Raw genomic sequence first — 57,671 nt, 5'->3', positions numbered from 1 at the left:
GGCAGAGGACACCCCGCTCGATCTCTACAGTCCCTATGGATGTTCGAAGGGCGTTGCGGATCAATATGTCCGGGATTACTCGCGCGTCTTCGCCTTGCGCTCGGTCGTGCTGCGGATGAGTTGCGTGTACGGTCCGCGCCAGTTTGGAAACGAAGACCAGGGCTGGATCGCACACTTCCTGCTCGAGGCCATTCGGCGCCGGCCGATCACGATATACGGGGATGGATACCAGGTTCGGGATGCGCTGTTTGTCGATGACGCGGTCAATGCCTGGATCGCAGCGCTCGACAACATCAACAGCATTTCCGGCCGGATCTTCAATCTGGGCGGCGGTCCTTCCAACGCGATCAGCCTGCGCGACTTGCTCCAACTCATTAGCGAATTACGCGGCGATCAGCCGGATGTCCGCTACGCTGCCTGGCGTCCCGGTGACCAACCCTGGTACGTCTCAGACATTCGCGCGGTGTCGCAGGCGGTCGAGTGGGAGCCACGAGTTTCGGTGCGGCAGGGTCTGCGGCTCATCGAGCGCTGGCTGGACAACCATGTGAGCGCCGGCGGCGCCTTGGCCTCTGAACTGCTGGAGGCCCGGGTATGACGGCCGCAGTTTTCCGCATGCCGCACGGGACTTTCGCTGAGTTGAGGCCATGAATCCACCGTGTCGAAGGCTGCGCATCCTGATGACGACCGACGCCGTCGGCGGCGTTTGGGTCTATGCCTCGACGCTTGCGCGCGCGCTCTGTCAAATGGGAATGGAAGTCTCGCTTGTGACGCTGGGCCCCGCGCCACGCGGCGATCAACTCCAGTCCATCGCCGGCACTCCTGGCCTAACCGTTGAAATCACCGATCTCTCGCTCGAATGGCTTGATCCCGAGGGTCGGGATTTCCATCGCGCCGCCGACCGGCTGGCCGCGATCGAAAATCGCGTGAAGCCGGACATCGTGCATCTCAACAGCTATCGCGAGGCGATCAGCACCTGGCGTGCCCCTGTCCTCGTTGTCGCCCATTCCTGTGTACGCTCCTGGTGGCTTGCCTGTCGCGGCGAGGAGCCGACCGAGTCGCGCTGGCTCGCCTACATGGCGAACGTTCATGCCGGACTGTCCGCCGCAGATCGGTGGATTGCACCGACACATAGCTTTCTCGACAAGATAACCGAACTCTACCAGCCGGAAAGCGCCGGCCTCGTCATCCATAACGGAGTGGAGGAGCCCGCTTCCCGCACAAGCAAGCAGCCATTCATCCTCGCTGCCGGCCGACAATGGGACGAGGCCAAGAACCTGTCGATACTGGCCGATATCTCGCCGTGCCTGGCCTGGCCGGTTCGGACCAATGGACCTCTGGGCATTGGCCGCGACGATCGGCATGCGGAACGCTCACCCGAGTTGTCGCATGCCGCGTTGCTCGGAACAATGCGATGCGCCTCGGTGCTGGCCTCGCCTGCCGTGTACGAGCCATTCGGGCTTACCGTGCTCGAGGCAGCGACGGCGGGTTGCGCACTCGTCCTGTCGGACATTCCGACATTTCGCGAGCTTTGGGATGGAGCGGCGCTGTTTGTGGAGCCACGCGACAGGGACGAGTGGCAGGCGGTGCTCGCCTGCCTGACGCACAACGACGCCTTGCGACATGACCTGCAGAAACGCGCAGCGCTGAAGGCGCGCCGTTACCGGCTGAAGGCCACGGCCGCTGCGTACGCCGGCCTATATCGCGAGCTCGCAGGCAGCGCCCGCGCTGCGGTGCCGAGGCCTCACCAAGTGCCGGCCGAGGTGCAACCATGAAATTCGTGATGTTCTATCATTCGTTCGTGTCGTGCTGGAATCACGGCAATGCGCATTTCCTGCGCGGCGTCGCACGCGAGCTTCTCCGACTCGGACACCGGGTCACGATCTACGAGCCGCGCGACGGCTGGAGCCGGCTGAACGCGCTACGCGACGGCGGTGAAGAGTATTTGCGGGAATCGGCACGACTTGTGCCAGGTGTAGACCTCCGGACGTATGATCTAGCGACATTGCAACTTGATCAGGCGCTCGACCAGGCCGATGTCGTTGTCGTGCACGAATGGAATGATCCCTCTCTGATCGAGAGGCTCGGTACCAGACGCCGCAACGGCGATCGTTTTCTTCTGCTGTTCCATGACACGCATCACCGGGCGGTGACGGCAGCAAGCCAGATCGGCAATTTTCAGCTTGGCGACTACGATGCAATTCTCGCCTTCGGCGAGGTACTGCAGCAGCTTTACCAGCGTCTAGGTTGGGGCCGCAGGGCTTTCACCTGGCATGAGGCCGCGGACGTCGCGCTGTTTCGCCCGCAACCGCACGCGGCAAAGGATATCGATCTGATATGGATCGGCAACTGGGGCGACGATGAGCGCGATCGGGAATTGCAGGAGTTCCTCGTCCAGCCGGCCATGGAAACCGGACTTAGAACGCAAGTGTTTGGCGTGCGCTATCCCGACGAGGTGCGTGAACAGTTGCGGACCGCGGGCATCGAATTCCGCGGCTGGCTTTGCAACCATCGCGCACCGGACGCATTTGCCCGCGCGCGCGTGACCATTCATGTGCCCCGCCGCCCCTACGTCGAGACGCTGCCCGGCATTCCCACCATACGGGTATTTGAGGCTCTCGCCTGTGGGATTCCGCTGGTCAGCGCGCCATGGAATGACTCGGAGGGGCTATTTCCTCCAGAAAGCTTCGTCACGGTGAACAACGGTAAAGCGGCGAGTGCAGCCCTCCGGGCGCTGGTGCAGGACGAAGATTTTGCCGCCGAGACGGCAAGTAGGGCCCTGGCGGCGATCCACGCGCGCCACACATGCGCTCATCGTGCGCAGGAACTGCTTCGCATCGTCAGAAGCCTAGGCGGCAAACGCGATCCGGCGCGTGCCGACAGCGGCCGCGTAACTGAACAAATGGCCTCATCATGAAGATCGCTTTTTTCGGATCGAGTCTGGTGTCGTCGTACTGGAACGGTGCTGCGACCTACTATCGGGGCCTGCTCAAGGCGCTCGCCACGCTTGGCCAGGAGATCACTTTCTATGAACCCGATGCGTTCGAGCGCCAACAGCATCGCGACATTTCAGATCCGGATTGGGCGCGCGTGGTGGTCTATCCAGCGACCGAGGACGGTTGGCGCCGCGCGCTGCAGGAAGCAGCGCATCAAGCCGATTTGATTGCCAAGGCGAGTGGGGTCGGCGTTTTCGACGAGGAGCTTGATTTGGCGGTAGCCGAACTCGCTCGCACCGGATTGATGACCGTCTACTGGGATGTCGACGCTCCGGCGACGCTGGAGAGCATGAGTACTGATCCCTTCCATCATCTGCACCGGACGATTCCGCGATATGACCTGGTCCTCACCTATGGTGGAGGCGACCAGGTGGTTGAGCGCTACCGCCGCTTCGACGCGCGCCAATGCGTCCCCATCTACAATGCGGCGGATCCCCAGACCCATCATCCCGCTCCGCGCCGGAACGACTACGCATGCGACCTCAGCTTCCTCGGCAACCGGCTTCCGGACCGTGAGGCCAGAGTCGACGAATTCTTGCTTGCTCCCGCGCAAATGCTTCCCGGCCGCAAATTCCTGCTTGGCGGCGCCGGCTGGGACGATAAACCCGTGCCGGCAAACGTCACCATCGCAGGCCACGTCGGCAGTGGCGATCACAACGCCTTCTTCTGCTCAGGCTTGGCCACGCTCAACATCAACCGCGACAGCATGGCGAAGATCGGATTTTCCCCACCGACGCGCATCTTTGAAGCGGCAGCCGCCGGCGCATGCATCATCACCGATGCCTGGGATGGCATCGACGATTTCCTCGAACCCGGAACGGAGATTCTCGTCGCCGGCAACAGCAGGGATGTCGTCGAACTCCTCGAAGGTTTGCGGCCTGAACAGGCGAAACGCATCGGTGAGGCCGCACGCCGGCGCATCCTTGATCAGCATACTTACACCCGGCGGGCCCAGCAGGTGATGAAAGTCTTGAACCGCGCAATCAGCAGCAGAGAGGCAGCGGAATGAACCTCGATATCGTGATGTTCGGACTTTCCATTACTTCCTCCTGGGGTAATGGTCATGCCACGACCTATCGCGCACTGATCAAGGCACTCGCCGCACGAGGCCACCGCATCACCTTCCTCGAGCGTGATGTGCCATGGTATCGCGACCACCGGGATCTGACGAGCTCGCCGCATTGCAAGATCAGGCTCTACGACTCGTTGGGCGAGGTATCGCGACAGTACAGCTCGATAGTGGCCACCGCTGACGTCGTCGTGCTTGGCTCATTCGTTCCCGACGGCGCCGTTCTGGGTGACTGGATCACCAGCATCGCTCGTGGCGTCACCGCCTTCTACGATATCGATACTCCCGTGACGCTGAGCCAACTGGCGACCAATGGCTCGGAATATATCAGCCCCTCGCTCATTCCCCGTTTCGACCTTTACCTCTCGTTCACCGGTGGCCCGATCCTGCAACTGATAAAGGGAATGTACGGCAGTCCGCGAGCGCGCGCGCTCTATTGCGCCGTAGACGTAGACGTTCACAAGCGACTCAGAGCCCCGACGCAGTGGACGCTGGGTTACATCGGCACCTACAGCGAGGACCGGCAGCCGCTGCTCGAGGAACTTCTCCTGGAACCCGCCCGGCGACTGCCAAAGCACGACTTCGTCGTGGTGGGAGCGCAATATCCCAGCAGACTGACCTGGCCGGAAAACGTCCAACACATCGAGCATCTACCGCCGGGTTCCCACTCGAAATTCTACTGCAGTCTCCGCTACACATTGAATTTGACGCGGCGTCACATGGCGGCGGCTGGATATTCGCCGAGCGTTCGGCTGTTCGAAGCAGCAGCATGCGGCGTTCCGGTCATCAGCGATTGCTGGTCCGGCATTGAAGAATTCTTTGTCCCTGAAAAGGAGATCCTTCTCGCCAGTTGCGCCGGCGATGTCGTGAGTATCCTTTCCGGAACCGGCGAACTGCAGCACCGCAAGCTTGCGGCCGCGGCGCGCGAGCGGGTGCTCAAGAACCACACGGCTGAAATTCGCGCAGCCGAATTTGAAGGATATCTCAAGGAGGTGATCAGCCAGCCTGCAAACGCACCGTCCGTCGAAGCGGTATAGACGGCCGATTCCGGCAAGTTCCAGCACGGCTGAAATTATCGGATATCAGCACTTTGACCTATTCGGGGGAAGTCACGCTGGATCAGGAACAGTCGAGCGCAATAATTGTTTGTACCTTGTAGCCATAACGGTAAGCTGAGCGATTTCGCGAAATTGGTTTGCCGCGTGCATGGCCTCGCGTTGCAAACAAGTGAAAGGACGCACAATGGGCTTCGCCTCGAAGCTGAACACGCTGGTGACAGGCGGCGCCGGCTTCATCGGCTCGCACCTGTGCGACCGGCTCATTCAGCAAGGTCACCGCGTATACTGCGTCGACAACTTCCTGACCGGAACGTTATCGAACATTCGGCCGCTGCTCAACCATCCAAATTTCGAGTTCATCGAGCACGACGTTCGCGATCCCCTCGAGATCGCCGGACGAATCGATCGCATCTATAATCTGGCGTGCCCTGCCTCCCCACGTCACTATCAGCGCGATCCGCTCGGGACACTACACACGTGCGTCCTTGGCGCAGGCCATGTGATCGAATTTGCCAAGGAAAAGCGCGCGCGAGCACTCCAGGCATCGACTAGCGAGGTATATGGTGACCCGGATGTTCATCCGCAGCCCGAGACTTATCTGGGCAACGTCAACCCGGTCGGTCCGCGCGCCTGCTACGATGAAGGCAAGCGCGCTGCGGAAACCATCTTTTTCGATTGCCATCGCATTCATCGCATACCGATCAAGATCGCACGCATCTTCAATACCTACGGTCCTCGCATGTTGGAGAACGACGGCCGCATCATTTCGAATTTCATTGTTCAAGCGCTCAAGGGCACCCCCATCACAATCTATGGCGACGGCTCCCAGACTCGTTCGTTCTGCTACATTGACGATCTATTGACCGGTCTGCAGCTTCTAATGGAAAGCCCGCCCGAGATCACCGGCCCATTCAATCTCGGCAATCCTGAGGAGCAGACGGTCAGGCGAATTGCCGATCTCATCGTCGAGCAAACGGGATCAAAGTCCACAGTCGAGTACCATCCGCTGCCTCAGGACGATCCCAAGCGTCGTCGCCCCGTCATTTCGCGCGCGCACGATGTGCTGGGCTGGAGTCCCAGAGTCCCCCTCGACGAGGGCCTGCGTGCAACCATCAACTATTTCTCGCTGAGACTCTTCACCGATGAACGGCAGCGACGGCGGCCCGGCAGCGGCGCGCTTGCCGCAGCCAAATCCGGACCACGGACAAGCCCGGCATCGCGGGCTGGCCTCGTGCGGTGACGACACATAGCCTAAGTGCAGGAAATCAACCGCATCAACTGCACTGCAGGAATTATTCTGCTTACATAAGGCCAACGCAATGCGCGCAGGCTCTTGGCTGGCGATCCTGCTCATCGCAGGCACGATCGGCGCGATAGCCGCCGTCTCGATTCTCACTGAGCCACGCCCCGCATTTTCGGCCAGTTCGGATGCGACATTGAACGAAAGTGGTGATGCCGCCAGGGGGCGACTGATCTTTGCAGCCGGCGACTGCGCCTCCTGCCATGCATCGCCAGGACAATCGGATCGGCTTCGTCTGGGCGGTGGTTTGGCGCTGGCGTCGGCTTATGGCGTATTTCGCGTACCGAACATATCAATGGATCCTGTCGATGGGATCGGCGCCTGGCGGACGGTCGATCTCGCCAATGCCCTGCTGAGCGGCGTCTCTCCGGACGGATATCACTACTACCCGGCGTTCCCCTATGCGAGTTATGCAAAGATGCGGATCAGCGATATCCGCGATCTGATGGCTTATCTGCGGACGCTTCCCGCCGTTTCAGGCAAGCCACCTCCCCACGTTCTTGCTGTGCCGTTTCGTATTCGGCGGCTGCTCGGCCTCTGGAAACTACTGTTCTTCGACCGAACGCCGATCGTGCATGATCCTGAGCGAAGTGCCGCATGGAATCGCGGCCGATATCTCGTCGAAGCCTTGGCGCATTGCGCCGAATGTCATTCGTCCCGAAATGCATTCGGCGCTATCAAGCCTGAGACCCGCTTCGCGGGTGGCCCGGATCCGGAAGGTGTCGGCTATATCCCCAACATAACGCAGGGACGGATCGGTGACTGGACCGCAGCCGATATCGCGGAAGTGCTCAAATCCGGTAGCACACCGAATTTCGGCCGAATAGGATCTTCCATGACGGGTGTTGTGACCAATACCGCGATGCTGCCTCACGGCGACCTGGAAGCTATTGCGACCTATATCAAGTCGCTGCCTTCGCGCCCAACGCCAAGACCATAGGGTCCTCATCGCGAGTACAGATACGCCACGACGTCACGGGCTTCGGCGTCCGAAATTCCGGTCGCAGGCATCGCCGATCGTGGCGACAGTGCTTGCGGCGCGACAATCCATCGCACCAGGTTATCCGGGGAATTAAGTGCGACGCCGCCGACATAGACGCGGTGCTTGATGCCGGACAGCGCCCCGCCAACTTGGCCGTCGGCGCCGGGGATGCCCGGAATGGTGTGGCAGCCTGCGCAACCGTAACGCCTGAGGATGGGCGGCGCCCGCGCGGGATCGCCACCGACCAACGCGCGGGCAAGCACCTCAGATTGCTGCTGCCGATTCCAGATCGCTCCAGCTACCGTGGCGGAAGCAACCAGGAGCCCAGCAGCTCCGCAGGCTTTCCATCGATGGCTAGATGGCGCGAACGGCATCGCCACGTCTTCCTGTCTCGCTTGAGCGCCTGATCCAGAGGGCGATCAGAACAAGCGCGGCAGCGGCATAGATTGTCGCCGCTGGTACCCACATGATGAGGCCGGCAAGTTGTTGGTCCTCCAGCGGAGTAAGATCCCAGGCCGCGGCCATCGCGGGCTGAGGCTGATAAAGCACCCTGGGCGCAAGTACCATCAGCGCGCCCAGGATGGTCGTATGGAGCATAGTGACGAATAGATGCCAGGCCGCCAAGCCGGCGTTACTTCGCCAAAGGACTGACCACCAGAACAAGACGGCGGTCAGCAGAAAGCTCAGATGCTGTAGGCGATGGATCGGCGTGCTGGTGACCGCGGCATCGAACAGGATCGGAGCATGCCAAGCCCATATCGCGATGCCATGGACCAGCGTCGCATTGCGGCCGGTAGTCAACCATGCCCATGTGAGACTTAACCCAGGTCTCTTCAGGAGGCGGCCAGCCGCCGCCCGAAGATCGCGCGGCAGCGACCACAAGAGTGTTCCGATTGGCCGCGCCATCACCAGCAGCGGTGCAGAAACGGCCATAAGAATCTCGTGCTCGATCATGTGAAAGCAAAGGAGGCGCTCGCCGAGCCAATGCAACGGCGATACCAGCGCGGCGGCGACCGTAAGCCAGCCTCCCAGGAAACTCAGTGACCGCCATTCTCGAAGGCCCCGGCCAATCGTGGCGCGCCGCCACACGACCGCGCTCCCAACTGCGTATGACACGCCGAGAACCAACAAAGGGATGATAATCCAGGGATCGAACGTCCAACTTGGGTCATTGCTATGCGTCTCCGCACCATGCGCCAACAGGCGGTCTGTCGACAAAGCTAGCATCAACATGGCGAGGACTATCGTTGGCATCCGCTGAGCACCAGTGAAGCTGCACCCTGCATCAAGAGAGCAAAGGCAAAGAGCAACGCCGATAGCGCGCTCAATGATCCGACGAAACTCAGCTCCGTCGGCGGCGGTTCTGAAAGGAACACGCGCTGCGCCGCGCGCCACGATACTGCCGCCACCACGCAATTGGCGACCGCGCCCGCAAATGACGCGATTGCAGAATATGCGGTACGATGTTGGCAATCGAGATAAACCAGGATTCGCCCGAGTTGGGTATTGATGATCCAAATCGCCGGCGCAACTGAAAGACCCGCGCAAACCTCGAGAGCAAGACGATTTCTGTTGGAGATCATAGGCGCGGAATCCAATAGATGCAGCCATAAATCGGAAGCCAGGTGACGACGACAAAGTTCCAATACATCGCGTTGTCTTGCACATCGCCAAAGCGGCGCGAATTGTCTCCCTTTCTTGTGAACATGAGCGCTGTCAATACAAGCGTGTCGACCAGGTCGGTTATGAGGTGAGCCGTATGCAGGCCTAGCAGCGCCCATAGGATTGAGCCGTACGCGTTGCTGTCCCAGTTGACGTTAAGCGCTGGAAATTCGAAAGCCCGCACGCCAAGCGGCACTGTTCCAAGAACGGACATCAGAACCATGCCGATTCTTACCTTTCGCAACTCTTCTCGCTCAGCCCATCGCGAGATCAAATAGTTGGGTACGACGCTGAAGAGGAGGATCAGCGTCACCAACGTTCCAGGCAGCAGGTTGGGCTTTGCCGCATTGATCGGCCAAACCGCGGCGAGATTCATCAAATAGAGATACACGGCAATCACCAGCGCAAAGCCGGTCGCCTCGATCAACATGAATGCCAGGGTCCCCCACCAGGTTACACTGGCGCTACCAAAGCCATGGATGGGTAGTCCGGAAAAATCGGCGACAACGCGCGTCTTCATCACTCATCCTCGAGCGTTGCCTTGGGCCAAAACCAGCCGATCAATGCGACTGCAACTGGAACGGATCCCCAGACGACCGCCCACGGCGTGAAGATCGACCCGATCAGCATCACGGTGGTCGCGACTGCAGCCCAGAATGGCCAGATCGAATTTCCCGGTGAGGCCTCCCGGCACCTGGGGGTTTGCTGCTGCCACCGTGCTGACGATCAACTCGCGTCGGTCCGTGCGCAGCCCGCTTGCGACCATAAGGCAGGCCGGTTGATCCCAAAGCGGATTTAATCCATTGACGACCGGAATTTGCGCAAAGTTGTAACTTGGCGGCGGTGATGCTGTCGCCCATTCCAGCGTGGGTGCGTCCCACGGATTTTCGGCTGCTGATACTCCGGCGCGCACCGAACGGATCGCATCAACGAAGAACACGAAAAATCCCGCAACAAGAACGAGTGAGCTGATGCTCACAAACATGTTGAGTCCATACCAGGGCATATCGGGCTGGTATGTGTAGATCCGACGCGGCATACCGGCGAGTCCCAAGATGTGCATCGGAAAGAACGTCAGGTTGAATCCAACAAAAATCAGCCAGAACGCCCACTTGCCCAAGGTTTCGCTCATCATGCGACCGGTGATCTTCGGAAACCAGTAGTAGATGCCGCCTAGCAGCGGGAATACCGCACCACCAATCAGCACGTAATGGAAATGAGCGACGACGAAGTAGGTGTCGTGCACCTGGGTATCAAAAGGCACGGAGGCTGCCATGACGCCGGTTAGTCCGCCGATCACAAATGTCACAATAAATCCGATCACGAACAGCAACGGCGTCCTGAACAGGGGTGCGCCATCCCAAAGCGTCGCCAGCCAGCAGAAGACCTGGATTCCGGCAGGAATCGCGATGGCCATGCTGGACGCCGTGAAGAAGCTTTCGCTGAGCCTCGGCAATCCCGTCGCGAACATGTGGTGAACCCACAAGCCGAAGGCCAGCATGCCCGTCGCGATCAGCGCCATCACCATGGCCAGATAACCGAACACTGGACGGCGCGCGAAGGTCTCGACGATGGACGAGACCATTCCGACGGCAGGAAGAAAGATGATGTAGACCTCGGGATGGCCGAAAAACCAAAACAGATGCTGCCAGAGCAGCACATCGCCGCCCTCCGCCGGATTGAAGAAATGAGTGCCCACCAATCGATCCAGGATCAGGCTCGTGCTTAAAAAAACAATCGCTGGCATGGCCATGATGACAACAAATGAGGTCACGAGCATCGACCACACGAACAGCGGAATGCGGTCGAGCGACATGCCGGGCGCACGCTGCTTGAGCACGGTGACCACAATCTCTACTGCCACCGCCAGCGCCGCGATCTCGGTAAACGTGATCATTTGCGCCCAAATGTCGGCGCGTTTTCCGGCGCCGTATTGCGGACCGGATAGCGGCACATAGGCGAACCAGCCGACGTCAGGCGCCATGTCGAGCGCGAATGCGATCCAAAGCAGCGCTCCACCGGCCAGAAAGATCCAGTACGAAAAGGCATTCAGTCGCGGAAACGCAATGTTGCGCGTCCCCACCATCAGCGGAACCAGATATACGCCCATGGCTTCCATCACAGGCACGGCGAACAGAAACATCATGTTCGCGCCATGCATCGTGAAGATCTGGTTGTAACGATCCGGGCTCAGCACTCTCGCTTCCGGCTGCGCCAGTTGCAGGCGCATGAGAAGAGCGAGCACGCCGCCGAGCGCAAGAAAAACAAATGATGTAATGATGTAACGGCGAGCGATGATTTTGTGGTCGACGGTTGTCAGAAACCCCATAGACCAACCGGCGTTCTCCACGTTTCTGCCAGCACCGCCGTTAGAGCTGGTACTGCCAGCTCGCTGTCGCCAGTGTCCGGCTTCACCTCGCTCATTTGAGGCTCGCCAAGTAAGCCGACACGGACCGGAGTTCATCCGCGCTCAGCGGTACCATCGGCATGTTGTTCCCGGGCTTGAGCGTCTGCGGATCGGCGATCCACGCCGCAAGTGAGCCGCGCGTCGTTTCAAGAAGGCCGGCGGCAATGTACTTCCGCCCGCCGACATGCGTGAGGTCGGGGCCGGTCGTGCCGGTTGCCGATGTGCCGCGGATCGCATGGCAAGCGGCGCAAGGCCGCGACAGAAACACCTGCTGGCCGGCGATAACATCGGCATCGGAAGGATCCGTCGCACTCTGCTGCTGCGAATTCACCCAGCGTTCAAAGGCAGCCGGCTCTTCGGCGATCACAAGGAACGCCATGTGCGCGTGCTGCAAACCGCAGAATTCGGCGCATTGTCCACGATACACACCTGGGCGCTCGGCCCGGATCGTGAGTGTGTTTGGCCGACCGGGGATCAAATCCTGCTTGCCTGCAAGGTTGGGTACCCAAAAAGAGTGAATGACGTCAGCGCCTTCAAGCTGAAGCCGCACGTTCTGCCCGACGGGAATGTGAATTTCGTTCGCTGTCTGAAGACGCCGCTCCGGCGGGCTAAGATACTCTACGCTCCACCACCATTGCTGGCCTCGCACCTTGATCGTGAGATCATCATGGCTTGCAAGGCTCAGTGCCCGAGTCGTGAAGAAGCTGGCCGTCGTGAATACGGTGACGATGACGACGGTGACAGCTGTCGCCGCTATGACGGCCCTCGTCATTCGGCGCTCGGTTTGGGGATCGAGATCGGCAGGTCGGCCGCGCTCTTCGCGCCCCCGCCATAACGCACGGATCAGCACGGCCATCACCATTGCCCATACTACTGAGCAAACGGCAACGAACAGAAAGATCAATTGCTTGATGCTGATTGCCGCGGCGCCTTGAACATCGATCGCGGATTGCCATCCCGTGCATCCGGCAAGCATCAGGACCGCTGTCAGCGCCAGCACCCCGTCCAGCTCCCCTCCTCACGGCCTCGGCCCCTGATCCGAATGAAGCGGTCGAGGTCCCTCATCGAACAGCAGAGCGGCCGGGCCGCGGTTTTCGGCAGGCCGGACGTGCTTGTCGTCGTTGCGGCCGGGCGCGGCTGTCTTTACCGAATATGCGCCGATGGTCTGCACGTAACCTGCAAGCTGCCAGATTTGCTCGGTCGTCATCTTGTCCCGGAATGCGGGCATGCCATGCGGACGGCCATCACGGATGGACGCGACGATCGACACGATCTCCGGTCCATAATTCCACCAGCCGTCGAGAAAGGCGGGCCCTGCTCCGCCCTGCCCATCGGCGTGACACGCTTTGCAGCCAAACCAGGAATACAACCGCTTGCCTTGACTGAGGTTATAGGCATTCGTCTCGTAGGGCCGACCGAGCGCAAAGAATACTTCCGGCGGCGCGCCGCTGATCCCGTTCGGCATCAGCGCGATCTCGTCGAGCGCCGCTGCAACCGGCGGATCAAGCCGGAGTTGCCGCTCTTCTCTTTGACATCCGGCCATGGCGACTGCGATGCAAAGAGACACCTGTAGTATCCGCATATGCCCAATCATTGACGCGGGAAGACGTGACTCGGACAAGATTGGGATGGCAAATAGGTTCCAATGCGCGCATCGCCGCCTTACCCCGATGGACGCCACCTCCCCCTACAAGGCACAGGGCAGATCAAGTCGATTTCTGGAACGATCGTGATGGCGCTTAGAACCGATCAATCGGAATCGCGCCATGAATCAATGTCTTGCGCATGACGGGCAGGTCGCTCCGGTTTCCTACCAGCTTACGACCAGTCCTGCGCTCGCAGCAAAGATTGCAGCCACGGTCACCCAACTTACGACGTTTAGCCAGAATGAGTTTACCTTGTCTCCCATGATCCGGCGGTTATTCGTCATCAGGACGATGAGCAGCAGAAGCGGAGGGGTGGAGAAGCCCTGAACGATGCCGGAATACACCAGCGCCCACATCGGATTGATGCCCAATCCGTTGAGCAGGACGGCGAGTGCCGCGGGCGCGGTTACAGGCTGAAGACACGAGCTGGGCCCGCGATTGCAGCCAACGCTTGCGCTTGGTGACGGGAGCTGGTCTGCCAGCGGGGAGCTTACATCCGCGGTTGTTTTCGAGGCTGCTTCTTAACTGCGGAGCCCGTTGTCCCACCTTTCATGCCGCCACTCGGGTTCTGCTGCGTCGTCGGTAGGCCCGCCGCCACCTCCTCCGTTGCCCGCTCCACCAGCACCACCGCTTCCGGCTGCACCGCCCGCAGACTAAGTCTTCCCCGATGATAGGCTCCTAAGTGATCTCGCGGACAACGTCCGAGACTACCGTCAACGCGATTCTGCCGCTCGCCGGCGTACCGCGGGCCAGAGACTCGGCAAGATGCGCAACCTGCTTCAATGTCGCTTTTGGCGGCATCGGTGGCTCGTGCGGATCAACTATGGCTTCCACCAATACCGGGCCGCGCGTGTTCATCGCCTGACGCAGCACTGCCCCGCAGCGGGTCGGATCGTCAACACTGAGACCGGTCAGGCCGAACCCGCGCGCTACCGCGGCAAAATCGATTGGCTGCAGGTCGCAAACGTATTCAGGGTTGCCCAGGAACACCATCTGCTCCCATTTGATCTGCCCCAATGAATTGTTCTTGATGACCACGATCTTGATATCCAAGCCGTACTTCACGCACGTGGCGAGTTCACCCATCAGCATGGTGAGGCCGCCATCGCCCACGAAGGCCACCACCTGCCTGCCGGGATGGGCCACTGCAGCGGCAATGGCGTAGGGCAAGCCGCAAGCCATGGTCGCCAGGTTGCCGGAACATGAGAACATCATGTTGCCGCGCATCACCAAATGCCGGGCGATCCAGGTGGTGATGGTTCCTGAGTCCGTTGCGACGATCGCATCATCGGCAATTAGCTTGTTGAGCTCGTGCGCAACCACCTCGGGCTTCATCGGCTTGTCACTGCGGGTGCCCCTTTCGATCATCAAGTCATTCCACTCCTTCATCCCTGCCTGGGTTTGCTCCAGGAACGAGCGGTCGTCGCGGTAATCAAGCCGCCGAAGAAGCGCCTGGAGCGCCTTCGCGGTATCGCCGACTAATCCGGCCTCGACGGGATAGCGCAAACCGATCCGCTTGGGATCGACATCGATTTGCACCGCCCGGGCCTGTCCCGGCTTTGGGTAGAACTCGATGTAGGGGAAGCTGCTTCCCGCGATCAAAAGCGTATCGCAATTCTCAAGCGCCTCCTGTGCGGGCTTCGTACCAAGAAGGCCAATGCCCCCTGCGGAATACGGACTGTCGTCAGGGATGGCGCCCTTGCCCAGCAGCGGTTTGACGACCGGCGCCGCGAGGCGCTCCGCCACCGCGAGGACTTCATTGCGCGCATCGAGCGCGCCGCGACCCGCAAGAATTGCGGTCTTCTTTCCGGCATTGAGGATCGCTGAGGCCCTGGCGAGTTGGTCGTCGCTCGCGACCTGTGCGGAGCGAGCCATCAGTTCCGAAACGTGATTAGGCACGTTGCGCTCGGATCTCTTACCGGCGCTCGCAGGCTGCGATTGGATATCGACGGGCACGGTGACGTGCGACACGCCGTGATAGGCCAGAGCCGTGCGACAGGCCAGTTCCATCACATTCTGAACGTGATGGGGCCCCATCACACGGGAATTGTAGACACAAACGTCCATGAAGAGCTTGTCGAGTTCCACATCCTGCTGCGTGAATGTGTGCAGCAGGTCGTGAAACTGCAGGCCGGTGATGGCGAGCACGGGCTGACCATCGAGCTTGGCGTCGTAGAGACCATTGAGGAGATGAATGCCGCCCGGGCCCGAGGTTGCAAGGCATACGCCAAGCCGGCCGGTCCACTTCGCATAAGCGCAAGCATTGAAAGCTGCGGCTTCTTCGTGACGTACCTGGATGAATTTGATCCGATCCTGACGAGTGCGCAATGCCTCGATAATGCCATTGATGCCGTCGCCGGGAATGCCGAAGACAGTATCAACACCCCAGTCGAGCAACGTCTCGACCAGAACATCTGATGCAGTTGGAGATGCCATCGGATTCGTCCGATACTGTGGTTGAGTTATCGCCCGATCGAAGAACACGCTGCGTCACCGCCGGTTCCTATTCGAATGGCGAACAGCTCGATGGAGTGATGATGAGGATGTCGGTTTTGCCGAATGCATCGAGTGCCTGGGCGACACAGGCCGGTGTGGCGACGTTCCGGTCGCTTGGGGCCAACGGACCTACGAATCCGGCAAATACGGCACGACACGCAAATTGCGGAACCGGACAGCAGAGCCTTCGTGATGATTTTGCAAACCGATGTACCCGCAAGGCTGGCGCGACGCGTGTTCAAGTCGGGAGACTTCTTCGCCGTTCAACCTGACGGAGATGGTCGGTCCCCTTACGGAGATCTCAAACTCATTCCATTGACCGGCTGGTAGCGACGCCCTCCGCACGGCAGGTGCCAATTGATAGATTGCTCCTGTCACATGCAGCGCGCTGCCGGTGACATTGGTTACCGGATCAAGTCCCCGGTCGTCGATCTGGATTTCGTATCCGCGTTCGATTGCCGGCTGGGGACTGTCGGTAAGCGGTGGCGCGCGGACGAAGACTCCGGAATTGTCCTCGGCGCGAGTGATCCGCCATTCGACCAGCAGCAAGAAATCTTGGAAGGTTCGGTCGGCATACCAGAAGAGGCCTGGCCCGCCATAGCTCTCAATAGTGCCTTCCGAGCACAGGCGAAACCCGCCGGGACCCGCCATGCGCCAAGGGGTCAAATCCAACAACAAATGCAGCGCGCCGGTCACCTCAGGTGTGTCCCTCCCCGGTCACCATACGAACCGTTCGCGCACAATCCCACGATCGTGCCCGACGGCGCGAGCAATGTCGCACGCCTTGTGGCACACTCAGCGTTCCTTTCGGCCCCGCTGCGGGTCCTTGCCCGCAGCCTGTCTGCCGCCCTGAACGTTTGCGGAACGTGTGGTGCGACGACCGCCGCGATTCCCCCCGTGCGTGCCGAGTGAACTCTTCTTCTTCGCAAGCGAAGTCTTGCTCTTGCCCATGGCCTCTCCTTCTCCAGTACAGCGCCAACCGATCGATTTAGTTCCAAGGCGTTCCCAAGGCGGCCACTCAAAAAGTGCACCGCAGCAGTTTCGCCCAGAAACAACCTCGCCAAAGCGCGACGAACGTGATCGAACTCAAACGAAGCCGCAGCAAGATCAACGAACTTTATCGATGTCCCGTCGCTCATAACCGTCTGGTTGCAGGTTCGAGTTCTGCCGGGCTCACCAGCCAAATCAGTGGTTTACCGAGTCTGGTTCGTGATCGCCGGACCAGAAACGTCCCACATTCTGGCATCGACGTGCTGCCATCTCTTGCTTCTGCGTAATAACCACGCGCTCCACTGCGTAGTAATCTGGCAGGCGCCCCCGACGCCCGCGCGGCGGCGCGCCAACTGGCCGATAGGCAGAGCAACTATTCAATTCATTGGAGCCTGCGCCTATGCCCAAAAATCCCTTCACCGATGTCTGGCAGTTCCTGACCGCGACCACCGGCGACTATCTTCAACTCGGAAACTGGCGCTTTCTGATCCTGGCGCTGTTCTGGGCGCTGCTGCTCGTCGGCATTGCAGTGGCCTTCCAGAATTGGCGGGAGGATTCGGCGCAACGTAGCGGGCGACATCTTGGAATCTGGCTGGTCCGGGTCCTGATCGGCTGCATGTGGTTCGAAGGCATGTTGTGGAAGCTGCCGCTCCCCGTGTCCGGCGGCCTGCAATACTGGACCGAACAGGAAACCACCCGCGCAGCGTTCGAGTTTCACGGCACCTTCGTGAAGGATATCGTGTTGCCCAACATGAATTTCTTTGGACCAATTGTTTTTCTTGCCGAACTCGTGTTTGCCGCGTCGATGATCCTCGGGCTTGCGGTAAGGTTCGTAGGCGTGCTGGCCATCGCCTATACGTTGCAACTCTGGCTCGGCATCTATCGGCCAGGCGATCCGGCCGAGTGGCCGTGGTCGTACATGTTCCTGGCCATGCTGATGTTCCTGTTTGTGCTGGAGGGTGCCGGCCGCAGCCTCGGCTTTGATGCCTGGCTGCGCCGCAAAGTGCCCGCCGTGCGCGACGGGAAGGGACTTGTTGGCTGGTTCTTCAAGATCGCCGGCTAGTCGTTATCGCTTTGCGTGGGAGACGAACAGATGATGGCACTGGCCCGCGCGGTGATGCTTCTCGTGAGCATGGGCGTAAGCTGCGGACACGCCGCTGACATCCGCTATCTGGCTCCGCCAGGAGTTCCTGCAAAGGAGTTTCCTTCGCCTCAGCGCGCAGTTGCGCAAATCGTCAGCCCAAGCCGTTCCTCAGAGGAGCACCGCGATTCACTGAATGAGGCCGGTGAGATCGCCCGCCTTCTTGAACTAAAGCCAGGCATGACAGTCGGCGACATTGGTGCTGGCGCCGGCTACCATACGGTCCGTCTCTCTCGTCTCGTCGGTCCTACCGGCTCGGTCATCGCCCAGGACGTCACGCGAAGTTACCTCACCGCGCTCGCCAGGCGAACGCAACGCCTTAAGCTGACAAATGTCAGATTCGCGCTGGGCAAACCGCACGACCCGCGCCTTCCCGCTGCCTCGCTCGACGCTGCCATCCTCGTGCACATGTATCACGAAATAGCCCAGCCCTATGCCTTCCTCTACAATCTAGCGCCCGCCCTGAAGCCGGGCGCGCGGGTCGGAATTGTCGACCTCGAGCGTCCGGCGTCGGAGCATGGCACACCAATCGAACTGTTGCGTTGCGAACTGAGCGCCGTTGGCTATCGCGAGATCGCCACTCATCAGCTCGCAGGCGATGGCGGATACCTGGCGGTGTTTTCGCCTCCGGAGCCAGGGAATCGAAAAGCACCCCGGGACATCGTTGCTTGTCGGGGTACCGGCATTCGCTGAACTAGCCACGCCTCTACCCGACCCTCTGGTGTCGCAGCTCAAGCGCGAGGCGGACAAATGTCGTCGAAATCGACCAAGCTGCCTTGATGCCGGCGGTGAGATTGCCGGAAACCTTCGAGACCCCACCGATCCGGCGCCGCTGCCCGACGGCGATCTCCAGCGCCGGCAAGCGGGCGGCCGCGACCCGCATCAGCATTTCCAGGTTCCAGCCATATGTCTCCTCTTTCATGCCGAGACGTCCGAGCTCATCGCGCCGGATGGCGCGAAACGGCGACAGGTCGGTGAAGCCTACGCCATAAACGAGGCGCAGGAGCAGCCTGCCGACATGAGCCGCGAGGAGCTGCTGCGGCGACAGGCTGCCGGATTCGCGTGAACCACGAACGCGCGAGCCGAGAACGAAGCTGGCCTGCCCAGCGACGATCGGTGCGACAAGATCAGAGATGCGCTCTGCAGGATCACTGCCGTCGCCGTCGAGAAAGACCAGAATGTCGGCATCATCGCGCGCAGCGGCGATGCCGGTCTGGATGGCGCGACCGTAGCCATGCCGCGGCTCGACGATCACGCGAGCTCCCGCGGCCCGTGCCCGCTCGGCCGTCCGGTCCCGCGAGCCGCCGTCGATAACGACGACTTCGCTCACGTTCTGTGCGAGCACTGCAGCCACGACCTGGCCGATCGCCGTTTCCTCGTCGAGGCATGGAATGATCGCCGAAACCACCGGCGGTTGGCGCAACACGGGCCGCTTCCCGCCGATCTCGTGGTCCACCTCGTTCATAGGCTCCAGCGCAGGCCGCAATTGGCGCAGCACTTGGGCGGGTTGTGCGATAGCAGCGCCGCACGAAACTCCCGATACGCGGGCCCGTTCCAGATATCGTGTAAGGACTGCTGCCCTGCATGGCCAAGCGTGTAGTTGTCGTAGCCATGTTGCGAGAATGGCGCGATGCAGCATGGCAAGGCGCGGCCATTGGCCGTGAAATACATCAACGACCACGGCCGCCGGCAGAGCGACCACGGCGAACCGTCACCACTGCCCTTTAGGCTTAGTCCAGGCTCGGTTGCCGCGCCCGACGCGCTGAAGGTCACGCCGAGGGAACGGGCCAGGTCCTCGGCCTCTTTCAAATAGGTTGCTTCTTCCTGCGTCAGGCGCTCGAACAGGGCCTGATCCGGCTGCGCCATGCCGATGGCGGATTCCGTGAAGAATACGAGCCGCTGCAGGTAAACCTCTTTGACACCGATCTCGGCTGCTACTTTCACAAATGCCGGGAGTTGCTCGACTGTCTCCTTCAGGCCGGTGAGCCAAACGGAAACCTGCGGCCTTGCGTGCCCCTCCCGCTCCTGCAGCTCGCGAAATGCACGAACGTTGCTGACGATCCGACCGAAATAGTCCCTGCCACGAATCGCCTTGAAGCTCTCGCGGTTTGACGCGTCGAGCGATACACGCAGTTCATCAAGTGCGGCGTCGATCAGCGCATGGCCGTTGCGCTCACTGAGGACTGTTCCATTGGTGTTGAACAAGACGTAAACGCCGCGCTCTTTCAGATATCTGACCATTCGCGGCAGGTTCGGGACCAGCATCGGCTCGCCGACGCCGTGCAGGACCGCGCGCGCCAGCTCGGGAAGCTGGTCGACAATTGACGTGAACAGATCCCAGCTCATGTCTGCCGGCGGCTCGAGCTCCTCGTAAGTGCGAGGACAGGTGGTGCACAGCAGATTGCAGCGGTTGGTCACTTCCAGATAAGCGCAGACCGGCGGTCGCTGGGCGATCTCGGTGCGCTCGCCCGTAACAGACTCGTGATAGCGGCGCGGATCGAACGGCGCGCGAGTGCCCTGCGCTTGGCCGGAAAGGCTCATTGCGATGGCCCCGTATCTGCAATTCGCTGCATGCGGGTCCTCCAGGCCGTAAAGGCGCAAGCTAGCAAAAGACCGCCGAACAGAAGCGATTTGCTCACAATTCTCGGAATGTAGAAATCCCAATCGAGCTGTTCGGAAAGCAACAGCGCTCCGATCGAGACGGCCCAGGTAGGCGCGGATCCACACAGGGCGACAAACGGCGTTATAACTAGAAAATACCAGGGATAGTTAGGCGACAACAACAGGAGCGCGAGAAGTAACAGCATGTTGATGTCGGCAAGACGGGATGCGATGCTGTGATGCGCGCTGCGGGCCACGGATATCCCCGTGAAGCAAAGGACCAGCGCGGCGAGTGCGACGTAGGCGACGACGTCACCTTCATGATAGCCAAACACCAGGCGCCAAAGTGACAACAGCCAGAGATCGTTGCCGCCACTGATCCCCTCTTCTGTCAGATAGCCTTTGGTCAGGAATCCGAGTACTCCCGAGCCGACCGACAGATAGGGAAGATAGCAAAGCGCGACAGTGGCGATCACGACGAGCGGCATCTTGACGTCCCAGGGGCGCCAGATCGCGGCCAGCACCGGCGCCGCGTACGGCTTGACCAGCACTGAAAGAGTGATCACCACGGCACCGCGGAGAGCACGGCCGGTCAGGGCAAGCCACAGACCCAGCAGCATCAGCGCAACCATCAGCGCGTCTACATGGCCGTTGTTGGCAATCTCCCACACCGGCAGCGGATGCCAGAGATAGGCAACTACGCGCGTCACCGGGCGGTCCATACGCCGCAGCAGGACGACGATCAGTATGACTGTGACGGACTCGCACGCCAGCAGCGCGAGGCGCATCGTCGTCACGCTTTCGCCGATCCGCGTGACAATCAGGAAGAAGAATTGCGCCACGGGAGGATAGATGGTTACGGCCGTATCAGCCCGGTTGATGTGAGGAAAAACCATCCTGTCGCGCAGAAACGCCAGCGACTCATCCGCTGGCATGAAGCGATAAGGATTGATGCCGGCGGCCTGAACCTTGCCATCCCAGACGTAGCGATAGACGTCACTGGACAGAAGTGGGTCGAATAACAGCACATAGGCTCGCAGTAGGATCCCAAGTCCAACGATAAGCCATAGTGCGCGAGCAGTTGGCGAACGCTCCGCCAGACTTGTCGCTACGATCGTCAGCAGGCCTGCAAGAATGCTCAGAGCAATGAAGGCATTGTCACCGGCAGTCTCGAAGGCATAAGGAGTCACCAGGGTGAGGCCGCTCAAGGCAACACCGACGCCGGCCAACAGGCGAAGCGGAGATGTCTTGTGGTCGGAACGCACCAGTCGACCGAATTGACCGGCGATCGCTCCTGGCATGGGCTTCATTGGCTTACCTGCGGCGCGTGCTTCAAAAAGGCCCGGCTCGCCGGGGCAAATCCGCCGCCGCGAAAACGGATCGAACGCCCGGCCAGCTCGTCCTGCAGCCAACGCAAGGTTTCAATATCGTCGACATCGTACCATTCCGGCAGCAGCGTCGTGGCAAGCCCGATTTCGGCAGCGCGCTCGCGTGTACTGCGAGCTACCGTTTCTGTGCCCCACGCGATCTGCGTAAACAGATGCTTGTGCGGATGCTTTAAGCCGATGAGGTAGTAGCCACCGTCGCTTGCCGGCCCGAGCACCATCCGGTCTCCGGGCTCGCGGATGGCCTCGATAGCCTGTACCACCAAATGGATTGGCAGCGTGGGGCTATCGCCATTGACAAGCAGGACACAGTCATGTCCGGCATCGAGGAGAGCGCGTGTCGCGCCAAGCAGCACGTGTCCTAGGTCATCGCCGGCCTGTAGTAGCAGTCCGAACTCTGCCGGAAGCAGTTGCCGCATGACGCCTTCGGTGCCGGCTGGCGCGTAGACGCCGTAGCCGCGCCTGCCGAGTGCCTCAGGGACCGCCTCGATGGCCGCGGCAACGTCGCGCAGAAAGCAGGCGGACAGCTCTGATGCTGCAACTTCGCCAATCGCGGTCGCAAGCCGTGTCTTTGAACGGCCGGGCTGCGGCGCCTTGCATATGATGCCGATCGCTGCGACGCTCACGGCAGCCGACATCGCCGGCGATCGGCGGCCGCCATCATTGATCGCCATCACCAGACAACCTCGTCACGCCGATGCCGGTCACGGTACCGCTCTCCCTGACAGCGGGCAAGCGCCCCGAAGGCTGCACCGAGCCACAAAAGAATTCTTCAAGTGCTGTAACAAGTCGGCTTTGAAGAACGTAATTACCACGGCCCCTGCCCGCTGTTGGCATGGCAAGGGCTTGCCATGCCCGAAACTGGTCGTGTTGATCCGATCGTGGAGGTCGCGTAGCATCGATCGGAAGCGGAAGGCGGGTTCGATATTTTCGAACTTGGACGGCAGCACCTAGGTGTCGAGGGTCGTCATGAATCACGAGACCGCAATTTCCAATGCCAAAGAGATCGCCGATCGCATTCTGGCTCCGACGGCCAGACAAAATGACAAGGAAGCGCGATTTTCGTCCGAGGCAATCGCGGCGCTAGGTTCGGCCGGATTGTTAGGGATCATGCTGCCCACCGAGGTGAGCGGCTCGGCCCTGGGACCGCGGACATTCGCTGCCGTCGTCGCGACGCTCGCAGAAGCGGATGCATCCGTCGCGATGGTCTACTTGATGCACATCAGCGCCACAGCGACGATTGCAGCAGCCCGACCGGGTGCAACGGTCGCGCAGACGCTAAAGGACATTTCGGCCGGAAAACACCTGACCACCCTGGCATTCAGCGAAGCCGGATCGCGGAGTCACTTCTGGGCACCGGTCTCGCGAGCGAAGCGAAACGCCGTCAACGTGCACCTCACGGCCAAGAAATCATGGGTGACAAGCGCCGGTCACGCACAAAGCTATGTCGTCTCGGCGCTCGCCCCTGAAGGTCAGAGCCCGACAGACTCAACCCTTTATCTTGTCGCGAATGGCACGCCTGGATTGTCGGTCGCCGGCCCATGGGATGGTCTTGGACTGCGCGCGAACGCTTCCGCGCCGATGATCCTTGAGGACTGCGAGGTCGCACCTGGTCTGCAACTGACGGACGACGGCGCCGGGTTCAAGGCGATGCTGGAGACCGTGCTTCCGCTATTCAACCTCGGAACATCGGCGGTGGCACTTGGTCTTTGCCGGGCTGCGGTGTCTGGGACCGCAGCGCACCTCAATAGCGCTCGCTTCGAACATTTAGGCCAGACCCTCGGCGAGAGCCTGCCAACGCTTCGCGCACAGCTTGCGACGATGCAGATCGATACCGATGGGCTTGCCGCACGCGTCGACGACCTCGTCGATCATCTTGAGCGCCCCCGAGATACCACCATGCTGCGCGTGCTCGAGAGCAAGGCGGCGGCGGGGGATATTGCTATCGGCGTTACCTCGGCGGCGATGCGGGCGTGCGGAGGCGCTGCGTTTTCCAAGCATCTGGCCATCGAACGATTGTTCCGCGATGCCCATGCAGGCGCTGTCATGGCGCCGACGGGTGACGTGCTGCGCGAGTTCATCGGGAAAGCCGTCTTGGGAATACCGCTGTTCTGAGCGCGACAGCGCTGCGCCGCTTGGCAGCGCCTGGATCGCGATGGATCGCATTTCAATGTGGGCCTGAGAAGCGGGTGCAATCATGAGCCAGACGATCTGGGTAGGTGCCGTTGCATATGATCCGAAGGTGGTCGGCATATGGGAGGGCATGCGGCGCTATTTCCATGAAGAAGCGCATCTACCCGTCGAGGTCGTGCTGTTTCAGAGCTACGAGGCGCAGGTCGCCGGCCTCCTGGCCTCGCCCGGTGAGCGGCTGCCGCACATCGACATCGGATGGAATACGAATCTGGCCTATGTCCAGGCCGATGCCTGGAGTGATCACCGGTGCCGACCTGTCGCGATGCGCGATACGGATGTGGGCTGGACGAGCAAGATTGTCGCGGTCACCGGTGGGTCCATCGCTAACGTTGCGGATCTCAAGGGCCGCACCCTGGCTCTCGGCAGCCGCGACAGCGGTCATGCGGCAATCCTTCCGGTTTACTTTCTGCAGCGCGAGGGATTGTTTGAGGGGAAGGACTACCGAACGGTGCGATTCAACAGCGACGTTGGCAAGCACGGCGATACCGGCGCCAGCGAGGTCGATGTCGTTCGCGCGGTGCTTGACGGCCGCGCCGATGCCGGCGCCATTGGCAGCCCGTTCTGGAATACAGTGCGTACCGAGCGCTTGGTGCCGGAGGGTGCGTTAACCGAAATCTGGACATCGCAGCCCTTCAATCACTGCATGTTCACGGCGCGATCGGATCTCGATGCCTCGTTGGCGCAGCAGTTTGCCAAAGCACTATTCCAAATGAGCATCGACAACCCGGCGCACCGTCCTGTGCTCGAGGCGGAAGGGTTGCGTCAATGGATAGCCCCGCAACTTGATTCGTATGCGGATTTGCGGGAAGCATCGACGCAGCAGGGTTTTTTGACACGGCCTTAAGCGCAGTTGAAAATCCTGGCCAATCGACGCTGATGCTCAGATTCGCGATCGAAGGCGCGGCGCACAGCGGCGAAGGATTCGGCGAGCGGAAAGATTTCGCGGCTAACCAGCAGGTCGTTATCCTCGGCTCCGACCGGATGCCAAAACACGCCCTCCGCGGTAATCGTGACCTCAGGAATCAGGTCGGCTCTTGCCAAAGCGACACCCTGCGTGGCGGAGCCTCGCAGGGCAATTCGCCTGATCACCCGGTTCTCTTCGCTGATGTCATGAGTGTCAAGGAAGCGCCGAAACTCCTCGGCCTCTGCATCGGTTGATACTGTCGCCGCCAATCGCACGCGGAATCCCTCGGCACGAGCCCGCTCGACGCCCTTCCAGGCGCGTGCCCATGTTCCCTTTCCACGATGGCTGTCATGGAGCTCCGGCGTGGGGCTGTCGAGGCTAATCTGCAACGTTACACGCTCGCGCGGCAGCGAGCGCAGCGTTGCGAGCCTTGCTCCGCCAAAAAGCATGCCGTTGGTGAGGACCGTGGTCGGCACCGCCGCGGCACACGCGGCAATGATCGCGCCAATATCAGGCAGCATGAATGGCTCGCCGCCGGTGACAAAGACCTCGCTCACGCCGAGCTCCGCGGCTTCGATCGCGATCCGTCGTACCCGCTCGATACCAAGAGCCCGCCGCGGTGCTTTGGGTGACGAGCGTACGCAGCAATAGTCGCAGCTGAGATTGCAGTCGAAGTTGGTGTAAAGCCACAAGCGAGAGCCTACAGGTCGATCTTCTCCGACGTCCGCAGGAGCCTCACCGTATCGCAGTACCCAACGGGTGCGCCCCTCTTCGACTGCTGCGTCAACCAAACTGTTGCGGGTGAAGCGACACCATGCCTCGAGTTCCGGGCCGACTCTCGGATCGCCGCTGATCACGGCTACCAGGTCGCCCTTACGGCTGCGGCGCAGCGCAGCGATCAAATCCGGCAGCAGGCCTGAGGCGAATGTCTTGGTGCCGGCGTCGAGTTCAAGGTTGGCATTGGTCCTCATGCGTAGATCCTCGGCACCAGTTTCGCACCAGAAACAATCTCGTAAGAACGCAACGAACACGGCCAATTTCCAACGAAAAACAAGGAAAATCAACGATCGCTTTGTTTGGCCTCGCCGCTCATAACGGTCTGCAGGTTCATGTCCTGCCGGCTCACCAGCCTGTTCGCATCGAGCAGATAGCTCCTTCGTAACTCTGAAGACAAGCTCTATCTGGCGCAGTCGTCCGGAGGTGTTTTCCCGGCAAAACGATCGGTCAGCCAGTTCACCGCCGCCATCGTGCTCGCTTGCGCGGCGCGTGCGTGGCCGATACCGGACAGCATGACCATCCTGACCTTGCTGCCAGCCTTGCACAGCCTATCCATGTAGTCTTGGGTAACCGCAGGCCGGATGATCTGGTCATTGGTCCCCTGCGCCAGAAAAATGGGGATCTCCGGGGGGAGCACGCCGGTGCTGTTCTGTTCGAGAAGCGAGCTCCAAGGCTCGGTCTTGGTCGGATCTGGCACCGTCAGGAAATATTGCTCGAGCGGCCTGCCTGTTCTCTGCCTGACGATCAGATCGAAAGGCCCTTCGATGCATTCTTGCGCCAGTTTGTCGATCGCGGGCATGGCGCGCGCATCGACCAGCTTGTCGATGGCGGCTCCGTAAACCCGGTGCCACGACCATAACGTCATCGCCGTGATGTTCTTGCCGCCGATCGTGTTGATATCGTCGCTTATCAGCGTCGCGAGTTCCGTTGCCGGCGCCGCCGCTGCGACGCCGAGAAGCCTCAGCTCAGGGGCGTAGGCGTTTGCCATCATTCCAGCGAAGAGCGCGGCCTGCCCGCCTTGCGAATGCCCCCACACCGTGAAGTCCTTGCCCTCGCCTGCGCCGGGAAGGGAACGTGCCGCGCGCACGATATCGATCACGGCACGACCTTCGCTCTCGCCCACCAGATAAGGATGCGGGCCCGGCGCGCCGAGGCCCGGATAGTCGGTCGCCGCCACGACGAAGCCACGGGCGATCATCGAGCGAAGGCCCTGGATCTGCTGAAACAGGAAAATGGCGAGCGACGGCGCGCAGCGCGGGACGATGCCCGATGTAGGATGTGCCCAGGCAACGATCGGACGACCGCCGGGCGGGGGCGCGCCTTTTGGGACAATGACGACGCCAGATACGAAGATGGGCCGGCCGTTCAGCCCCGTCGACCGATAAAGCACACGATAGGCGGAGGCGCCGAGCGGAGCGCCGTCCATCGGCTCCTGCCGCACCAGCGTTCCCGGGGCTCCTGCGAGCAATGATTCCGGCGCCTTATAAAAGTCCGTCTGGGCCGACGCTATTCCCGCCAAGACAATGAGAACCGCGATCGCGACGAGCGCGGTCGGCATCCATTTGCGCCGCCAGGGGCGAACACAATTGGCGGTGAAGTATCGCATGGTCCAGCCCATGGGCTTACAGGCCGTAAAATATCTTCAGACTGCCGCTGGCGCGAAGAGCAATCGTGATGCCATCGCGCAGCAACTGCAATTTTTCGAGGCTTGCCGAGTCGAGGCGGCCTTCCATGCGAAAGCCATCCTTCAGCGGGCGCGTCAAGCGTTCGTTCGCCGCTATGAGCAGGTTCTGGTAGGAGATGCCGTAGTCGATATTGGCGACATTCTTCAATTGCGTCGCGAGCTGTCGTACGGCAGATCGAATCTGGCTGTCGTCTGACGAAGTTGTCAGATCGATTTCGCCGAGATTGACGGTCTTGGCGCTAGTATCGACTTTTGGCGTGGCGGAAAGATAGGTCCATTGGCCCGCGCTGGAATCGGTGTCGGAGCTTTTTGCGATGCGCAGGCCGATCACGAGCTTACCCGATGACGGATAAACCTGAACCTCGCGCACCGAGGTGTCCTGCGCCGGCAGGGCCGCGATCGCCTGGCCTACCTTGTCCTTGAGCGTGTCGTAGCTGACGCGGACGGGAAGAATGACGTCGAAGGTACCCGGCTCGGCCACTTCGGTGCCGAGCGGCGGCAGGGCAGTCACTGTAACAGCTGGGGGCTGCTGCCCGATCACGGTTTCGGCAGAGCCGGCAAGCTCAAGCGATCCCCACAATATCTTGGCGTTGGCGCGGACACCCGCGAAGGCCGCGCTCTGCGGGGTCAGCTGCAGCCAGACCGGCGGATCCTCCGCGAGTTTGACCGGTTCAAACGCGTGACGCCACGCCGCCTCGGCCTTGCCGTGCAGGTCGAGTGCGCGCGCCGCTGCCAGCGCCCGTGACCGGATGCGGCCCAGCTGCGTCCGGATGTTGGGCTCGACATAGGGCGCTAGGTCAAACTCGCGGCCGAGCACGTGAAGATAGGGATGTTCGCTCCAATGGAAGGAGTCGCTGATGTTCAGCTGAAGCGACCCATCCCTCCGCAGCGCCGGGCGCGCTTCAACCTCGATCGTGGCGCGCGCCTCGGTGTCGCCGCGAATACGCGCCGTGAACCGATTGGCTCCCTGGCCTTCGGCCGCGCCATATATGGAGACGGATCCGAAGACGCGGTCGCCCCGGCCATACAGCGAGACCGGGCTGGTCCGATCGACGAAACCCCAGACATCGCAATTGGCGTTGATGCGGAAAATGAGAACCCGACGATGAACACAATTGACGCGCTCGTCGATGGTGGCAAGCCGCTTTGGAATATCCCGCTCGATCGCCGCGGCCAGGGCCGGCAGCCCGAACTCGACCGTCGCAGAGATGCGCGAAGTCGTGACCAGCGGCGTTGCTGCGTCCGGACTCAGCGCCGGCTTGTCGGCCGCGAACGTGATTGACGGGAGCCCCGCTAGAGCGAGCGCGGAGAGCCAGGCTATGCCCATGCCTGATCTATTCGCGATGTCGTATTCCGGCTGATATGTGCGCAGTGGATGGAACATATTACTACTCCAACAAAGGCTCATCGCGGGAGCTTCAGGAAAAGCAGCACCACAGTGGGTAGTGAATGCGCTCGCGAGCAACATATTGCAGGTTCGAGTCCTCCCCGGCCCACCAGCCACCGCACCAGAAACGCCTTGCTTCATTCCTGCAAACTAATGTTTCCCGTTCGATCGGGCCACGGTCTCCCCTCTTTGATCGTAGACTTGGCGGCAATGTCGCACAAACAGGCGAAACCGCACTGCTTGATTTGTTCGTCGTACGGCCCGTCAACGGTCGACCATGTTTCGCGACAGACCGCCTTGCGCCAAGAGCGGGCGTTCCACGACCACGCATTCCGCGAACAACCGGCCCTTGCCCTTGACTGATAAACTTCACGCTCAAGGAACCTTAGGTTGCCATCTCCACATCTGTGAAGCGGTATGATGGAACGTTCACCATTGTGCAGGGTTGCCGGTCCATTGCAAAGGAAAGACGGACCAGGATTGTGGCTTTTCACGTCAGTCTTGTTGGTCGAAGTGACCTCAGTGGCGAGATCTACCGTCAGATCCGGCAGGCCATTCTGGACGGGCGCCTCCGGCCTGGAGAGCGGCTGTCATCCACGCGGGAACTGGCCGCCGCGCTGACGGTTGCACGATCGACGGTGACGGTCGCGTATGAAAGCCTTCTCGCGGAAGGATTCGTGACATCCCATACGGGCGCCGGGACGTTCGTCAGCCATCAATTCGAGGCAAAACGTCCAGCATCGAAAACAAGGCGATCGACAGCCCGCGCAATTCGCGTGCGTGGAGTTTGGGAGACGATACCAGTTCGGGCGTTCTTTCTCCGCGCGGCGCATTTCGACTTCAGAGCCGGGATTCCGGACGCTTCGCTATTTCCACACCGAGCTTGGCGGCGGGTCGTAGCCCGTGCGCTGCGCTCGCGCGAGATGGCCGCAGGCGTCTACGAGAATCCCGCGGGCAATTGGGACCTGCGCGCGGCCATTGCCCGCCACATCGGCATCTCACGCAGCGTTTCCGCATCGCCCGACGACGTCATCGTGACCAATGGCGCCCAACAGGCACTCGACATCGTCGCTCGCGTGCTTCTCGAGCCCGGCGATATCGTTGCGGTGGAGAAACCGGGCTATTTGCCTCCAAAGTACTTGTTCAAGGCGCTGGGCGCGCGCGTGATCGGTGTGCCGGTCGACAGCGAGGGCCTCGTCGTGGAGGCGCTGCCGTCCGGGGCCAGGGCCATCTACGTGACGCCGTCGCATCAGTTTCCCCTCGGCGTGGCCATGAGCCTGTCGCGTCGACGTGCGCTGCTTGCCTGGGCGGAGCGCAACAATGCGGTTGTCATCGAGGACGACTATGACAGCGAGTTTCGCTTCGGCGGGCGTCCGCTCGAGCCGCTGCAGACCCTCGATACGACCGGTCGCGTCGTATATGTCGGCACTTTCTCAAAGACGTTGCTGCCGGCTCTCCGGCTGGGCTTCATGGTCGTGCCGCCGGCGTTGCGAGAGGTGGCGTGCAAGGCGAAGTTTGTCGCCGATTGGCATACAGCCACAATAGCGCAGAACGCGCTGGCGCAGTTCATCGGCGAGGGTTCGTTTGCGCGCCACATTCGCAGGGTGAGCCGCATCTATAGCGAACGGCATCAGCTGCTGACCGCGTCAATCAAGAGGAACTTTGGCGATTACCTCGACCTTGTTCCATCGAGCACCGGGCTGCACATCACCGCCTGCGCGCGAGGAGCGTCGGCTGATCATCTCGATGCGATCGCATCGCGAGCCCTTGATCTCGGCGTCGCCATTCAATCCTTCCCGCTGGAGGGAGAGCCTCAGGCCGGAATCATGCTGGGATATGGGGCGATCGAGACGGCGCGGATTGCCGAAGGGCTGAGGCGGCTGCGTAGATGTTTCGATGGACGTGTGCCGCGACGCGAAGCGGCGTGACCAACGTTGCTAGAGGCGACGGCGCGCGCCTGAATTGGACTGATTGATCGTGCGTGAATTGGACCTTCCTTCATACCGCTCCGCTTTCTAGTGTCAGGCCGCTGAAAGGTCGACGGACCAGGGCGGACGCGTTCCCGCAGCTAACTCTGCAAAGGTGCAGATCGAAAAAGCGTGAGAGGTGAACGAACTCACACGCTAGCGACGCGCATGCCGCTATATCCGCGCAACTTCTGTGTATCAGGAGGACAGCATGTCCATTGTTGTCGATTCACTCACGATTCTGAAGCGAGCCACGAACGGAGCCGTGGCGTCCAGCGATCGTCGACCTGGATGGGGATTACGGTTCCTGGACTGGTGTGCTCAGTGTTCGGAGCGGTCGCGGCAACGGCAAGCCCTGGCGGAGCTCGATGACCACCATCTCAAGGACATCGGCAAGACGCGACAAGAGGCCATGGCCGAAGCGGCCAAGCCGTTCTGGAAATGACGCCGTTCATCGCGCACTTGCTGCCGGCGGCCGCGCTGGGCTTGTTCGTCGCCATCCCATTCGGCCCGATTGGCTTGATGTGCGTGCAGCGGACGCTGGCATTCGGAAGCTGGTTTGGGGTCGCGAGCGGCATGGGTGCGGCAACAGCCCACGGCATGTTCAGTTGCCTGGCCGTGGTGAGCGGAACCGTGTTGACGCAGATGACGCTCGCCTTGCACACACCGCTGCGCATCACTGGAGGAATCGTGCTGATCTTGATGGGCCTCAGAACCATTCTCGTATCCACGGACGCGGCGCACGGCGCGACACAAAGAGGAAACAACCATGGGCACCACGCTTTTCGACGCCTCGGCGGAGCGCCAAGGGAAGGAGCGCATTGCTGGAAACGGGAGGCCGAAATGCCTCAAGCGGAAATTCGCGTCTATCACTCGTCGAGAGTGCGACTACGTGGATTTGTGCTGAAGACCACTGCGCGGCTTAAGAGCTGCGAATTAACCGTCAACACCTGAGGAGAGCTCTATGCCCAACCATCAGCGCGCTGCTGCGCACAGGACAACGCTTGCCCGCCAGCCCGGTTCGATCTCGGGCAAGACAAGGCTGCGCGCGACCGATCAACCGATCGTCACCACGCAGGAGCTTCCTTCCGCCGTCCCGCTAATGGCCCTTGCGACCGGCTTCTGGGCTTTCAAGACCCTGGCTGCAGCACACGAGGAGGGCCTGTTCAGTCACCTTGCAGGCGGCGCCGGCACCACTGTTGCGGAGCTGGCGGAAGCGCTCGGTCTGCATCCCCGCCCGGCCGAGATGCTGTTGACCGGCTGCGCTGCACTCGGGCTTCTGGAGAAAACGAACGGCCGTTATCGCAATACGCCCTTAAGCGAAGCCTATCTCGTGCGCGGGAAGCCGTATTACTTCGGTGGCTTCGTGCAGATGGCCGACAAGCGGCTCTACGCGGGCTGGGGCAGACTTACCGAAGCGCTGCGCACGAACCGACCAACCACGTGGGACCCGGCAGTGCAATCCTCGATGTTCGAGGGCGAGGATCCGACCATGCTGGCACTCTTCTGGGAGGCGATGCATTCGCTCTCCACGATGACCGCGCGCAAGCTCGGCGAAGCCGTGGATCTCAGTGATTTCCGCCGCCTTCTGGACATCGGCGGCGGATCGGGCGCGTACGACATCGAGCTTTGCAAACAATATGGGAAGCTGCGCGCGACCGTATTTGATCTGCCGCATGTGGCCGCGATCGCCGCGGGAAAAATTACGGAGGCCGGCTTGACCGACCGCATCGAGACCGCCGGCGGCAACTTCTTCGAGCAGCTTCCCGAGGATCACGACGTGCATCTCCTGTCGATGATCCTGCACGATTGGGACGAGGCGAAGAACCGCGCCCTGCTGCGCCGGTCCTTCGAGGCTTTGCCGAGCGGCGGCGCAGTCGTCATCAGCGAGCTTCTCGTCAATTACGAAAAGACCGGGCCGGCGCCGGCCGCGCTGATGAGCCTCAACATGCTGATCGAGACGGAAGGGCGAAACTACACACCGGCCGAATATTCGGCGTGGCTCGAGGAAGCCGGCTTCCGGAACATCGAGACGGTCTGGTTCGACGCACCCGCCGCGAACGGCGCCGTGATCGGCCGCAAACCATAAGACGCAAAGCTGAGTGGAATATGCGCACCGCAGTTCAATTTCCGAGAATAACCGAAAGGAGCTCCAAATAACCAGTCAAGCCTATGCCGAACACCGCATGGTCGGAGGCCCGCGACTCCGCCGCCAACTCCAACCATGCGGCATAATCCGAGCTTCGGCATAACGGTCACTACAGAGGGGGACCAACCAATCGAAGCCAGGGAGGCAAATCATGTTGCGGATTTCAGTTCGTCTTGCATTCGTGACCGCGTCAGTTATCGCGCTTCCAGCGTTCGCGGCCACGGCTGACGACTCACAGATCACGCGCGGCAAATATCTCGTCACGCTCGGCGGCTGCAACGACTGCCACACGCCGGGATACTTCTTCGGGAATCCCGACATGTCACGCTTTCTCGGCGGCTCGGATGTGGGCTTCGAGATCCCGGGTGAAGGTGTCTTTGTGGGCCCAAACATCACACCCGACAAAAAGACCGGCATCGGTAGTTGGACCCCAGAGCAGATCGTGAAGGCGATACAGGTTGGTGAACGGCCGGACGGCCGCATCCTAGCGCCGATCATGCCTTGGCACGCTTTTGCGAAACTCACAGCGGACGACGCCATGGCGATCGCGGCTTTTCTCCAAAGTTTGAATCCGGTCAGCAACCAGATTCCCGGTCCGTTCAAACCCGGAGAAAAGGTTTCGACCTTCATGTTCCGGATTGTGCCACCGGGCGAAACCGCAGCGGCTGCGGCCAAGTAGTCTGGGTCTGATCCAAACAATACTCCGCATTTGCTTAGCGTAAGCGGACGTAAGCGGAAGCGATCCCTGCCGCTTCGCGAAGCTATGTTTGCTGGACAAGCGAATGCAACGCCTTAACCGCGGCCTCCCGGCTCTCCACAGGGACAAACAGACTGACCGAATGCGGCGACAACACGTATTTGTCGGGGACAATCCCCTGCTGTGCGAGAACCTGCAACGCCCGGAACGGCAATTCCGACGAAACGCCGCCGAAGCAGGTCAGACTCACCGAGCTTGAAGCCTCGCGCCGCTTGCGCATATCCTTGGCGTGCTCCAGCGTGCGCAACAGTGCATCGAGCCACTCTGAATCACAGGCCACGGTCATGCTGGTTTTTCCTGCCGTGAAGTGTGATGCCAGGAGCTGCGGCCAGGACAGGCTGTTTTCCCTGAGATGCTGCGCGAATTTCTCAAACCCATCATTGAGATCTTTGGAATCGATTTCCACGTGCTCAATGCGAGCCATCGAGTTGACGGCCAGAACCTTTCCGTTTTCCATGCCTGCAACCTCTTTCAGCACTAGCGTGCTGCGCTTAACGCCACCCCACTGCTTGAGAACCAGAGGCACATCCTGACTTTGCGCCAGCTCTACGCTGCGAAAGTGCAGGACCTTTGCACCCCAGAAGCACATCTCCGACAGGGATGCGAAGTCCACTCGCCTCAGCGGCTTTGCATCCGGCACAATGCGCGGATCGGCCGAACAAATTCCGTCGACCTCTTTGATGATTTCACAGCGCTGGGCTTTCAGCGCCGCGGCCATCGCAACGGCCGTGGTGTCGCTGCCGCCGCGGCCGAGTGTGGTGATTTCCCTCGTCGCCGGGTTCACGCCCTGAAATCCTGCCAGCACTACAACGCGCCCACGCTCAAGTTCCTCATGCACGCGAATGGGGCGTACATCCAGGATGCGAGCGGAGGAATGGGAATCATCGGTCATCACGCCGGCCTGGCTGCCAGTGAAGCTGATCGCGGGCACGCCGAGATCGGAAAGCGCCATGCTCATCAGGGACATGCTGATGCGCTCACCGGTCGTTAGCAGCATGTCGAGTTCACGGCGATTGGGAGCGGGGCTTACCTGATAAGCCATCTGGATCAATTGGTCGGTGGTCTTGCCCATGGCGGAGACGATCGCCACGACACGATGACCGCGGCCATGCAGGTCGGCGAGACTGCGCGCAACCGCGCGAATTTTCGCCGGCGTCTCAAGACAGGCGCCGCCATATTTTTGCACGATGATGGGATGGTTGCGCATCTAATCTCGCTAAGAAGCCTCGCCCACCGAACCGACACCACCTATCCATGTGCCGGCGATTTCAAAGTTCGGGGTGAAGGCGACAAGGTCCGCGCGGTATCCGGGCGCGATCCGTCCAAGCTCGGACTCAAGGCCCAGAAATGCCGCTGGAGTCCGAGAGGCCATGATGAGGGCATCGTCAAGCGAAATCCCGAGCAGCGCAACAGCGTTGCGCACCGCCTGGATCATGGTGAGGTGAGCGCCCGCGAGTGTGCCATCGGGGCCAGTCAGGCGATTTTCGTGCAACGTGATCCGCCTTCCTTGCAGCATGAATTGCCGGTCGTTCGTGCCAGCCAATGGCATGGCATCGGTGACCAGCATCAATCGATCGCGTCCCTTGCAGCGGAAGGCAACACGCAAACCGATGCGATCAACGTGAATGCCATCGCAGATGATCCCCGCAAACAGCCGGTCATCGTCAAGCGCGGCGCCCACCAGGCCTGGCTCCCTTGCGTTCAACTGCGACATGGCATTGAACAGATGAGTCACCCCCGAGATACCGCGATCGACCGCCTGCCCGATTTCGGCCGCAGTGGCGTCGCTGTGGCCGGCCGCGATACGCAATCCAGCCTCGATCAATTCATCGATCATTGACGCGGGAACGCATTCCGGGGCCAGCGTCACAATGGAGCGGCCGCAGCCTCCAAAAGTTTTGATCGCGGCGAGATCGCGCCGATCTGGCACGCGTATCTCGGCTTCCGGATGAATGCCCTTGCGAGATCTGTTGAGGGCCGGTCCTTCCAGATGAAAGCCGAGCACGCCGGGAATCTTCAGACAAGCCTGGGCGACGCCAGCCAATCGCTCGATGATCTCGCTGCGGTCGGTGATGAGGGTCGGCAAGCAGCCCGTAGTCCCCTCCTTGCGGTGCGCCTCAACGATGCGTCGAACGCCAGCCTCCGTTGGCTGGTCGTTGAGAAGAACGCCCCCGCCGCCGTTGACCTGGATGTCGATGAACCCGGGTGCAAGGATCGCGTTTTCGGGAAGGTGGATCGAGGCGCGCGCCTCCGCCTCGCCAAAGGTGATGCTGTCAATCCGCCCCTGCGAGATCCTGACCGACCCCGGCCCGCGCATGTCGGCACCATCAAAGATTTGCTGCGCGGCAATATCAAAGATCTGCTGCTCGGCAATCATGGGAGAGGACGAACCAGCGGAGCCCATCAGTATCGATCCGAGAATGGCAGTCACGGACTCGTGACGCGAATCCCATACAAGACCTCATATGTACACTAAGGGGCCTTGTAAGGACCCGGAGCGACACCGTCGCGTTAACTTTCCATGGCAACAAAAGGTACCACGTATCTCGGCATTGATGGCGGCGGAACCCGCTGCCGCGCCCGGATCGAGGACGAAAACGGCAGGGTACTCGGTGAAGCGAGCTCGGGGCCTGCCACGACGCGGATTGGCTTCGAGAAGGCCTGGCGGTCCATCATGGAGGCTACCGAAGCGGCAGCCGCACAGGCCGGACTGACGCGCGAGGACTTCGCGCGGATGCACGCCGGAATTGGCCTTGCCGGTATTGGCCGCCGGGGCGCAGAGGAGGCGCTCAACAAGATCGCGCATCCCTTTGCGTCCGTGATCTTCATCAGCGACGGCCTGGCGGCCTGTCTTGGCGCCCATAGCGGCGCGGACGGCGCCATCGTGGTCGCCGGCACCGGCTCGGTGGGGGTCGGCCTGATCGACGGCCGCGAAATCCGTCTCGCCGGATACGGCTTTCCCGTGTCGGACGAAGGCAGCGGCGCCGACATCGGCCTACAGGTCGTTCGACTGGCGCTGCGCGCCGCGGATCGCCGCGGCGAGCTGACGCCGTTGCTTTCGGAGGTGCTGGGTGCATTCGATCATGATCCCTATCAGGCGGTGGCCTGGTCTGAAGAAGCCAGGGCCACCGATTATGCTGCGTTCGCGCCGATCGTGATGCGGCACGCCAATCAGGGCGATCCGGTCGGCCGTCGCATTGTCGAACGCGCGGCCGATGCGATTGGCGATCTGCTCGATGTGTTCCTGGCGAGAGGAATTGACCGGCTCTCGCTCGTGGGCGGGCTCGCGGATGCTCTTACCCCCTGGTTGACGCCCGACCTGCGCGCCCGCCTGAGACGCCCTGACGCCGACGCGGCGGCCGGGGCGTTACTTGTGGCGCGAGGGCGGCTTGACCTGCCCAAAAGAGAAACCGACCATGAACAGGCTTCAAAGTTCCGCGTTTGATGGTGCTTGGATCAACTATATGGCCACCGAAGAAGTCGACGCCCGTTTCGCCGACCTTGATGCATGGTCGCTGACGTCGGCGATGGAAGCGATGTGGGAGGGCCAGCTTGCGGCGGTCGCAGCCATCGGCCATGCCCTTCCTGCCATCACTGCGGCGACCGAAGCGGCCAAGGCAGCGCTGGGCGATCGCGGACGCATTGTGTATATCGGCGCCGGCACCTCGGGCCGGGTGGCGGTCCAGGACGGCGCCGAGCTGACGCCGACCTTCGCCTGGCCCAAAGAGCGCGTCCGCTTCATCGTCGCCGGCGGAGACAGCGCGTTCGTCACCAGCATCGAGGGCGCGGAGGATGATGTCGACGATGCGGTCATGCAGATCAATGCCGCGCAGCTCACACCGCACGACGTGGTGATCGCCGTAGCCGCCAGCGGGACAACGCCATTCACGGTCGCAGCGCTGCAGCAGGCAGGGGCTTTCGGTGCAGTGACGATTGGTGTCGCCAACAATCCCGGCACCGCACTGCTGGCATCGGCAAAGTTTCCGATCTTGATCGAGACCGGCCGCGAGCTGATCGCCGGCTCCACGCGGATGAAGGCGGGCACCGCGCAGAAGGTTGTGCTCAACCTGATCTCCTCAGGGATCATGTTGCGCCTTGGCCGGGTATATCGCGGCATGATGGTGAACATGCAGCCGACCAATGCCAAACTGAAGCGACGCGCCGAGGCCATGGTGGCGCAAATCGCGCACTGTGATCCGTCGCACGCGGCATGCTCACTTGAGCAGGCCGAAGGAGACATCAAGACGGCAAGCCTTCTGGCGCTGGGCGTCGGCAGGGCTGACGCCGAGACCGTTCTGAAAAACTGTGACGGCAACCTTCGGCGCGTGTTTGCTGAGCTCGCCAAAGATCGTCACTGGCCGCCCAAGGGAACGGCGGCACGCAAGCAAGGTGGAGCAGTTGAATCGTGACGACATCCGCGATGGCGAGCGAAGTCGGGGAAAGCCCGGATGTTGTCGCCAAGATTGTTGGTAACCGCCCCGCCACGCGCGACATCGCACAGCGAATTGGGATTGGCTCCGCTCCCCTGTGCGTCCTGTGCGGCCGGGGGAGCTCTGGGCATGCCGGGGTTTACTTGAGATACCTTGTCGAGACGCGTCTTCGCCTTCCCGTTTCAGCCAGCGCTCCTTCGGTGATCACGGCATTTCGCACGCCCTTGATGCTGCGCCATGCGCTATTCATCGTGATCTCGCAATCCGGACGCAGCCCTGACCTCGTCGCGGCGACCAGGTCGGCGCGCGCCGCGGGCGCCCGCACCATCGCCATCGTCAATGCGACGGCGTCGCCGGTGGCTGACGAAGCGGAGTTCGTCGTGCCGATCGAAGCAGGCCAAGAGCATTCCGTCGCGGCGACGAAGACCGTGATCGGCTCGATGGCTGCTGGCGCCGGACTTGTTGCCGAGCTCGCGGAAGATCGTTTGCTGCGGTCAGCCCTCGACAGGCTACCCGAGCGCCTGCACCGCGCGCTGGCGCTCGACTGGTCCGAGATCGCCGATGATCTCGCCAAGGCGTCGGCTGTGTTTGTGGCGGCTCGGGGCCTGGGCCTCGGCTCGGCGCGCGAGATCGCGCTCAAACTTTCGGAAATTTTGCGCCTGCCTTCCATTGGTCTGAGCGCCGCCGAGCTGCAGCATGGACCGCGTGCTGCGCTATCGTCGCGCACGCCGGTTGTCATGATGCGCCTGATGGATGAAACGGCGGCCACGGTGGACGCGCTGGCAGAAGAATTGCGCGAGCAAAAGATCGCGCTGCATCTCTGCGGCGGACCGCTGGGGTCGCTGCCCTGGCTTTCCGAGGATGACCCCGTCACCGACCCCATCACCATGCTCATTCCGGCCTATCGGATGATCGAGCAGACGGCGCGCGCCTGCGGATTTGACCCGGATCGTCCGCCTCGCCTGAGCAAGATCACCGAGACGTTCTGACAGCTGACGGTTCGCTGGCTGGTCGCTGAAAGCTGAAGCGCCGAAACGACCTCCGTTCCGTTTGAGCAAGTTGGAGCCTATTCGTTCAACATTGATAGAACCATGCGAGCGAGATCAGTCGTCCGTTCCACTAATTGATCTGCGCCAGCCGCTTCGAGCTCATCTCGGCTACCATATCCCCAAAGCACGCCTAGACCGCGCATCTTGACCGCGTGGGCCCCGACAATGTCATACCGTCGATCCCCGACCATAAGACTGTGCGAAGCATCGATATCCTGTTCCGACAGGATATGGGCGAGCAACTCAGGCTTATGATCCAGCTCACCGCCTGGCACTGAGCCGTAGATGCCGTCGAAGTATGTTGCCAGTTTCAGGTTCTGCAAAATGCGCCGGGCAAAGACTTCACGCTTGGACGTAGCCAAGTAGATCCGCAATCCAGCTCGCTGCATGTCCTGCAGCGCGCCGCTGATTCCATCGTAAGGCTTGCTTCCGAGCAGACCGCTTTGGCCATAGTGCTCGCGATAGGCTGCCACAGCTTCACCGATCCGGTCGTCTCCGCGTGCCTGCAGCAAAGCCTGCAACATGTCCTCGAGCGGCGCCCGATGGCGCGCTTTATGTCCTGCGCTTCGCCTGGATCATGTCCGAGCGCTCGCAGTGCGGCTGAGCAGCTTGCGAAAATGCCAGGCTGCGAATCAATTAGCGTTCCGTCGAGGTCCAGTAGTACGGAGCGGGCTGGAGACATGCCCGACCATAGCGGCCGGCAGCAGACCAGTAAACGCCTGCACATTGCAACATCGGCTTTGGATCAATCGCGCCGTTTCCATCGACGCCGTGACAGGATGACGTTTGGCAATGTCGGACGCGCTCCGCGTCGCAGCTCTGCGGATTGGTGTTTATGAGCACGACTGACACCAACGCCGCTCCGGAGGGCTGTCAGGCGCGCATATCGTATGAACCGAGCCCGCGCAGGACCTTGTCTCTTTCCTCCGGCGATATCACCGATACAGGTCTACCCCGGCCAACTCTCTCTTCGAGACATGCCTGTCGGAAGCCAAATCGACAGATCACGCTGTCGAGGCTCTCGTCGTTGCGGCGAAGGCGCCGGCCATGAAACGTCATCCACCTTTCAACCCGATGGACACCCAGGCGGCCCAAACCCGGCAGCCCCAGAAGCTCGTTTCTGGTATGAAGCGATGCAATCTCGAGCAGGTAGTCGATGCGCGTGGCCAACTCCTTGCTGACGAGACCTGCATGCTGGCTGCGAACCAGTATGGTTGCAATCCGCTCTGGCAAATAGCCGTCCGTGGGCTGCTCGACAGTGGCGGATTTTCTCATGGTCAGTTCTACGTTTGAGTCTGCAAATGGCGCCGAAGCGCTTAAGAATGAATCTATCAGCACAACCAGTGTTTGTCGCAACCACACATGGTTACGATTGCTCACGGTTAGATGGATTCTAAGTAACATCGGGTCCGCACGGTGCACAAACACACTCGAAAGTTGCATACGCTTGCGCCCATGTCCCAGCCAACAGACATGACGAACTTCCGAAGGGCTGCACACCAACCGTTCGCCGTAGCGCTTTCGACCAATACTGCAAGCGCCTTCCTCGCTTGGTCGATAGCCGTCAAGTGCACGGCTGCGCAGGAGCGGCTTCACGTGCGGTGCATGCCCGCTGCGGGCTTCGCGCGTCCAATCGAGCCGCTGAAACAAGGAGAGATCGCTCTCTGGCTTGCGAAGGTATCTGCGTTGCAAGATGTCGCTGGCGGCACCGCCGATGCACCCAGTATCGAACAAGCCGCGCAAATGCTCGACGCCGAAGAGACCGAACGTCTGGTGCGGTTCCGCCACCTTGAGGACCGCATGAGCTATCTGGCCGCGCATGCCGGCGCGCGCATGCTGCTTGGGAGACTCATAGATGTACCCGCCAAGACCCTGCGATTTGAACCGTCGGCCCACGGCAAGCCGGCGCTCGTTGCTGGACCTGCGGATTTCGACTTCAGCCTGAGCCATGCGCGAGGCGCCGTAGCCGTTGCAGCGGCCCGCATGTCGATCGGAGTCGATATCGAACCGCTGCGAGAAGTCGATGACATGGCTTCCATCAGCGAAATCGCCCTGGCGGAAGAAGAACGGAAGGTCCTTTGGAGCGCTCCTGCAGCACTGCGATCTCGTCTCTTTCTTCGCTATTGGACCCTCAAAGAGGCCCTGCTCAAAGCCGCCGGCCTCGGATTCACAATACCTCCGAATATTGTGGTCATCGATGCAGGGCCCTCGCCTGCCGTGCTTTCGGTGCCGGACGCACTTGGACCTGCCGGGCAATGGCGGCTGATTGCGTCGGCCGTCTGACGGCTTACGCGATCAGCTCGCGGCGCGAGATGGTCGAGAGCAGCGATTCCGCGATCTCCTGCGAACGCGCGGCAAGGACGGAGAGCAACGTATCGCTGAGGCCGTGCGAAGCTTCCGAGTAGCCCTGGAGATGGATCTGCGGCCGAAATGCCGGGCTGGTGACGAGCCGATAGTTGCGATCCAGCACGCTATCACGAATGTAACGCTGGATCGGCTCCAGAAATGCGTGCGGTGTCTCCCTGTCGTATCCGGTGGCCAGGACGACGGCATCATAGGTCGATCGGCGATTTTCACCTCCGAACTTGTCGACCAGGCTGATCTCGATCCCGTCCGCCCCCACGCCCACGCCCGTTATCTCGCTTCGTGGATACAACGTGACCCTCGGCTCGCCGCCAACGCGCTGCTGGTAGAGCAATCGATACAGTTGATCGAGCAGATCGGAATCGACCACCGCATAATTCGTATTCCGGAAGTTGCGAACGATCGCATCCCGCCGTTCGGAGGGCTGCGCATAGATGAAGTCGGTGTAATCGGGATTGAAAATCTCGTTGACGAACGGGCTGCTGTCGGATGGCTTCAAGGCGTGGCCGCGAAAGATCAGATCGATGCACACATCCGGAAAGCGGCTGTGGAGATCAACCGTCACTTCAGTTGCACTTTGTCCTCCACCGACCACGGCCACCCGCGCTGCCCTGCCATCCAGGCCGGCGCACTCGACCGCGTCCAGATAGCGGCTGGAGTGGAACAATCTGGGATCGCTGGCGATCGCCGCAAACATCTGGGGGACATAGGGCTGCCCTCCCACAGCGACCACCAAATTCCTTGCAAGCCGCACAGTTTCACCGCCGGCAAGCGTCCGCGAATGCACCCGCAAGGACGTCACAGTCTGCCCGGCCGTCACCGGCTCGACGGCGACAATGGTTTCGCCATACGCCGCCTGAGATTTGAACTGGCCGGCAACCCATCGGAGATAATCATTGAACTCAAGCCGGCTCGGATAGAACGTCCGACAGTTGATGAAATCAAGCAAGCGGCCACGTTTGTGCAGATAGTTCACAAAGGTGAACGGGCTGGTCGGGTCGCGCAGCGAAACGAGGTCCTTGAGAAACGAGATCTGCATGTCGCTGCCCGGCAGAAGCATGCCGCCGTGCCAGGTGAAATGCGGCTGCTTTTCCACGAACAACGGCGCGCATTTCAGACGCGACCTTCTGGTGCATTCGTCCAACGCGATCGCAAGCGCAAGATTGGAAGGCCCAAATCCGACGCCGATGACGTCGTGCTCGATCGCAAGCTGGTGAGACATGAAGCTGCGCTCCGTTCGGGCGTTAGGACTTGGCCGCCGAGCCTGGGGCTGCCGGCAGCCAAAGCCGGTCGCCAAAGAAGCGCTCGCGCAGCAGCATGACGAGGGTGGCCCGTTTGTGCGGAAAATCGAAGTTCTTGATTCTTGCGAAGCCCGACACTTCCAGATTGCGGAGCTGCTGCGAATGCGCCGCCGCCGGCTCGCCAACGATGCGCTGCGTCCGGCAATCGTCCAGGAACATGTAGTGCATCAGCGACGGCAGCCAGGCGCTGATGTAGCGGCGCCCGCGATAGGCATCCTCGCCGACGACGACATGCCAGCCGCGGTCGTAGTCGTCGGCATCGTAGAATGGTGCGATGCGATTTTCCTTGGCCCAATAGAGCTCGAAATAGCCGAACGGCTCGTCATCGAAGCAGCCGATCAGCGGCAGCATATGCGGGTCCGCCAGAATGCCGGACAGATAGCGCCGATGCTTTTCGAGATCGCCCGCCTCGTTCCAGAACGCATCGACGCGGGGATCGTTCATCCAGCGATGCAAGAGGTGCAGGTCTTTGTCGAGATCTGCGACGCGGAAGGAGATCACCTCGGCGAGCCAGGGAATGAAGCGGGCGTACACTTTTCCCACAGGCTTGGGCGAGCGACGCGGGTGACGTTTGCCGTCTGTCATCACGTGCAGTTGCGGCATCGGCGGCCGCTCGGCATGGACCAGCCAATTATCCCGGCGTTGCATCACCAGTTCAGGCAGCAGCACAAGCTCCGTTCCCACCATGACCGCGAGGCCATGGTTCATCAGCTCGCGCGCAAGTGATTCTCCGCTGCCCAAGTCCAGCACAAGCCGATCAAGGCTCGGCCGCCAACCGAACATGGCTTCCGCTGCCGCCGACACGGCACGTATCGCGAGATTCAGATCGTCGGGGATATCGGATAGTTTCAGGCGATCCAGCGGCTCGTCGAGGCGCAGACTCATTACAGTCGTGGCGCCTGCGGCAACGCGAAGGTCTCCTCCGCCGTCCTGGACAACCGTCATCGCAGCATGCGGTCCGATCGGAAATGCGCGGGGTCCGATCGCGGAGCTCGAAGCTTTGTTCATCCGGCCCTCGCATCGCAAACGTCATTGCTCAAAACAGAACGCGATCTTCACTCGCGCTAGCGATCTAAAGCACTCCCGCGCAGGATGACAAGGAATGCCAACACACGCAGTTTAGATTCCTTACAAATCTGACAGGACCGCGTCGCGACAGGCATCATATGCTCTCGACGACATACTGCTCGAAAGAGCCTGAACTTCGATTCAAATTTCGGCCGAGAATAAAATAGCTCTAAAGAGACGCGCCGGTTGGAACCGATGACGACTTGATGACGTCATGCACCGTCGCCTCGTCTGCGACGATCTTGCCATGACGAAGTCGCACAAGATGATCCGCCACGCCGAAGTAGCGGTCATCGTGCGAGATCACGATCATCGTCTTGCCCATGCGCTTTAAGTCGGGCAGCAGTTCCGTGTAGAAGATGTGACGGAAGGCGGGATCCTGATCTGCGGCCCACTCGTCGAATACGAGGACCGGCCTCTCCTCCAGCCACGCATTCATCAGCGCCAGCCGCTTGCGCTGACCGGTCGAGAGGTCCGTGGTCGTAAACACGCCGTTCTCGACCGAAACCTTGTGGGCGACCTCCAATCGCTTCAGGTAGCGCTCTGCTACCTCAGGCACCATTCCGGCTCCCTGCAGGAGATCCTCAAACAGGTAATAGTCGGAAAAGATGGTGGTGAAGAGTTGCCGGTAATCATCGCGCGTTTCGGTCACGACGGGCCGGCCATCGCGCAGCAGCGTGCCGCTCTGCGGTGCGTAGAGGCCAAGCAGCAGCTTGATCAGCGTAGTCTTGCCGCTGCCGTTTTCACCGACAATGAAAACGATGTCTCCGCGGCGGACATGCAGGTCAATCGGCCCGAGAACGAATGGCTCGCTGCCCGGCACCGCGCGGAAGCCATACGACACGCCGCGGAGCTCGATCGATTCGATCTTGCCCGATCCATGCGATGCGGTTGATGATGCGGCCAGCAAGTCCTGCTCGGGCGTCGAGAACTGCTCCGAAAGATCGGCGATGCGCCGCATCGCTACTTGCGCGCGCCCCAGGGATGGCAGGATGCCGATGACCTGATCGATAGGCCCCCGCATATAGAGCAGCACCAGGACGAAGCCGCTGGAGACGGCGGCCGGGCTGTCGGGCCAGAGGAACGGCCGCAACGTCAGCGCCACGCCGATCACGACGAAGAACAGCATCGTGCCGAGTGCGCGCGCCGTCACGAACAGGTTGATCGATTTGATCTGCACCGCGCTGATCCGGTCGACGGTACGCTGAAGTTGATCGACATAGACGCGCTGACGGCGCGTGCGATTAAGCCGCAGCTCCTTCGCACCCTCGGCGATCGCGCGATAATGCTTCTGCAGCTCGTCCTCCGAATAGCGGGCAGCGTTGAAACCCTGAACGCCCCGTGTCCGCGCAAATGCATGCGCGAGTGAACCGAGGACGATGACCAGACCGGTGATCAGAAACAGCGGCCACGACAGCACCGCCAGATAGACCATGCAGCCGAGTGTGATGATGAGGGACACGAAGAAGGAAGAGAAGAAGAACGCGAAATCGCTGATCGTATCGACATCCTGCGTGAGAACAGGAATCAGGCGATGCGTTCGATAGATTTCGAGCTGGTCGATCGGGGCCGCCAGGATTTTCGCAGCAAGCGACTTGCGAAGCTCGGCAATGATCCGCTGTCCAACATAGTTGGCACTGATATCGGCGCCGATGGAGCCGATCAGGATCAACAGACACAGGCCGGCAAATGCGAAGAGCAGGGTTGCGACGTCGCCTTGCGTGGCATAGAGCCCGCGGTTGACGACCGCAAGCAACCCCGCAACGCTGGCGCCACCGACCACGCCGAGCACGATGCCGCCGAGCACGATAGGCCAGTATGGCCGCAGGAGATGCAGGATCTGCGCCGTCAGGCCGCTTCGTGGATTCATCATGAGTGCCGCGCGCTGGAGTAGAGCAGAAAGCGAACCTACACGGCCCGTCGCGATACGAACAGCCTTGCCGGTGTGATGCGAATACATGATGGCAGCATCACTATTCCAGAGCTTATTTTTCAGCCTTTTTCGATGGATTCTAATTTGTGATCGGCAATGCCTTTAATAAAATGAGACTAGTACCGCCTTTGCATTGCAGCCAATGAGCGAGTAGGACTTGGATCCAGCCGCTGTGTCGGGCCGCGATATCCGAAAAATCGAAGCGCTTGCAGGCCAGCATCGGACAGGCCCGACTGGAGAATGACTTTGGATTCGCTTATCTCCGAAACCCGCATCGCGCTTCCCGATGCCGCCGGCCTCGCTGCGCGGATGATCGATCATCTGGCCGAGCATGACATCGCCTTTGAGGACCGGGACGGTCTCATGGTGGCGAAACTGCCGTTTGGAACCAGCTCGCTTGCCGTCGAGGCAGCGGCGCTGAAGATTCGCGTCGAAGCCAACGACAAAGGCAACCTCGAAATGCTGCGCTCGGTCGTTGCCTCACACGTGATCGAGTTCGCTGGCGACGAAGCACCGACCATCGTCTGGTCCGGCCATGAATCGAATGGCGGCACGTTGGCGAACTTCCGCGAAGTTCGGCTGAAGGCAGCGATTGACCTGACGCCGCGCATGCGCCGTCTGACGTTCACCGGCGATGACATCGCGCGTTTCGTGAACGATGACGACCTGCATGTCCGCCTGTATTTCCCGCCCGAAGGCCTCGCAAAGCCCGAATGGCCGTGGCCTGCGCCGGACGGGCGTATCCTGTGGCCGGAACCCGACCGCAGACCTGTCACCCGCTACTACACGATCCGCCGCATCGATCCGCAGGCCTGCGAGATCGACATCGATTTCGTGGTCCATGATCAGGCCGGTCCCGGCTCGGCATTCGCGGTCAACGCGCAAGGCGGCGCCATTTGCGGCATGGCCGGCCCGCTCGGGCGAAGCATTCGCCCCGCGCGCTGGCTGTTGCTGGCGGGCGATGAAACCGCCCTGCCCGCCATCGCCCGAATTCTCGAGACGCTGCCGGCAACGGCAACGGGTGAAGTCTTCATCGAAGTCGCCGACCACCTCGAGGAGGTTCCGCTGGCCGCGCCCGCCGGCGTATCGATCCGCTGGCTTCATCGTGGCGACCGTCCGGCCGGGACCACGCAGCTATTGGTCGATGCCGTCAAGGCGGTGCGATGGCCTGACCATCGCGACCTCTTTGCATGGGTCGCGTGCGAAGCACAGGCGCTGAAGGCGCTGCGAAACCATCTGCGCGACGAGCGAAAGCTCTCCCGCGAGCAGCATCTGGCGGTCGCGTATTGGAGCTTGCGCCAGCCATGAGATCCCGACACGCGCAGAGCGGCGAGACGGCGCTCGCCTCGCACGGCATCGCTGGCATATTTTCATGCACGTAGTACGGCCAACCGAAATCGCGCAAGCCGCGCCCGATGCGCCGGAACCCTTGTTCGAACTGGACCGGGCCGGCTTCGCCGTGGCCGGGCGCGCGCTGCTCGAACCGCTCACGCTCTCCCTTCCGTCGCGCAGCGTCGTCGGCCTGATCGGGCACAATGGCTCCGGCAAATCGACCTTGCTGAAATTGCTGGCGCGCCAGCAGCCAAGCTCGTCCGGCACGATCCGCTTCGAAGGGCGCGGGTTGCGCGAATGGAGCGATCGGGAATACGCCCGCAAGGTCGCCTATCTCCCGCAGCAGACGCCGCCCGCCGCCGGCATGCTGGTCAAGGAGCTGGTTGCGCTCGGCCGCTATCCCTGGCATGGCGCGCTCGGCCGGTTTGGCGACAGCGACCGCGACAAGGTCGCGGAGGCCATGGCGCTGACCCACATCGAGCCGTTTGCGGATCGGCTGGTCGATACATTGTCGGGCGGCGAGCGTCAGCGGGTCTGGATCGCCATGCTGGTTGCGCAGGACGCCGAATGCCTGCTGCTCGACGAGCCGACCTCGGCGCTCGACATCGCCCATCAGATCGAAGTTCTATCGCTTGTGAAGCAGCTCGCCCGCGAGCGCAATCTCGGCGTGGTCGTCGTGCTCCATGACGTCAATATGGCGGCGCGCTTCTGCGACGAGATCATCGCCTTGCATTCCGGCAAGCTGATTGCCCGCGGCACCCCGGACAAGATCATGACGCCGGCCGAGCTCGAAACCATCTACGGCATTCCGATGGGCGTGATGCCGTCGCCGGATCACGGCCATCTCATCAGCTTCGCGCGGTGAGCACGTAACTCAGTCGCATTTCCCGCGTGACGTCATCCGCGCTGCGGGCGCAATAGCCAGATAAGATAAGGCCCCGCGAGCATCATCGCGAAAATGCCGGCCGGCATCTGGAACGGAAATATCACCATGCGACCGGCCCAATCCGCAAACACCATCAGGATAGCGCCGATCAGCGCGGCCAGCGCTGCCTGATGAAGCGCGCGTTGCGCGCCCATCATCCGCGCCATATGCGGCGCGATGAATCCGACCAGGCTCAGCAGCCCTACCATCAGCGTCGCCGTCGCTGTCAGCAAAGCCGTGAGCAGCATGATAATGATTCGGCTTCTCGCCAGCGAAATGCCCACCGAGCGCGACGCCGCCGGGCCGAGCGGCAGAATGTCGAGCCAGCGTGACAGCATCGGCACCATGACCAGCAGAATCAGCGCCGCGGCGGCAAGGACCAAGGCTTCGGCCGGACCGATCTGATACAGCGATCCCGTAAGCAGTGACAACAGCATGCCGACGCGCGGATCGCCGGTTGCCAAAGCCATGGCTATGATCGCGCCGAACGCCGCGCTCATGGCGACGCCGGCCAGCAGCACACGCTCCGGGCTGAATTCCGACCGCCGGCTGAATAGTAGTACCAGCGCCAGCACGATGAAGGCGCCGATCCCGCCCGCCGCAATCTGCGCCAACCGCGTGTGAGCGGGAAAGAGATAGAGCAGAACGATCACGCCCATCGCGGCGCCATAGCTGATGCCCATCACCTCAGGCGCGGCCATCGGATTTCCGGTCATGCGCTGCAGCAGCGTGCCGGCAACGGCGAGCGTTGCGCCTGCCGCCAGCGCCGATACCACGCGCGGCCAGCGCCATGGCCAAAATTCCTGGATGCCGGCAAGGCCGCTCCAGCGCCAGCCCTCGGAGCCGACCCCGACCGCAAGCGCGATCCAGACGACTAACAGCAGCAAGGCGAGCGCGAACAGAACCACCCGCCACGGATGATCGAGACGTGGTGGAACGGATGGCGTGAGGTTTCCCACCAGCACAGTGGCGCGTAGCCGCGGCAGCAACACAAGCAACATCGGCGCACCGATCAGGGCTGTCACCGCGCCAGCCGGCATTTCGCGATAGCCGGGCGGGATCAGCAGCACAAGCTGGTCCGTCAGCCACAGCAGCAGCGCGCCGCAAAGTGGCGCCCAGATCAGCCGGTCACGAAACCGGCGCGCTCCTGACAGCATGACGATGGCCGGCGCGGCAAGCCCCACAAAGCCCATGACGCCGACCACGCTGACAACCGAAGCGCTGAGCGCGATGGCGATGGCCAGCGCGCAGACCCGCGCTCTCGTCAATCCGAGGCCGAGATTGCGCGCGGTCTCGTCATCGAAGCCGAGCAAGGTCAGCGGGCGGACCATCGCCGCGATCAGCACGAAGGAAATGAGCAATCGCGGCGCCAGGAACGTCACGTTGTTCCAGTCCTGCTGATTGAGGAAACCGGCGCCCCAGATGAACAGACCGATCAGGTATTCGTGGTTGAGCAACACCAGCGCCTGGGTCGTCACAGCGCAGTAGTAACTGACGATCAATCCGGCCAGGACCAACACGACCGGCGACAGTGCGCGCTTCCAGGTAAGTCCAAACACGCACAGAAAGGCAGCGAACCCGCCGGCCAACGCAATCCATTCGCGGCCGAGGGCAAGCAGCGATGGTGCCCATAGCGTTGTTATGGCCAGCGCGAGATAGGCGCCGTTCAAGACACCGAGGGTGCTCGGTTCAGCGAGCGGATTGCGCAGCACCTGCTGACAGACGGTGCCGGCCAGACCAAGCGCCGCGCCAGCTAGCAGCGCTACTGCGATGCGTGGAAAAACGGTGTAGTGCACGAGCATCTGCTGCGGATCGTTGATCTCGGGCCGCCACAGCACCGGCAGCCATGCGCCGGCCGGCAGATGTCCCGACAGATGCCGCCACGTCAGCGCAAAAGCCGCCGCAAACAGCAAGCCGATCAGCGCCGCCGGATGCATCTCGATCCCGGACCGGACAGGCAGCGCGTCAACCTTGCTCATTGTTTTCCTGCGGCAAACGTTCGGCGAGCAGACGTGCGAAGCGTTCGACTGCCGGCACACCACCATAGAAGAATTGATTGCCCAGGACCGTGAGCCGTCCCGACCGTAGGAACGGCAGCGTCCGCAGCACCGGGCTAGCCTTGAGCAGTGCTTCGATATCGGCAACGCGCGAGCTCAACAGAACGAGTCGCGCGTCGGGTACCGCGGCGAGCACTTCAAGGCCGACGCTGGTGTGCCCCCACGGGCCACTCTGCCCGGTCCAGGCATTCTGCAAGCCGAACTGGCTGAGCACCTCCTGATAGAGGCTGTTCGGACCGAACACGAGCGCACGGTTACGCGCGATTTCGCTGACGAGATAGAGCGGCTTGCCGCCGCGGCCCCGAAGCTGTTCGCGATAACCTGTCATGGCGACATCGAAGCGCGCGAGATAGGCTTCGCACGCGGCCTGCACGCCGAGACGCTGCGCCAGTTTCATCGTCGAACGGCGTGCTGTCTCCAAGGGATGCCCGCCGGGTTTGAAAATCGTGAAGACCTCGACCGGCGCGATCAGTTTGAGCCGGGGCATGGCGGCCGTGATGCTGGGATCGATGATGACGATGTCAGGCGCCAAGCTCTGCAGCAGTTCGAGATTTGGCTCCGAACGAAGGCCGATTTCCTGAACGCTTGACGGGACAGCCGGCTCGATGACGAGCCTGCCGTAGCGCTCGATCTCCGGAACGACCAGCGGCATGACGCCGAGCGCCAATACCGTCTGCGCACAGGCCCAGCCGAGCGCGGCAACACGGGGACCCGATTGCGATCCAGCGGTCTGCGCAAATGCCATCGGCAAAGCACCGGCAAGCGCTGCGCCGCCGATACCCGCGCCCGCCTTCAGAAGCGCGCGGCGAGACAGCCTGTAGTCGGGAATAAACGTGCTCATGAAATCCGGCTCAAGAACGCCTTGCAGCGAGGCCTCGGAGGGTGACAGTCACGACATACCTTCATTCGCATGGCATTTCCATATCAGGCCGCCTTTTCGCCCGCGGCACGAAAAGCCTTGGCCAGTCCCTGGCCGATCGCCGCCCGCGCCTGCAACGCATCGGCCACGACATTTCCCATGCGCAGGAATTCATGGATCATGCCCGGATAGATCTGCAGATCGACGGCAACGCCGGCCGCGCGGAGTTTTGCTGCGTAGTCGCGCCCCTCATCGACCAGGGGATCAAATTCGGCGAGCACGATGAGCGCGGGGGGCAGCCCTGCGAGATCTTTCGCGGCGAGCGGCGCAAAGCGCCAGTCGTCGCGGTCGCTATCGTCGCGGAGATATTGCTGGAAGAACCAGTCGACGGTGCTGCGTTCCAGGAGATAGCCGGAACCATATCGTTCGTACGAATCGGACGTCTGCCGGGAGCTCAGGCCTGGATAGGCGAGAACCTGAAGCAAAGGCAGCGGCAGGCTTCGGTTCGCCCTGGCCTCGATGGCGAGCGCAGCGGCAAGCGTGCCGCCGGCGCTATCCCCGCCTACCGCGACGCGGCCGGCATCCATTCCCGCCGCGAGCCCATCGCGACCGATCCAGGCCAGCGCATCGACGGCATCCTCGAAGGCGGTCGGAAACTTGTATTCCGGCGCAAGCCGATAGCCGATCGACAGTACGGCCGCACCGCTATCTTCGACGAGCCCGCGGCACAAGGGCTGATGTGAATCGAGGCTTCCGACGACAAAGCCGCCGCCATGCATATAGAGAAGAACCGGCGCTGGATTGCGATTGTTTGGCTCCTCCTTCGCGTAAAGCCGCGCCTCGATCGTCGCGCCATCACGCGTCGGCAGCGAGAGCTGACGCTCGTAGCCAAGCGCTGGTGGATCGACATCAAGCAGCGGCGAAGATGCGTCGAAATCGGCCCGCGCCTGCACGGCCGTCAGTTGCGGAAACGGAATGCGTGCACCGCTTTCGGTGCCGGCCTGGACCATCTCAAGCAGCGCAGCGATGTCTGGATGAAGGTTCATGCGAATGTTCACTCCGCAGGTTCCGGAACGGAGTCCTGCGATGTCGTCGATGCCGTTTCCGGCACGAGCAGGCCGCAGAGCTCGTCTAGCAGGCGCGCATCCCTGAGAATCGTGAAATGATTGTCGCCAACGACACCGCGATCGACAGCGTCAGGTAGTTGCGTTTCCAGCCGATCGCGCTGTGTCAGTCGGCTGGATGTCCACCAGCACGATGGCCTTGCCGCAAGACGGCACGGTGGCGCTGCGTTCTGCGTCAGATTCTTCAGGTGCCGTCCGACGACAAAAGCGCCGACCAGGTCGTCGACACCGAGCAGTGTGTCTTCCGTCGATGCTTCCTGCCCCCTTACCTGTTCGACCACATGCCGGATGCTCTCGGATGTTTCCGGCAGGTCAGCGCGTTTGGCTGCTTCGACCTGCGAACTGATGCGAGGGGCCGCAGATTGCGGAAGAACGGCCGACAGCAATCCAGCGAGATCATCGCTCCAGTGAACGTGCACTTCGTGCCGCTTCGATTCGCCTTGCTGTTTCAGCACGAAGCTGTCGACCAAAGCGAGGCAATCCACGCGTTCACCAGAACGTTCCAGTTCGGCGGCGACAAGAGTGACAAGAAGACCACCGAGCGACCAGCCGACCAAACTATAGGGACCATGCGGCTGTGCCTGCCTGATCTCGCTCGCATAGTCCGCCGCCATTGCTTCGAGCGACCGATCGACCAGCATTCTGGACTGCAGCCCGATCACCTGCCGGCGTCCTTCAAGACGACGCGCCAGCGGCCCGTAGTCGAAGACGGTGCCGAAACCGCCATGTACGCAGAAAACCGGCTGCGCACCACGAACCACAGTATTCAGCGGCAGCAGCGCCGAAGGCGGCGGCGCGGCGGCAGACGCCGTACTATCCGTATTCGCGAGCAGCGCGCGGATCGTCGGCTTCTGCAGGAGATCGCGCAGCTTGATCTCGATGCCGAACGTCTTGTCCTGCCGCACCCGTGCAACGACCTTGAGACTGAGAATCGAATTGCCGCCGAGCTCGAAGAAATTATCGGTGACGCCGACCTGCGGCACCTTGAGAATATCGGCCCACAGCCGCGCCATCGCGGTTTCGGACGGCCCTTGCGGGGCAACGAAGCTCCGAATAGCCGTGTCAGGCGCCGGCAACGCGCGCCGGTCAACCTTGCCGCTCGACAATAACGGCAGCCGCTCCAGCACCATGATCCTCGCCGGCACCATGTAGGCCGGCAGGATATCCTTCAAGAACGAGGTTAATCTTTCGGCCAGAGCTTCGGCAGCGGCTCCCGACGCGTCCTTTGCCGCCTTCGGCGCGACATAGGCAGCGAGCTGGCTTCCAGCCGCGCCCGGCAGCGCCACCACTGCCGCCTGTTCGATCTCCTTGTGGCGAAGCAGCGAGCTCTGGATTTCTCCAAGCTCGATCCGGAAACCGTTGATCTTTACCTGATCGTCGCTGCGGCCGAGATACTCGACGGTGCCGTCTTCACGCCATCGCGCGAGGTCACCGGTCCGGTATAGCCGAACTCCCGGCACCGCAGAGAATGGATCGGGCACGAAACGCTCGGCGGTCATGCCCGCCTTGCTGTGATAGCCGCGCGCCAGCCCAAACCCGCCGAGGTAAAGTTCGCCGGCGACCCCCGCGGGAACGATGTTGAGCGCCCCATCGAGAATGTAGGCGCGGCGGTCGCCAACCGGCACGCCAATCGGCGCATACGGCGTCTCGCATTCGCCAGCGCCATCGACCTTCCAGACCAGCGGCGTGACGACGGTCTCTGTCGGACCGTAGCCGTTGATCAGGATGCGCGGCTTCAGAACACGCCTGACCTTGTCGAAGCCCGCCTTCGGCATCGCTTCGCCGCCGAACGAGTAGAGCTTGACCGGTGGCGGATTGCCTGTCTGCTCGACGGATTCCGCGACCTGTTGCAAATAGGCCGGCGGCAAGCCGATATGGCTGACGCGCTGCGCATGCAGATTCTCGACCGTCTGCTCCGGCGTCCATAATTCACCGTCACGCATCAGTAGCCGCGCGCCATGCGACAGGACCGTCAGCCAGCGTTCATGGGCGCCGTCGAAGGCCAGCGACAGGAAATGCAGCTCACACGAACTCTCATCGATCTCGTAAAGGCTGCCGGTGGCGTGGCAATGCATGGCGAGCGGCCCATGGGCGACTGCGACGCCCTTTGGCGTCCCTGTCGAGCCGGAGGTGTAGATCAGGTAAGCAAGATTATCGCAATGCAGCTGCGGTCGCGGCGCGTGATCCGGTCCCACATCGAAATCGAATGTGGATAGCGAAATTCTTGCAACACCGCTTCCTTCGACCTCGAGCTGCCCTGTTAGCAGGAACGCGATGCCGGCATCGCGCATGACGAACGCGCGCCGCTCGGACGGAAGTTCCGGATCGAGCGGAACGTACGCCCCACCCGCCTTCAGGACGGCCAGCAGCGCGATCATCGTCGCTTCGGTTCGTTCGACCACGACACCGACGCGCTGTTCGGGCAGGAGGCCTCGGGCGATCAGGTGATGAGCAAGGCGATTGGCCTTACTGTCGAGCGTTCCGAATGAGAGCACGTTGCCGCCGATGGTAAGCGCCGTCCGTCCAGGATGACGCTGTGCGTGAGCGCTGATTGCCTCATGCACCAGCGGCAATGGCGTTGCCGATATGGCGTGGCGATTGCAATTTTCGGCGAGACTTGCGTCGATCGCTGTCACCGGATCGATGCTGCCAAGCAACACCGACGCGTCACGCGTCAGCGCGGCCAAGAGATGCTCGAACTGCGCCTTGATTTGCGCCGCCTGCGCCGCCGTAAAGTGGCTCGGCATATAGGTGTATTCGATCTGGAGCGTGTCCTCGACGAGCACCGAGAGGTCCATCGGATAGTTCGTGACATCGACATTCCTGAGGCCGCTGAACTGCAGCGAACCGTCCGCCGTGTGCATGCTGCGTTCGATCGGATAATTCTCGAACACGACGATGCTGTCGAACATCGCCTGGCCGGCGCGGCCAGCCCAGCCCTGGATATCGTAAAGCGGCGTATGCTCGTAGTCGCGGATCCCCGCATTGCGATCCTGCAACGCCCGCAGCCATTCTCCGATCGTGCTCGTGAGCGACGGCGTTTCAATCACAGGCAGCGTGTTGATGAAGAGCCCGAGCATCTGCTGCGATCCGTCGAGGGCAGCCGGACGGCCGGCGACGGTGACGCCAAACGTCACAGTCTGCTGGCCGGTATAGCGTTGCAGCAGCAGCGTCCACACGCCCTGAATGATGGTGTTGAGCGTGATCCGCTCACGGCGCGCGAACGCCTTCAGCGTCGCGGTCGCCGCCTCGCCTAGCCGCGTGTAGCAGCGCTCATGACCGGATGCGTCGTGCCGGCGCGAGCCGAAGGCATCAGCCAGTTGTGTCGGCTCGTCGAAGGCCTTGAGCTGTTCGCGCCAGAAACTTTCGGCAGCCTTGGCGTCCTGCGCCACGAGCCATGCGATGTAATCGCGGTAACGCGTCGGGTTCGCTGCGAGCGCGTCGCCATAATAGCGTTGCAGAACTTCCCCGACGAATCTTGCCGAACTCCAGCCATCCATCAGGATGTGATGGTAGGTCCAGATCAACCGATAGAGATCGTCCTCAAAGCGCAATAGCCGCACGCGTTGCAGCGGCGGCGTCGAGAGATCGAACTCGGCGGTGCGTTCACCGGCAAGCGCCGCTGCAATCCGTTCGTCGCTGATCGCTTGTCCGCGCCAGTCTTCCTGTTCGAACGGCGCGACGGCGTCGCGATAGACGACTTGCAGCGGAGATCCGGAAAGCTCGCGCCACAGGAAGCCGGTCCGGAGCATCTGATGACGCGCGGTCACTTCGCGCCACGCGCTGCTGAGGCGTTCAGCATCAAGTCCGCGGATCTCGACGCTAACCTGGTTGACGTAAACGCCGCTGCCGGCATCGCGCAGGCTATGGAACAGCATGCCCTGCTGCATCGGTGATAGCGGGTAGATGTCCTCGATGCGGCTCCAGTCGAGATCAAGCCGTTCGAGCTGTTCGCTGGATAGACCCGCGAGCGAACCGCGCTCTGTTGTCGTTCTCTCCTCGGCTGCGCCGACGTCGCGGGATAGCGCCGCAAGCGCCTTGATCGTCTGATGCCGGAAGACATCGCGCGGCTCGATCAACACGCCTTCGCGGCGTGCGCGGCTCACCATCTGCAACGATATGATCGAGTCCCCGCCGAGCTCGAAGAAATTGTCGGTGACGCCGACTTTTGGCTGCCGCAGCAGGTCGGCCCAGATCGCGGCGAGCTTGGCCTCGGCCGGCGTGCGCGGCGCAACGTGCTCGGCTGACGCCGCGAGCTGATCCGGCGCTGGCAGCGCCTTGCGGTCGATCTTGCCGTTCGGCGTCAGCGGCAGCCGGTCCAGCACCGTGATCCGCGCCGGCACCATGTAATCCGGCAGCACCGACGACAGTTTTGTCTTGAGCGCGGCGGCATCCAGCGATGCTTCGCCACTGACATAGCCGACGAGCTGACGGCCAGCGCCAGCCTCGCGCGCCACCACCACCGCCGCGCGCACGCCATCCTGTTCGAGCAGCCGCGCCTCGATCTCGCCGAGCTCGATCCGGAAACCGCGGATCTTCACCTGGTGGTCGGCGCGGCCGAGATAGTCGAGCACGCCGTCGGACCGCCACCGCGCCACGTCGCCGGTGCGGTAGAGCCGCGCCCCCGACGGGCCAAACGGATCGGGGATGAAGCGCTCCGCCGTCAGCGCGCCGCGCCGCCAATAGCCGCGCGCCAAACCTTCACCGCCGATATAGAGCTCGCCGGCGACGCCGACCGGCGCGAGGTTGAGGTCGCTATCCAGAATGTGCAGCGTGGTGTTGCCGACCGGGCCGCCCAGCAGCGGACGATCATTCTCGGCATCGAGGCGGTGACGGGCCGACCACACCGTGGTCTCGGTCGGGCCGTACAGGTTCCAGACCTCGCCGGCCTGCGCCACCAGCCGCCGCGCCAGATCCGGCGGCAGCGCCTCGCCGCCGCACAGCACCCGGCAGCTTGCCGGCAGCGACGGGCCGTCATGGTCGAGCAGCATCCGCCAGGTCGACGGTGTGGCCTGGACCAGCGTCACGCCCTGCTTGGCGACCATCGCCTTGAGCCGGGATGGATCATGCGCGGCCGCGCGATCCGCCAGCACCACCTGCGCGCCCAGTGTCAGCGGCAGCCACAGCTCCAGCACCGCGATGTCGAACGACAGCGAGGTCAGGCCGAGCACGCGATCCGTGGCCGTCATGCCCGGCTGCTCCGCCATGGTCGCCAGAAAATTCGTCACCGCGTCGTGGCGGACCATCACGCCCTTCGGGATTCCGGTCGAACCCGAGGTGTAGATCACATAGGCGAGGCTCTCGGGATGCACGGCGACATCAAGGTTGCCGGCATCATCACCCTCGCCTTCCTTCTCATTGAGCAGCCAGGCCTCGGCGCCGGTCTCCTTCAGCGCCGGCGAGAACTGATCGAGCAGCGCCTGCTGCGTCAGCACCAGCGCCGCGCCGCTGTCGCGCAGCATGTGCGCCAGCCGTTCCCGCGGATACTCCGGATCGAGCGGCAGATAGGCGCCGCCGGCCTTCAGCACCGCCAATAGCGCGACCATCATCTCGACGCCGCGGTCGAGCGCCAGCCCGACGACGACATCGGCTCCGACTCCGCGCTCCCGCAGCCGCCGCGCCAGCCGGTTGGCCCGCGCATTCAACGCGGCGTAGCTCAGCTCCGCATCGCCAAACACCAG

At 61.8% G+C, this 57,671-nt stretch carries 48 protein-coding genes and 2 pseudogenes (1 of these 50 running past the window's edge); 22 read left to right on the top strand and 28 right to left on the bottom strand.

Features of this window, described 5'->3' with window-relative positions:
• The 7 genes from J6524_RS30995 to J6524_RS30965 form a co-directional block, all read left to right on the top strand.
• On the top strand, nt 1-595 hold the 3' portion of the coding sequence (locus J6524_RS30995) for an NAD-dependent epimerase/dehydratase family protein (RefSeq protein WP_225677693.1). It extends 500 nt beyond the left edge of the window; the window shows 595 of its 1,095 coding nt (coding positions 501-1,095); the start codon falls outside the window, past its left edge; its stop codon occupies nt 593-595.
• 49 nt (nt 596-644) lie between these two features.
• Nucleotides 645-1,772, top strand: coding sequence for a glycosyltransferase family 4 protein (locus J6524_RS30990; RefSeq protein WP_225677692.1), 1,128 nt, complete (start codon nt 645-647; stop codon nt 1,770-1,772).
• Nucleotides 1,769-2,914, top strand: coding sequence for a CgeB family protein (locus J6524_RS30985; protein WP_225677691.1), 1,146 nt, complete (start codon nt 1,769-1,771; stop codon nt 2,912-2,914). Before J6524_RS30990 ends, J6524_RS30985 begins: the two co-directional genes overlap by 4 nt.
• Nucleotides 2,911-4,002, top strand: a complete 1,092-nt coding sequence (locus J6524_RS30980; protein WP_225677690.1) for a CgeB family protein — start codon at nt 2,911-2,913, stop codon at nt 4,000-4,002. The genes J6524_RS30985 and J6524_RS30980 overlap by 4 nt, the downstream gene beginning before the upstream one ends.
• Nucleotides 3,999-5,099: a CgeB family protein gene (locus J6524_RS30975; RefSeq protein WP_225677689.1), complete on the top strand. Its 1,101-nt coding sequence runs from the start codon at nt 3,999-4,001 to the stop codon at nt 5,097-5,099. The genes J6524_RS30980 and J6524_RS30975 overlap by 4 nt, the downstream gene beginning before the upstream one ends.
• Nucleotides 5,100-5,304: 205 nt before the next feature.
• Nucleotides 5,305-6,360 carry a UDP-glucuronic acid decarboxylase family protein gene (locus tag J6524_RS30970; RefSeq protein WP_225677688.1) on the top strand — a complete coding sequence of 352 codons (1,056 nt, stop codon included), beginning with the start codon at nt 5,305-5,307 and terminating at the stop codon, nt 6,358-6,360.
• 79 nt (nt 6,361-6,439) lie between these two features.
• Nucleotides 6,440-7,360, top strand: a complete 921-nt coding sequence (locus J6524_RS30965) for a c-type cytochrome (protein WP_225677687.1) — start codon at nt 6,440-6,442, stop codon at nt 7,358-7,360.
• A 5-nt stretch (nt 7,361-7,365) separates the two neighbouring features.
• Here J6524_RS30965 and J6524_RS30960 read toward each other — a convergent pair whose 3' ends face one another.
• From J6524_RS30960 to J6524_RS30920, 10 genes and pseudogenes are all read right to left on the bottom strand, one after another.
• Nucleotides 7,366-7,776, bottom strand: coding sequence for a c-type cytochrome (locus J6524_RS30960; protein WP_225677686.1), 411 nt, complete (start codon nt 7,774-7,776; stop codon nt 7,366-7,368).
• Complete coding sequence (locus tag J6524_RS30955; RefSeq protein ID WP_376712102.1) at nt 7,757-8,656, bottom strand: cytochrome c oxidase assembly protein; 900 nt, start codon at nt 8,654-8,656, stop codon at nt 7,757-7,759. The genes J6524_RS30960 and J6524_RS30955 overlap by 20 nt, the downstream gene beginning before the upstream one ends.
• On the bottom strand, nt 8,644-8,985 hold the full coding sequence (locus J6524_RS30950) for a hypothetical protein (RefSeq protein WP_225677684.1): 342 nt from the start codon (nt 8,983-8,985) through the stop codon (nt 8,644-8,646). The genes J6524_RS30955 and J6524_RS30950 overlap by 13 nt, the downstream gene beginning before the upstream one ends.
• Entirely contained in the window at nt 8,982-9,584 is a 603-nt protein-coding gene (locus tag J6524_RS30945; protein ID WP_225677683.1) for a cytochrome c oxidase subunit 3, read from the bottom strand. The genes J6524_RS30950 and J6524_RS30945 overlap by 4 nt, the downstream gene beginning before the upstream one ends.
• Nucleotides 9,584-11,488 (bottom strand): annotated as a pseudogene (gene ctaD, locus J6524_RS30940) (cytochrome c oxidase subunit I). Before ctaD ends, J6524_RS30945 begins: the two are co-directional and overlap by 1 nt.
• Nucleotides 11,485-12,447: a cytochrome c oxidase subunit II gene (coxB, locus tag J6524_RS30935; RefSeq protein WP_225677735.1), complete on the bottom strand. Its 963-nt coding sequence runs from the start codon at nt 12,445-12,447 to the stop codon at nt 11,485-11,487. Before coxB ends, ctaD begins: the two are co-directional and overlap by 4 nt.
• A 42-nt stretch (nt 12,448-12,489) precedes the next feature.
• Complete coding sequence (locus J6524_RS30930; protein ID WP_225677682.1) at nt 12,490-13,053, bottom strand: c-type cytochrome; 564 nt, start codon at nt 13,051-13,053, stop codon at nt 12,490-12,492.
• A gap of 228 nt (nt 13,054-13,281) precedes the next feature.
• Nucleotides 13,282-13,500, bottom strand: coding sequence for a divalent metal cation transporter (locus tag J6524_RS38280; protein WP_512699576.1), 219 nt, complete (start codon nt 13,498-13,500; stop codon nt 13,282-13,284).
• Between the two features lie 295 nt (nt 13,501-13,795).
• Nucleotides 13,796-15,553: a thiamine pyrophosphate-dependent enzyme gene (locus J6524_RS30925; RefSeq protein WP_249789700.1), complete on the bottom strand. Its 1,758-nt coding sequence runs from the start codon at nt 15,551-15,553 to the stop codon at nt 13,796-13,798.
• Nucleotides 15,554-15,742: 189 nt separating this feature from the next.
• Nucleotides 15,743-16,309 (bottom strand): 3-keto-disaccharide hydrolase, encoded by a 567-nt coding sequence (locus tag J6524_RS30920; RefSeq protein ID WP_225677680.1) that lies wholly within the window; start codon nt 16,307-16,309, stop codon nt 15,743-15,745.
• Nucleotides 16,310-17,003: 694 nt separating this feature from the next.
• On the opposite strand from J6524_RS30920, the gene J6524_RS30915 reads away from it, so the two are divergent.
• Both J6524_RS30915 and J6524_RS30910 read left to right on the top strand, forming a co-directional pair.
• Nucleotides 17,004-17,666 (top strand): DoxX family protein, encoded by a 663-nt coding sequence (locus tag J6524_RS30915; protein WP_225677679.1) that lies wholly within the window; start codon nt 17,004-17,006, stop codon nt 17,664-17,666.
• A 30-nt stretch (nt 17,667-17,696) separates the two neighbouring features.
• Complete coding sequence (locus J6524_RS30910; RefSeq protein WP_225677678.1) at nt 17,697-18,437, top strand: class I SAM-dependent methyltransferase; 741 nt, start codon at nt 17,697-17,699, stop codon at nt 18,435-18,437.
• Between the two features lie 13 nt (nt 18,438-18,450).
• Here the strand turns inward: J6524_RS30910 and J6524_RS30905 are convergent, their stop codons facing one another.
• The 4 genes from J6524_RS30905 to J6524_RS30890 are packed head-to-tail and all read right to left on the bottom strand — an operon-like array spanning nt 18,451 to nt 22,404.
• Nucleotides 18,451-19,209: a glycosyltransferase family 2 protein gene (locus J6524_RS30905; protein ID WP_225677677.1), complete on the bottom strand. Its 759-nt coding sequence runs from the start codon at nt 19,207-19,209 to the stop codon at nt 18,451-18,453.
• Nucleotides 19,206-20,285 (bottom strand): radical SAM protein, encoded by a 1,080-nt coding sequence (locus J6524_RS30900; protein ID WP_225677676.1) that lies wholly within the window; start codon nt 20,283-20,285, stop codon nt 19,206-19,208. The genes J6524_RS30905 and J6524_RS30900 overlap by 4 nt, the downstream gene beginning before the upstream one ends.
• Nucleotides 20,282-21,655 (bottom strand): MptA/MptB family glycosyltransferase, encoded by a 1,374-nt coding sequence (locus tag J6524_RS30895; RefSeq protein ID WP_225677675.1) that lies wholly within the window; start codon nt 21,653-21,655, stop codon nt 20,282-20,284. Before J6524_RS30895 ends, J6524_RS30900 begins: the two co-directional genes overlap by 4 nt.
• Complete coding sequence (locus J6524_RS30890; RefSeq protein WP_225677674.1) at nt 21,652-22,404, bottom strand: TIGR04282 family arsenosugar biosynthesis glycosyltransferase; 753 nt, start codon at nt 22,402-22,404, stop codon at nt 21,652-21,654. Before J6524_RS30890 ends, J6524_RS30895 begins: the two co-directional genes overlap by 4 nt.
• 295 nt (nt 22,405-22,699) lie before the next feature.
• Here J6524_RS30890 and J6524_RS30885 point away from each other — a divergent pair, with 295 nt between their 5' ends.
• Nucleotides 22,700-23,845, top strand: coding sequence for an acyl-CoA dehydrogenase family protein (locus tag J6524_RS30885; RefSeq protein ID WP_225677673.1), 1,146 nt, complete (start codon nt 22,700-22,702; stop codon nt 23,843-23,845).
• An 82-nt stretch (nt 23,846-23,927) separates the two neighbouring features.
• On the top strand, nt 23,928-24,767 hold the full coding sequence (locus tag J6524_RS30880) for a phosphate/phosphite/phosphonate ABC transporter substrate-binding protein (RefSeq protein WP_225677672.1): 840 nt from the start codon (nt 23,928-23,930) through the stop codon (nt 24,765-24,767).
• Here the strand turns inward: J6524_RS30880 and J6524_RS30875 are convergent.
• The 3 genes from J6524_RS30875 to J6524_RS30865 all read right to left on the bottom strand — a co-directional run bounded on the left by J6524_RS30875 (nt 24,764) and on the right by J6524_RS30865 (nt 28,672).
• Entirely contained in the window at nt 24,764-25,798 is a 1,035-nt protein-coding gene (locus tag J6524_RS30875; RefSeq protein WP_225677671.1) for an Rv1681 family radical SAM protein, read from the bottom strand. The two genes, J6524_RS30880 and J6524_RS30875, sit on opposite strands and share 4 nt — an antisense overlap.
• A gap of 206 nt (nt 25,799-26,004) precedes the next feature.
• Complete coding sequence (locus J6524_RS30870) at nt 26,005-27,210, bottom strand: alpha/beta fold hydrolase (protein ID WP_225677670.1); 1,206 nt, start codon at nt 27,208-27,210, stop codon at nt 26,005-26,007.
• Nucleotides 27,211-27,226: 16 nt separating this feature from the next.
• Nucleotides 27,227-28,672, bottom strand: a complete 1,446-nt coding sequence (locus J6524_RS30865; RefSeq protein WP_225677669.1) for a DUF4403 family protein — start codon at nt 28,670-28,672, stop codon at nt 27,227-27,229.
• A 410-nt stretch (nt 28,673-29,082) separates the two neighbouring features.
• On the opposite strand from J6524_RS30865, the gene pdxR reads away from it, so the two are divergent.
• The 5 genes from pdxR (at nt 29,083) to J6524_RS30840 (ending at nt 33,470) form a co-directional block, all read left to right on the top strand.
• Nucleotides 29,083-30,603: a MocR-like pyridoxine biosynthesis transcription factor PdxR gene (pdxR, locus tag J6524_RS30860; protein ID WP_446479903.1), complete on the top strand. Its 1,521-nt coding sequence runs from the start codon at nt 29,083-29,085 to the stop codon at nt 30,601-30,603.
• A 250-nt stretch (nt 30,604-30,853) separates the two neighbouring features.
• Nucleotides 30,854-31,087, top strand: coding sequence for a DUF1127 domain-containing protein (locus tag J6524_RS30855; protein ID WP_225677667.1), 234 nt, complete (start codon nt 30,854-30,856; stop codon nt 31,085-31,087).
• Nucleotides 31,084-31,596 carry a LysE family transporter gene (locus J6524_RS30850; RefSeq protein WP_225677666.1) on the top strand — a complete coding sequence of 171 codons (513 nt, stop codon included), beginning with the start codon at nt 31,084-31,086 and terminating at the stop codon, nt 31,594-31,596. Before J6524_RS30855 ends, J6524_RS30850 begins: the two co-directional genes overlap by 4 nt.
• Before the next feature lie 10 nt (nt 31,597-31,606).
• Nucleotides 31,607-32,731: a methyltransferase gene (locus tag J6524_RS30845; protein ID WP_225677665.1), complete on the top strand. Its 1,125-nt coding sequence runs from the start codon at nt 31,607-31,609 to the stop codon at nt 32,729-32,731.
• Between the two features lie 211 nt (nt 32,732-32,942).
• Complete coding sequence (locus J6524_RS30840) at nt 32,943-33,470, top strand: c-type cytochrome (protein WP_225677664.1); 528 nt, start codon at nt 32,943-32,945, stop codon at nt 33,468-33,470.
• Between the two features lie 82 nt (nt 33,471-33,552).
• Here J6524_RS30840 and J6524_RS30835 read toward each other — a convergent pair whose 3' ends face one another.
• Together J6524_RS30835 and nagA are read right to left on the bottom strand one after the other, a co-directional pair.
• Nucleotides 33,553-34,755, bottom strand: coding sequence for an aspartate kinase (locus J6524_RS30835; RefSeq protein ID WP_225677663.1), 1,203 nt, complete (start codon nt 34,753-34,755; stop codon nt 33,553-33,555).
• Nucleotides 34,756-34,764: 9 nt separating this feature from the next.
• Complete coding sequence (gene nagA / locus J6524_RS30830) at nt 34,765-35,979, bottom strand: N-acetylglucosamine-6-phosphate deacetylase (protein ID WP_225677662.1); 1,215 nt, start codon at nt 35,977-35,979, stop codon at nt 34,765-34,767.
• 90 nt (nt 35,980-36,069) lie between these two features.
• Between nagA and J6524_RS30825 the strand changes: the two genes are divergently transcribed.
• Genes J6524_RS30825 through J6524_RS30815 form a run of 3 tightly spaced genes read left to right on the top strand, consistent with a single transcriptional unit; the run spans nt 36,070 to nt 38,967 of the window.
• Nucleotides 36,070-36,993, top strand: coding sequence for a glucosamine kinase nucleotide-binding domain-containing protein (locus J6524_RS30825; protein WP_225677660.1), 924 nt, complete (start codon nt 36,070-36,072; stop codon nt 36,991-36,993).
• Nucleotides 36,994-37,012: 19 nt separating this feature from the next.
• The gene (locus J6524_RS30820) at nt 37,013-37,957 is read left to right on the top strand and encodes an N-acetylmuramic acid 6-phosphate etherase (RefSeq protein WP_225677659.1); all 945 of its coding nucleotides are present in this window, start codon (nt 37,013-37,015) and stop codon (nt 37,955-37,957) included.
• A gap of 11 nt (nt 37,958-37,968) precedes the next feature.
• Nucleotides 37,969-38,967, top strand: coding sequence for an SIS domain-containing protein (locus J6524_RS30815; RefSeq protein ID WP_225677734.1), 999 nt, complete (start codon nt 37,969-37,971; stop codon nt 38,965-38,967).
• A 77-nt stretch (nt 38,968-39,044) separates the two neighbouring features.
• On the opposite strand, the pseudogene J6524_RS30810 reads toward J6524_RS30815, so the two are convergent.
• Nucleotides 39,045-39,709: pseudogene (locus tag J6524_RS30810) on the bottom strand (HAD hydrolase-like protein).
• 191 nt (nt 39,710-39,900) lie between these two features.
• On the bottom strand, nt 39,901-40,302 hold the full coding sequence (locus tag J6524_RS30805) for a hypothetical protein (RefSeq protein WP_225677657.1): 402 nt from the start codon (nt 40,300-40,302) through the stop codon (nt 39,901-39,903).
• 330 nt (nt 40,303-40,632) lie between these two features.
• On the opposite strand from J6524_RS30805, the gene J6524_RS30800 reads away from it, so the two are divergent.
• Nucleotides 40,633-41,310: a 4'-phosphopantetheinyl transferase family protein gene (locus J6524_RS30800; RefSeq protein ID WP_225677655.1), complete on the top strand. Its 678-nt coding sequence runs from the start codon at nt 40,633-40,635 to the stop codon at nt 41,308-41,310.
• Between the two features lie 4 nt (nt 41,311-41,314).
• Here J6524_RS30800 and J6524_RS30795 read toward each other — a convergent pair whose 3' ends face one another.
• The 3 genes from J6524_RS30795 to J6524_RS30785 all read right to left on the bottom strand — a co-directional run bounded on the left by J6524_RS30795 (nt 41,315) and on the right by J6524_RS30785 (nt 45,633).
• Nucleotides 41,315-42,613, bottom strand: coding sequence for a lysine N(6)-hydroxylase/L-ornithine N(5)-oxygenase family protein (locus J6524_RS30795; RefSeq protein WP_225677654.1), 1,299 nt, complete (start codon nt 42,611-42,613; stop codon nt 41,315-41,317).
• Between the two features lie 22 nt (nt 42,614-42,635).
• Entirely contained in the window at nt 42,636-43,700 is a 1,065-nt protein-coding gene (locus J6524_RS30790; protein ID WP_225677652.1) for a GNAT family N-acetyltransferase, read from the bottom strand.
• A gap of 229 nt (nt 43,701-43,929) precedes the next feature.
• A complete protein-coding gene (locus J6524_RS30785) occupies nt 43,930-45,633 on the bottom strand; it encodes a cyclic peptide export ABC transporter (protein WP_225677651.1) in 1,704 nt (567 codons plus the stop codon).
• Nucleotides 45,634-45,939: 306 nt separating this feature from the next.
• On the opposite strand from J6524_RS30785, the gene J6524_RS30780 reads away from it, so the two are divergent.
• Together J6524_RS30780 and J6524_RS30775 are read left to right on the top strand one after the other, a co-directional pair.
• The gene (locus J6524_RS30780; RefSeq protein WP_225677649.1) at nt 45,940-47,001 is read left to right on the top strand and encodes a siderophore-interacting protein; all 1,062 of its coding nucleotides are present in this window, start codon (nt 45,940-45,942) and stop codon (nt 46,999-47,001) included.
• 64 nt (nt 47,002-47,065) lie between these two features.
• Entirely contained in the window at nt 47,066-47,890 is an 825-nt protein-coding gene (locus tag J6524_RS30775; RefSeq protein WP_225677647.1) for an ATP-binding cassette domain-containing protein, read from the top strand.
• Nucleotides 47,891-47,922: 32 nt separating this feature from the next.
• On the opposite strand, the gene fhuB is transcribed toward J6524_RS30775, so the two are convergent.
• The 4 genes from fhuB to J6524_RS30755 all read right to left on the bottom strand — a co-directional run.
• Nucleotides 47,923-49,929, bottom strand: a complete 2,007-nt coding sequence (gene fhuB, locus J6524_RS30770) for a Fe(3+)-hydroxamate ABC transporter permease FhuB (protein WP_225677646.1) — start codon at nt 49,927-49,929, stop codon at nt 47,923-47,925.
• Nucleotides 49,916-50,848, bottom strand: coding sequence for an ABC transporter substrate-binding protein (locus tag J6524_RS30765; RefSeq protein WP_225677645.1), 933 nt, complete (start codon nt 50,846-50,848; stop codon nt 49,916-49,918). Before J6524_RS30765 ends, fhuB begins: the two co-directional genes overlap by 14 nt.
• 83 nt (nt 50,849-50,931) lie before the next feature.
• Nucleotides 50,932-51,912, bottom strand: a complete 981-nt coding sequence (locus J6524_RS30760; RefSeq protein ID WP_225677644.1) for an alpha/beta hydrolase — start codon at nt 51,910-51,912, stop codon at nt 50,932-50,934.
• An 8-nt stretch (nt 51,913-51,920) separates the two neighbouring features.
• Nucleotides 51,921-57,671 (bottom strand): non-ribosomal peptide synthetase (locus tag J6524_RS30755; RefSeq protein WP_225677643.1); only part of this gene is annotated, 5,751 nt, incomplete at its 5' end.

It is taken from the genome of Bradyrhizobium hereditatis (genome assembly GCF_020329435.1).
Taxonomy (GTDB): domain Bacteria; phylum Pseudomonadota; class Alphaproteobacteria; order Rhizobiales; family Xanthobacteraceae; genus Bradyrhizobium; species Bradyrhizobium hereditatis.
Note: the sequence above shows the minus strand (reverse complement) of the source record. Positions and strands in the feature narration are given on the sequence as shown.

What these genes read in the sequence shown, in the direction of transcription:
- J6524_RS30765 (WP_225677645.1), bottom strand. Translation starts at nt 50,848, where the DNA reads ATGAGCACGTTTATTCCCGACTACAGGCTGTCTCGCCGCGCGCTTCTG.
- fhuB (WP_225677646.1), bottom strand. Translation starts at nt 49,929, where the DNA reads ATGAGCAAGGTTGACGCGCTGCCTGTCCGGTCCGGGATCGAGATGCAT.
- J6524_RS30785 (WP_225677651.1), bottom strand. Translation starts at nt 45,633, where the DNA reads ATGATGAATCCACGAAGCGGCCTGACGGCGCAGATCCTGCATCTCCTG.
- J6524_RS30975 (WP_225677689.1), top strand. Translation starts at nt 3,999, where the DNA reads ATGAACCTCGATATCGTGATGTTCGGACTTTCCATTACTTCCTCCTGG.
- J6524_RS30950 (WP_225677684.1), bottom strand. Translation starts at nt 8,985, where the DNA reads ATGATCTCCAACAGAAATCGTCTTGCTCTCGAGGTTTGCGCGGGTCTT.
- J6524_RS30955 (WP_376712102.1), bottom strand. Translation starts at nt 8,656, where the DNA reads ATGCCAACGATAGTCCTCGCCATGTTGATGCTAGCTTTGTCGACAGAC.
- J6524_RS30965 (WP_225677687.1), top strand. Translation starts at nt 6,440, where the DNA reads ATGCGCGCAGGCTCTTGGCTGGCGATCCTGCTCATCGCAGGCACGATC.
- J6524_RS30970 (WP_225677688.1), top strand. Translation starts at nt 5,305, where the DNA reads ATGGGCTTCGCCTCGAAGCTGAACACGCTGGTGACAGGCGGCGCCGGC.
- J6524_RS30900 (WP_225677676.1), bottom strand. Translation starts at nt 20,285, where the DNA reads ATGAGCCTTTCCGGCCAAGCGCAGGGCACTCGCGCGCCGTTCGATCCG.
- J6524_RS30930 (WP_225677682.1), bottom strand. Translation starts at nt 13,053, where the DNA reads ATGCGGATACTACAGGTGTCTCTTTGCATCGCAGTCGCCATGGCCGGA.
- J6524_RS30825 (WP_225677660.1), top strand. Translation starts at nt 36,070, where the DNA reads ATGGCAACAAAAGGTACCACGTATCTCGGCATTGATGGCGGCGGAACC.
- J6524_RS30960 (WP_225677686.1), bottom strand. Translation starts at nt 7,776, where the DNA reads ATGCCGTTCGCGCCATCTAGCCATCGATGGAAAGCCTGCGGAGCTGCT.
- J6524_RS30985 (WP_225677691.1), top strand. Translation starts at nt 1,769, where the DNA reads ATGAAATTCGTGATGTTCTATCATTCGTTCGTGTCGTGCTGGAATCAC.
- J6524_RS30815 (WP_225677734.1), top strand. Translation starts at nt 37,969, where the DNA reads ATGGCGAGCGAAGTCGGGGAAAGCCCGGATGTTGTCGCCAAGATTGTT.
- J6524_RS30945 (WP_225677683.1), bottom strand. Translation starts at nt 9,584, where the DNA reads ATGAAGACGCGCGTTGTCGCCGATTTTTCCGGACTACCCATCCATGGC.
- coxB (WP_225677735.1), bottom strand. Translation starts at nt 12,447, where the DNA reads ATGCTTGCCGGATGCACGGGATGGCAATCCGCGATCGATGTTCAAGGC.
- J6524_RS30840 (WP_225677664.1), top strand. Translation starts at nt 32,943, where the DNA reads ATGTTGCGGATTTCAGTTCGTCTTGCATTCGTGACCGCGTCAGTTATC.
- J6524_RS30855 (WP_225677667.1), top strand. Translation starts at nt 30,854, where the DNA reads ATGTCCATTGTTGTCGATTCACTCACGATTCTGAAGCGAGCCACGAAC.
- J6524_RS30845 (WP_225677665.1), top strand. Translation starts at nt 31,607, where the DNA reads ATGCCCAACCATCAGCGCGCTGCTGCGCACAGGACAACGCTTGCCCGC.
- J6524_RS30880 (WP_225677672.1), top strand. Translation starts at nt 23,928, where the DNA reads ATGAGCCAGACGATCTGGGTAGGTGCCGTTGCATATGATCCGAAGGTG.
- J6524_RS30910 (WP_225677678.1), top strand. Translation starts at nt 17,697, where the DNA reads ATGATGGCACTGGCCCGCGCGGTGATGCTTCTCGTGAGCATGGGCGTA.
- J6524_RS30980 (WP_225677690.1), top strand. Translation starts at nt 2,911, where the DNA reads ATGAAGATCGCTTTTTTCGGATCGAGTCTGGTGTCGTCGTACTGGAAC.
- J6524_RS30820 (WP_225677659.1), top strand. Translation starts at nt 37,013, where the DNA reads ATGGCCACCGAAGAAGTCGACGCCCGTTTCGCCGACCTTGATGCATGG.
- J6524_RS30790 (WP_225677652.1), bottom strand. Translation starts at nt 43,700, where the DNA reads ATGAACAAAGCTTCGAGCTCCGCGATCGGACCCCGCGCATTTCCGATC.
- J6524_RS30850 (WP_225677666.1), top strand. Translation starts at nt 31,084, where the DNA reads ATGACGCCGTTCATCGCGCACTTGCTGCCGGCGGCCGCGCTGGGCTTG.
- J6524_RS30890 (WP_225677674.1), bottom strand. Translation starts at nt 22,404, where the DNA reads ATGGCGATCAATGATGGCGGCCGCCGATCGCCGGCGATGTCGGCTGCC.
- J6524_RS30875 (WP_225677671.1), bottom strand. Translation starts at nt 25,798, where the DNA reads ATGAGGACCAATGCCAACCTTGAACTCGACGCCGGCACCAAGACATTC.
- J6524_RS30870 (WP_225677670.1), bottom strand. Translation starts at nt 27,210, where the DNA reads ATGCGATACTTCACCGCCAATTGTGTTCGCCCCTGGCGGCGCAAATGG.
- J6524_RS30805 (WP_225677657.1), bottom strand. Translation starts at nt 40,302, where the DNA reads ATGAGAAAATCCGCCACTGTCGAGCAGCCCACGGACGGCTATTTGCCA.
- J6524_RS30795 (WP_225677654.1), bottom strand. Translation starts at nt 42,613, where the DNA reads ATGTCTCACCAGCTTGCGATCGAGCACGACGTCATCGGCGTCGGATTT.
- J6524_RS30895 (WP_225677675.1), bottom strand. Translation starts at nt 21,655, where the DNA reads ATGAAGCCCATGCCAGGAGCGATCGCCGGTCAATTCGGTCGACTGGTG.
- J6524_RS30915 (WP_225677679.1), top strand. Translation starts at nt 17,004, where the DNA reads ATGCCCAAAAATCCCTTCACCGATGTCTGGCAGTTCCTGACCGCGACC.
- J6524_RS30990 (WP_225677692.1), top strand. Translation starts at nt 645, where the DNA reads ATGAATCCACCGTGTCGAAGGCTGCGCATCCTGATGACGACCGACGCC.
- J6524_RS30925 (WP_249789700.1), bottom strand. Translation starts at nt 15,553, where the DNA reads ATGGCATCTCCAACTGCATCAGATGTTCTGGTCGAGACGTTGCTCGAC.
- J6524_RS30775 (WP_225677647.1), top strand. Translation starts at nt 47,066, where the DNA reads ATGCACGTAGTACGGCCAACCGAAATCGCGCAAGCCGCGCCCGATGCG.
- J6524_RS30800 (WP_225677655.1), top strand. Translation starts at nt 40,633, where the DNA reads ATGCCCGCTGCGGGCTTCGCGCGTCCAATCGAGCCGCTGAAACAAGGA.
- J6524_RS30835 (WP_225677663.1), bottom strand. Translation starts at nt 34,755, where the DNA reads ATGCGCAACCATCCCATCATCGTGCAAAAATATGGCGGCGCCTGTCTT.
- J6524_RS30865 (WP_225677669.1), bottom strand. Translation starts at nt 28,672, where the DNA reads ATGTTCCATCCACTGCGCACATATCAGCCGGAATACGACATCGCGAAT.
- J6524_RS30760 (WP_225677644.1), bottom strand. Translation starts at nt 51,912, where the DNA reads ATGAACCTTCATCCAGACATCGCTGCGCTGCTTGAGATGGTCCAGGCC.
- J6524_RS30905 (WP_225677677.1), bottom strand. Translation starts at nt 19,209, where the DNA reads ATGAACGAGGTGGACCACGAGATCGGCGGGAAGCGGCCCGTGTTGCGC.
- J6524_RS30885 (WP_225677673.1), top strand. Translation starts at nt 22,700, where the DNA reads ATGAATCACGAGACCGCAATTTCCAATGCCAAAGAGATCGCCGATCGC.